Source organism: Flavobacterium xizangense (genome assembly GCF_054075145.1).
Genome location: NZ_JBSIPG010000002.1, coordinates 114960 through 172387, shown reverse-complemented (window position 1 = coordinate 172387; position 57428 = coordinate 114960). Strand labels below are relative to the sequence as shown.

Genomic DNA, 57428 nt, shown 5'->3' with positions numbered 1-57428 from the left:
TTTCGGCTTTTGTTTTCATAAGTATTACTTTACTATACTCAATGATAGCGCTATCCTCGAGGATAGTACTATAAAATGTATAGCAAATGTAAATAAGTTTGCATAGTAAACAAATAATACTAAAAAAAATTATGAGTCAGAAAATTCTAAAAATAATAACAAGTACAAATGGAGAAAAATCATTTAGTACAAAATTATCTAATGCGGTTATCGAAAAATTGGCATTGCTAAATCCTGAAAGTCAAATTCACACATTAGATCTTACGAAAACGCCTTTACCATATTTAACTGATTCACATATTAGTGCTATTTATGCTCCAACAGAAACGCATACAGCAGAACAAACTGCAGCAATTAAATATTCTGATGAAGCGATAAAAAATCTACTAGAATCGGATATTATTGTAATTGGTGTTCCTTTATACAACTTTGGAATTCCGGCTGTTTTAAAAGGATGGATTGACCAAATTGCACGTGCAGGGAAGACTTTTAGTTATGGTGCCGAAGGTCCGAAAGGATTAGTAACCAATAAAAAAGTGTATTTATCGATTGCTTCCGGAGCTATTTTCTCTGAAGGACCAATGAAAAGTTACGATTTCTCGGAGTCGTATTTACGAACTGTATTTGGTTTTTTAGGCATGACAGATGTTACGACTTTCAGAGTTGAAGGAACCGCAATCCCTGATTTTGCTGAAAATGCTTTGCCAAAGGCTTTATCTTCGGTTGAAGAATTCGCTTTTTAAGAAAATAAAAAAAAATCTGCCAAATCTGCGTGAAAAAATTACTCCCGCAGATTTAGCAGATTTTTATAGTGAAACTCAAGAATGTTTTAAATATTATTTTTCAATAATCATTGTAACACCTTGTCCTCCAGCAGCACAAATCGATACAAAACCTTTTCCTGATCCTTTTTCGTTCAATAATTTAGCCATTACACCAATAATTCGACCTCCCGTTGCCGCAAAAGGATGCGCGGCTGCGAGACTGCTTCCTTTTACATTCAGTTTTTCTCTGTCGATTGCACCAAGTGTTTTCTTTAAACCAATTTCGTTGCTTAATTCTGGGCTTTCCCAAATTTTTAAAGTTGCCAAAGTCTGAGCAGCAAAAGCTTCATGAATTTCATAATAATCAAAATCCTGAAGATTTAATCCTGCTTTTTCAAGCATTCTTGAAGCTGCAAATAAAGGCGCTAATAATAGATTTTGTTGCTTTTTGACATATTCGATTGCAGCAATTTCTGCAAAAGTGATATAAGCCAATATTGGAAGTCCTTGTTCTTTTGCCCATTCTTCGCTTGCTAAAAGAATACAAGATGCCCCATCTGTCAGCGGAGTTGAATTTCCGGCTGTTAATGTTCCGTTTATTTTGTCAAATGCAGGTTTTAGGCTTCTCAATTTTTCAATTGTACTGTCTTTTCTTAAATTGTTGTCTTTTTCAAGTCCGTTGAAAGGTGTAATCATATCATCGAAAAAACCTTCGTCATACGCTTTTGCCATTTTCAAATGGCTATTTAGGGCAAATTGATCTTGATCTTCTCTTGAAATTTTATAATATTTGGCAGTAATTTCGGTATGTCCGCCCATCGAAAGTCCGGTTTGAGATTCTTCGTTTCGAGGCACTAATGGTGATAAATCTTTAAGGCGAATTTTCAGAAAAGATTTAATTTTTCCGCCAAATGATTTTGCTTGTCGCGCTTCCAATAGAATTTTTCTAAGCTTTTCGCTAAACGCCATCGGGATATCACTGATTGAATCAACACCTCCGGCAATTCCACAATCAATTTGTCCAAGCGCAATTTTATTGGCAATATAAACAGCGCTTTCAATTCCGGTGTCGCAAGCTTGTTGTAAATCACACGCAGGAGTTGCGGGATCCAGAGATGTTTTCATAACACATTCTCTGATCAAATTCATATCATGAGAATGTTTGATTACCGCGCCGCCGGCTACTTCGCCTAGTAATTTTCCTTTTAAATTGTATTTATCGATAAGTCCGTTTAAGGTTGCGGTCATCATTTCCTGATTTCCAACATTCGAATAAGCTGTATTTGCTCTTGCAAAAGGAATTCGGTTATAGCCTACAATGGCGACTTTTCTAATTGTTGAGGTATTGTTCATCTTAAAACTAGATTTGTTTTGAAGATTAAAGATAAGTGGAAAATGTGATAATTAGATAATGTGCCAATTAGAAAATTATAAACATCAATAAATTACTTAATTATCAAATTGGCACATTATCAAATTCTACTTATTCATCGCAATTTAATCTGAAGGGGAGAAATGTTTCTGAAAATTTTTTCCAAAGCTTGTTTGCGATTTATAATCAACCATTCGGCTATTTTAATGAAAGCGCCGTTTCACCTAGAAAATCCGCAATAATTTCAATCGAATTTAGAGGAGCTATATTAGTTGCAAATCCAGAGATTTTTATTTTTTGCAACAAAAATTAAATTTAAAAAAGTTATTTAAAAAACATTTTCCTCTTATTTATAATTATGGAAATTTCAATAAAGCTGTTTCATTTTTAGAGTAGACTTTTTGATTGATTGTCATTGTGTTATAAGTGTTGTTTTTAAATCTTCTCATTATACTTATTTAGAATAATTAAAAATAATTTGGAAAAACAAGTTTTAGAAAGTACTTTTGCCAACGAAATTTAAAACCAGACAAAATGAATAGCTTAACCATTAAGAAAATCTGTTTTTTTGTACTTTTCGTAACATCATTAACCATGATGGCGCAAAACCAAAATACAGGTAGGGTAACAGGAAAAGTATCTTTGAGCGGAAATATTCCGGCTGAAGGTGTATTTGTTGCTCTTAAAGGAACAAAATATAGTGCTGTAACCAATGAAAATGGGCAATACGACATTAGAAATATCAAACCAGGCTCATACACGATCAGCATTCATTCAGTTGGAATTCATGGTCAGGAAGCGACCATTGCTGTAACAGCAAAGCAAGTCACGACAAAAAATTTTGCACTTTCTGAAAGTCAGGAAGATCTTGATGAAGTTGTTATTACAAAAAACAAATACAAGCAGGATAAACCTTCATTGTCATTGCGTCTTCAGACTCCAGTTTTGGAAATTCCGCAAAACGTTCAGATTGTAAGCGGTCAAACTTTAAAAGATCAGCAAATTACAAGTATGAGCGACGGAGTTATCCGTAACGTGAGTGGAGCGGTACGTTTAGAACACTGGGGCGATTTGTACACCAATATTACAATGCGTGGTTCTCAAATTCAGGCTTTTAGAAACGGATTTAATGTGGTTTCTTCTTTCTGGGGACCATTAACTGAAGATATGAGTTTTGTAGATCATATCGAATTTGTAAAAGGACCTGCCGGATTTATGCTTTCAAGTGGTGACCCAAGCGGACTTTATAATGTTGTTACTAAAAAACCAACCGGAGTTACAAAAGGAGAAGTTTCGGTACTTGGTGGAAGTTATGATTTTTACAGGGTTAGTGTTGACCTTGACGGAAAATTGGACAAAAAAGGAAAATTGCTTTACAGATTCAACGGAGCTGCCCAAAATAAAGGTTCGCATCGTTCATTTGAACACAATGACCGTTATGTAATTGCTCCCGTAATTTCATACCAGGTTGACGATAAAACAAAAATTACAGCTGAATATAATTTTCAGTATGCTAATATGACAGAAGTTGGTTCATACTACGTTTTCGGGCCTGCATCTGATGGATATGCAACATTGCCAGTTGGATTTACCATGACTCAACCAGGATTGCCAGATACTAATATTCAGGATCACAGCGGTTATTTTACGTTCGAACATAAATTTGATGACAACTGGAAACTTACTGCACAAACTTCTTATTTTAAATACATTCAACAAGGATATAGTTCATGGCCAAGCATGGTTGGTTCTGATGATAATGCTCTTGGAAAAGGAAATATTATTAGAAATGTTGGTATTTGGGATGCAGAGAGCAACATGTATTTGGGACAAATATTTGTGAACGGGAAGTTTAACACAGGCTCTATCAGCCACAAAATATTAAGTGGAGTAGACTTAGGAAGTAAAGATTATATGGCAGATTGGGGACAATCTCATGATCTTGATACAGCAGCTAATCCATTTAATGTTTATAATCCAAATTATGGCACACCATCTAACGGTTTCCCTGCTTTTGACCACGATACACCATTAAGCCAAAGAGCTGGCGGACTTTACGGTTCAGAATATGCGGCTGGTTATATTCAGGATGAACTTGGATTTTTCCAAAACAAATTAAGATTGACTCTTGCAGCAAGATATACATGGATTAAACAGACTAGTAGTTATGATAATCCACAAGAAGATAGTCATATCACACCTCGTGTAGGAGTTAGCTATTCTCTAAACGAAAGCACAGCATTTTACGGATTATATGATCAGGCTTTTTCGCCTCAATCAGGAGTTGTTAGAGATGGTCAAGTTAAGCCGCTTACAGGAAATAATGTTGAATTTGGAATTAAAAAAGACTGGTTTGACGGTTCTTGGAATACCAGTGTATCTGTTTATAATATATTAAAAAAGAATGAGCTTACAGGTGATCCTAGAAATACACCAAACGAACAATATAAAATTGTCCTTGGAGAAAAAAGAGCTCAGGGAGTTGAATTTGATGTTAGAGGAAAACTATTTGATGGTTTAAATCTTATTGCAAATTATGCTTTTACAGAATCGATCGTAAATAAAGTTGACCCATTAGTTTCTGCTGCAACAGGAATTGAAAAAGGAGATATTGTACCAGGTTACGCTAAACATACAGCAAATGCATGGTTAAACTATACAGTTCAGGGCGGAAAACTAAAAGGTTTTGGAGCTTCTATTGGAGGAACTTTCCTTGATGGAAGACAAACAGATACTTGGAGCGAAGGTCTTCAAAAATTACCTTCTTACTTTAAATTAGATGGAGGTTTGTCTTATGAAACAGATAAAGTCAAAGTAACAGCTAACGTATTTAATATCCTGAATAAATACCTTTACAGCGGTTCTTACTATCAGTGGCTTGATGCTTATTATTGGCAGACTGAAGCGCCGACAAACTTCCGAGTTGGTTTGACTTACAAATTTTAATGGTTTGCTCTTGTTGAAAAATTGCAAATCAAAAAGCATCTGTCTTAATTGGCAGATGCTTTTTTTTAAGGTTCAAAGTTACAGAGGAACAAAGGTTCAAAGGTTTTGAATCACTATAGCTATTGGCAGCGATTAAGAATTATCCTTTTTGAATCAACGGAATCAGTTTTGATCCAATAAGTTCAATTGCGTTCATTAATTGCGTGTGCGTTAATCCGGCATTATCCATTTGAAAAGTAAATCGGTCAACGCCTCCTAAAGCCTCGCTGTGTCTTAGAATTTTTTCGGCTGCACGTTCAGGACCACCAACAATTAAAACACCTAAATCATCAATAAGTCCGTCAAATTTCCCTTTGGTTACAGGAGGCCAGCCACGTTCGTAACCTAATTTTATCCAAAGTTCAGCATAACCGGGATAGTATTCTTCAATGGCTTTTTCTGTTGTATTTCCAACATAGCCCGGTGAATGTAATCCAACTTTAAGTTCTTCAGGTTTATAACCTGCAGCTTTTCCAGCTTCGCGATATAAATCAATCAATGGACGAAAACGATGCGTTTGTCCACCAATGACCGCAACCATTAAAGGTAATCCTAAACTTCCGGCTCTTATAAAAGATTCCGGAGTTCCGCCAACGCCTAGCCAAACAGGTAATTTTTTCTGTAAAGCTCTCGGATAAACCGGAAGATTATTTATAGCGGGACGAAATTTCCCTGACCAGGTCACAAATTCATTATCTCTGATTTGTAAAAAAAGATCTAATTTTTCCTTGAAAAGTGCATCATAATCGTTTAAATCAAATCCGAAAAGCGGATAAGCTTCGATAGAAGATCCTCGGCCAGCAACAATTTCAGCTCTTCCTTTCGAAATTAAATCCAATGTTGCAAAACTTTGGTAAACTCTCACAGGATCTGCAGCACTTAAAACTGAAACCGCACTAGATAAGCGTATATTTTTTGTTCTTGCCGCGGCTGCACTCAATATGACAACTGTAGCCGAATCTAAAAACTCTTTTTTATGATGTTCCCCAATTCCGAAAACATCCAAACCAGCCTGATCTGCAAGCTCAATTCGTTGAAGTAATTGTTCCATCGCATCAACACTGCTCAAAGTGTTGTTGTCTCCATACATTGCCGAAGCAAAACTGTCAATTCCTATTTCCATACTGTTTAAATTAGATGTATTTTCTAATGCGAAAAACCAAATGAAATACTGGTTATAATAATTAAAATAACAATCAGAGTAATAACAACATAAAGATAATCTCTTTCGATAAGAAAAGAGAATAATGAAAGTAAAACTCTGAAAACAGGCGTAAGAAACAATAATATAATTCCGAAGAAAATTAAAAATTCTCCATTTCCCTGAACTACACCTCGATAAACAGTGGCAATTACTTCAAATATATTTCGGTCATTTTCTTTGAAAACAGAATAATCTTCAATATCGTTTCCGTGATGCATCAAATAAACAATTCCACCTATGAAAGCTACTGAAAGCGAAATCCAGACACCATATCGCAATAAATTTCCAACAATAGCCTGAAAATCTTTTTCCCCAAATTTTTCGTGCTGCATACTTTTAGATTTTTCCATTAAGTCCGTTATAAATCATATTAATTGCTAAAACAAAAATTAAGCAGGCAAAAAATATTCTCAATTTTTTAGGGTTTGTTCTTACTAATACTTTGGCTCCGGCCATGGCGCCAAACAAAACGCCAATAACAACGGGCATACAAATTCCGGGTTCAATATATCCTTTTTGAATATAAATTACAGAACTAGCCATTGCTGTTACGCCCATCATAAAATTACTGGTGGTAGTCGAAACTTTAAACGGAATTTGCATAATATTATCCATCGCAATTACTTTAAAAGCGCCAGATCCAATTCCGAGTAAGCCTGACATCATTCCGGCAAGTCCCATCATTCCAAATCCGCCGATTACATTTTTAGTACCATAGCTAAGTACTTCGCCGTCATGCGTTGGGTAAGTTCCGTCTAATTTTAGTTTTTTTGCTATTGGACTAGATTCTAAAACAATATGTTCTTCTTTTTTTCGAAGCGAATTGATTGCCGAGAAAATCAAGGTAAGTCCGAATAAAACGGCAATGAAAGAAGTAGGAGCAATAACTGAAAGTAATGCACCGCAAACAGCGCCTATTGTTGTGGCGATTTCAAGAAAAATCCCTAATCGCATGTTTGTAATTCCTTCTTTTACATACGCTGCCGCAGAACCTGAAGAAGTTGCAATTACCGAAACTAAAGCGGCTCCAATTGCATAATGAATATCAACGCCTAAAATGACAGTTAAAAGAGGAATAATAATGATACCGCCTCCCAATCCTGATAATGAACCAATAAAACCTGCTAAAAAAGCACCAAGAATCATAATCAGCGTAAACGTAAGTACTGTCATTCGAATAAATTTTGTTTTGGCTAATTTACGAATTGATATTTGGCGAAGGAATTTTTAGGAGCTTAAAAAATCCTTAAAAAAGCGAAAACGTTTTTTTACAGAAGCACTAAAAATAACTTTTTAAGACAGCAAAAAAGCCACAAAGATTCATTTTTGTGGCTTTAAAGAAGTTTTATTTTTTGATATACATCGATCCATTTTTTGTGGATATTTTGTCTAGTTCCCCTTTTTCATATAATTTTCCGAGAATCATGCGGGCATCGAAATAAGATTTATTTAAAATGACAGCATATTCTTTTGGCGTTAATGTGGGATAAATTTCAAAAAGCGATAAAGGATTTTCATTTGGAATTGCTTTCTTCTTTGCTTCCGGAAATACAGCTAATAAAGCATTTTCATAAGCATCATAAGATTTTGAGCCGTAAACCATAAATCGATTGTCATTTTTATCGGCAAAGAAAAATGTTGGAAAACCTCTTACACCCAATTTTTTTCCATAATCTAAATCTTTCTGAAAAAGTTCCTCGGCATCGTCATAATCTGCTTTCAGCTTTTCAATGTCAAGATTTGTCAATTTTGCAGCTTCTTCAATATTCTTCCATTTAGCAATATTTTTCTTCTCTAAATATAATTTCTCACGAAGTATACGCATGAAATGAATTGCTTTTTCCTTGTTTTGCATTTGAGTTGCTTTCATTGCAATACAAGAAGGATAAGAAGAATCCAGCGGATCTTCAAGCCAGACGTCGCCATCGATTGGCATTTCATAATGCAAACTTGCTTCGTCCCAATGATGTGCCACATCTGAAGGTTTACTGATTCCTCCGCTATTATAACTCCAATCCGGAAGCAGACCGCCCATACGATAATCAATTTCAAAATAATCACCATATTCAAGTTTGAGTTTTCTTAGTTGAGGTTCAATTCCCCAGCAAGATGAACAAATAGGATCAGTATAATAAATTATTTTAACGGGTTTATTTTCTGTTTGAATAACGACTGTTTCATTTGATTTTTCGTTAGAAGGCATTTCACATGTTCCAGTTACAGGATTACATAATAACGGATTTGAATTATTTTCTGTCATTTTTAAATTTGTTTGCGACTTACAGTTTATACTGCAGATCAGGATTAACAAGAATGGTCCTATTTTCATAAAAACTGCTTGAAAAATTGGTGTTCAGCTTTTAAATTTTCATATTTTTATGACAAAGTTCGGGAGTGTTTAATCAAAAATCAATTAGTCAAAAAAATATGACTACAGAAAATAAAGAAGAAAAAGATAGTGGTTGTCCGGCAGAAGGGCTTCTAAAATTATTATCGGGAAAATGGAAACCTCAGATGTTTTTATTGGCGGTTGACGGACCAATACGCTTCAACGGACTTTTAAGAGATATGAAAGGCTCTAATAAACAATCAATTGCGGTGGCATTGCGTGAACTCGAAGAATTTGGACTTTTGGATAAAGAAGTTATCAAATTAAAACCGCTTCACATTGAATATAATTTATCAGAAAAAGGGAAATCTCTAATTCCGGTTTTTAGACAATTGGAGTCTTTTTTTGAAAAATAAAATTTTGATTTTCAGTTTTACAAAATTCCGCAGAAATAAGTATTTGTTTAGATAAAACTCGCCTTTGTACCTTTGCATCTTTGCATCTTTGAACCTAAAAAAAAAAATCATTAAATTTTCATTAACAAAAAGTAAGTTTTCATTAGTTTATATTTGTAAGAGACAAATTAAATCTAAAGAACTGTTTTTTATGAAAGCAAAGCCTTTTCTAAGCCTCTTTTTATTGGTCGTTTTATCGACAGTTTCTTATGGTCAAAACGTAAAACTTATTACGGTTGACCAACTTCATGAACGAATTAAAAACGGAAAAGACAGCACTTATGTAGTCAATTTCTGGGCAACTTGGTGTGCACCCTGCGTTAAGGAATTGCCTCATTTTGAAAAACTTCAGTCCGAATTTAAATCAGAGAAACTGGCTGTTTTGTTGGTAAGTGTTGATTTTAAATCCAAATTGAATTCGGCTGTAATTCCTTTCGTCAAGCGAAAAAACCTTCAAAATCAGGTATTTTTATTAAACGAAAGCAGTCCGCAGGAATATATTGACCGAATCGACCCTTCATGGTCAGGAAGTATTCCGGCAACGCTTTTCATTAAAGACGATAAACGAAAATTTGTAGAAACCGAATTGACATACGAACAACTATTAACCGAATATAAAAAACTATAAATTATGAAAAAGATTATCACTTTATTAGTATTAGTATTTACAGCTTGGCTATCTCAGGCGCAGACAGCAACGCTAAAGGCAGGCGATCCGGCACCAGATTTTAAACTTAAAAATGTTGACAATAAAGAAGTTTCTTTTGCAAGTTTTCCTAAAGCAAAAGGATTTATTGTCGTTTTTACATGTAATACATGTCCGTACGCAGTTGCTTATGAGCAGCGAATTATTGATTTAGACAAAAAATTCAGACCTCAGGGATATCCTGTAATTGCAATTAACCCAAATGATCCTGAAGCTTCAAAAGCAGATGCTTTTAATAAAATGCAGGATTTGGCAAAAGATAAAAGCTATCTTTTCCCATATTTATTCGATGCCGGACAAGTAGTTACAGATCAATATGGTGCAAAACACACACCGCATATTTTTATTGTATCTAAAACATCAAAAGGAAATATTATTGAATATGTTGGAGCAATCGATAATGATCCAGAAGGAACAAAAGCTGAAAAAACAAAATATGCTGAAGATGCCATTGCCGCTTTGCAAAGCAATAAAAAACCTGCAGTTACTCAGACTAAAGAAATTGGCTGTACTGTAAAAAGAAAAGCGAAAGCTTAATTTAGAATCTTAATTTGTTAAATTAAAAACGCCTTAAGAAATTGAGGCGTTTTTTCATTTTATAAACTTTTCAGTTTCTTCATAAAAATCGGAAATACTTCATTTAATTCATCAAATAAAGGATTTTTGCGGTATTTTAATTTGATTTCGCTGAATAATTTTAGTCCGATTGCAAATTGAGTTGCTTCAGACGGATCATCAAATAAGTTTTTGTCTTTCATTTTTTGAATGATGCCAAAAATCTCATCGTGATTAGAAAATTCGATTCCGAGTTCTTTTGCAGGTTTAGTTTCACCGTTTGCATACTCTTTTAAGCTTAATGTTAAATAGTATTTGTTTGATCTTTTTTCCATGATAATTTAAAAATCTATTTTATTTCAACCATTTGTCAACGATGGTTTTGAATGGTTCTTTGTATTGTTCTCCAACTGAAATTTCGGTTTTTCCGATGAAAACAGAATGTTTACTGATGGCGCTTATTTTGTCAAGTGAAACTATGAACGAACGATGAATTCGCATAAATTTTGACGACGGCAGTTTTTCTTCTAAAGCTTTTAATGAAATCAACGAAAGAACCGTTTTTTGCGAATCGTCTAGATGCACTTTTACGTAATCTTTTAAACTTTCGATGTATAGAATATCTTTTAAAGAAATTCGGACCCAATTATATTCTACTTTCAGGAATATAAATTCATCATCGGAGGTAATGGGCTGAAAGTTATTTGAAGATTCTTCGGTTATCTGTAAAATTTTATTGGCGGCACGGAGAAATTCTTCATAACTAAAGGGTTTTAAAAGATAATCAACAGCATTTACTTTGTAACCTTCAATAGCATAATGATTATAAGCTGTTGTAAAAACTATTTTAGGCATTAATCCCGGAGTATCCTGCAAAAGTCGGGCAAGTTCCATACCAGTTAAATTAGGCATATTGATATCTAAAAAGACAATATCAGGCTGTTTTTCTCTAATTAACCCCATTGCCTCAACGGCATTATCACAGCTCGCCGTCAATTCCAGAAAAGGAGTTTGCTCAATAAAAGTTTCCACAAGTTTTAATGCGAGTGGCTCATCGTCAACTGCTATACATTTTAATATCATCATTATTCTAAATTTAGCTGCAGTTTTACATTGTATTTTCCATTTTCAGCAGTGCCGGCCTTCAAACTATGTTTATTCGGATAAATCAAATGAAGTCGTCTTTTGGTATTGGTTAAACCAATTCCTCCTTCGACCGTTGTTCCTGATTTTTCGAAATAAGTATTTTCTACTTCAAAATCAAGATTACTTCCGTCTTGTCGAAGTTTGATATAGATTTCACTTTTATCGGTTGCATGAATTCCATGTTTAAATGCATTTTCAACCAAAGGAAGCAATAACATTGGAACAATCGGATAATCGTGCAATTTTTCGGGAATATCAGTAATAATCGTCAATTTGCTGTTTGCCCGAAGTTTCATAAGCGCTATGAAATCTTTCATAAATTCGGCTTCTTTTAATAAAGACGTTGTTTCTTCAGTGCTATAAAGGAGGTAGCGCATCATTCGGCTTAAAGTATGAAGCGCATTTCGAGAATCTTCAATATCAGTATAAGTAAGCGAATAAATACTATTTAGCGAATTGAAAAAAAAGTGCGGATTAATTTGCGCCTTCAACATTGCTAATTCGGCCATGGTTTTATCCTGTTCCAATTTTTGTTTATGCTGTGCCGCTTTTTGCCAATGTTGTAGCATCGCCCAGCTCGTACTTATTCCTAGAACCAATAGAGTAAGCATGAAAACGTAATTGTCGAAATAAGGATTTCTGTATTTTTTGAAGCCTAAAACTAAACTAACTTTTGTATGAACATCGGTTTGTGTGTTATAAAAATAAGCTATGAATTGCAAAGCACATATGGCAAGAAAAGTCCACAACAAAAACGGCGACGTATTGTCTTTAATAATGGTTTTTGGAACTATGATTTTGGCATTAGTATAAAAAATGACTATTAGCAGAAACAATACAATGATCTGCCAAAGCCAAAATACGCCAGGAAGAATTACATTCCATGTTAAAGGGATGTAAAACAGCATGATGAAGCCCAACAAAAGCCACCCGAGAATGTGCAGTCCGATAAATAAATAAGGTCTGTAGATGTTTGACGCCATTATAAGTTATGATTTTTTAAAGACAATATTACATTTTATTTGAATATGATTGAGAACCAATCGCCCAAAATACATTTACAGCCATTAAAAACCATTTTCCAGCCGACGAGCCTAAAAATTAAACGCTTGTTTAATTCTGGAAAAAATCCGTCGGGTGTCAGGCTATTTCTATCGATTGTCTTTTGCTCTTCGTCTATTTGAAAAATTTTGCGCATTCAATTTTAGTTCTTTTGCTTATAAATAAATAGATAATTACACATTTTCACAATGAATAAGCAATCGTTTTTAAGCATTTTCGCAGCCTCAGTTATTATTGCCTCTTGCGGTAAGAAAGATGACAAATCGGCTCAGGCCGGCGCTGCGCCACAGGTAAAAGAGTATAAAACGCTGACATTACAGCCAGAATCTGCAACATTATACAGCGATTATCCTGCGAGTATTCAAGGACAGCAGAATATTGAAATCCGTCCAAGAGTTGAAGGTTATATTGATAAGATTTTTGTCGATGAAGGAGCTGTTGTAAAAGTAGGACAGCCATTGTTTAAAATTAGTGCACCAGAATATGAGCAACAAGTTCGCACCGCAAGTGCCAGCATTAAAAGTGCTCAGGCAGAAGTAAGTGCAGCAAAACTGGCGGTGAATAAAGTGAGACCTTTAGTTGAAAAAGGAATTATCAGCAAATACGATTTAGAATCAGCGCAATATACTTATGAATCGGCTATGGCAACATTGGCTCAGGCGAATGCAGCTTTAGTCAATGCTAAAACTAATTTAGGTTATACCACTGTAACAAGTCCGGTGAATGGAGTTGTTGGTTCAATTCCGTTTCGGTTAGGAAGTTTGGTCAGTTCAAATACCGCAGATCCTTTGACTACGGTTTCTAGCATCGGAAATGTATATGCTTATTTTGCTATCAATGAAAAGAAACTTTTAGATTTTACAGAGAGCAAAACGCCGGGTACGACATTGGCACAAAAAATCCAAAATATGCCTGCCGTTTCCTTAGTGCTTTCTGACGGAACACCTTACTCAGAAAAAGGCCGAGTTGAGACAGTAAACGGTTTAATTAATACCGAAACAGGTTCAGTTACTTTCAGAGCACGTTTTGCAAATCCAAAAAGTATTATTAGAAGTGGAAGCAGTACAACTGTTCGTATTCCGAATGAAGTAAAAGAGGCGCTAATTATTCCTCAAAGCGCAACTTATGAACTTCAGGATAAAATATTTGCAGTAACTGTTGGAAAAGATGGGAAAACAAAAAGTACCAATATTACCATTTTAGACAACAGCGCAGGAAATTATTATGTGGTAACCAGCGGTTTACAAGCGGGAGATCAAATTGTTCTGGAAGGAGTGGCAACACTTAAAGATGGAACAGAAATTAAAAGCCAAAATCAATCTTCAGATAAAGTTTACGCCGATTTAAAATAAAAACAAATGTTTAAAAAATTCATACAACGACCTGTGCTCTCAACAGTAATATCTGTTATTATTGTTATTTTGGGTGTTTTAGGATTAATTGAGTTGCCTATATCTCAATATCCAGATATTGCACCGCCAACAGTAAATGTTTCGGCGAGTTATACAGGTGCCAATGCCGATGTGGTACTGAAAAGTATCGTAATTCCATTGGAAGAGCAAATTAATGGTGTAGAAAACATGACCTACATGACTTCTACAGCCACAAATGATGGAAATGCTTCTATCAAAATTTTCTTTAAAGTAGGTACAAACCCAGATTTAGCAGCGGTAAACGTGCAAAACAGGGTTTCGAGAGCGACAAGTTTGCTTCCTGTTGAAGTAACTCAGGCCGGGGTTACGGTGACCAAAAGTCAGAGCAGTAACTTGCTGATTTTCTCTTTATATAGCGATGACAAAGCTTACGATCAGACATTCCTTCAAAATTATGCGAAAATCAATTTGGTTCCTCAAATTCAGCGTGTAGTTGGAGTAGGTGATGTAACCGTTTTTGGTGCAAAAGATTATTCCATGAGAATCTGGTTGAAACCAGATGTAATGCAACAATATAAATTGATTCCGAGTGATATTTCGGCAGCTTTGGCAGAGCAGAATATCGAAGCGGCGCCCGGTAAATTTGGTGAAAACGGAAATCAGGCGTTTCAATATGTAATTAAATACAAAGGACGTTTAACCAGTGCTCAGGAATTTGAAAATATCATTATCAAATCGGTTGGGAACGGACAAATGCTGCGACTTAAAGATGTGGCTAAAGTTGAATTAGGATCTTTAAGTTATTCGTCAACGATTAAAACAAACGGTGTCGAATCGGCAGCTATGGCCATCAGCCAAACTCCAGGTTCAAACGCACGTGATGTAATTATCAATTCTAAAAAATTAATTGAAGAAGCGGCGAAGAGTTTTCCAAAAGGAATGAAATATACTATTATGGTTGACGTCAACGAAAATTTGGATGCTTCGATCGAGAAAGTAATTCACACTTTGATTGAAGCTTTTATATTGGTTTTCATTGTAGTATTTATTTTCCTTCAGGATTTTAGATCAACTTTAATTCCGGCAATTGCGGTTCCGGTTGCGATTGTGGGAACGTTCTTCTTCCTGAATTTATTCGGATTTACGATCAACTTATTGACGCTTTTTGCGATGGTTCTTGCCATAGGTATCGTCGTCGATGATGCAATTGTGGTTGTTGAGGCCGTCCACGCGAAACTCGATCACGGATACAAATCGGCCAAAAAAGCGACTATTCACGCGATGGATGAAATTTCCGGAGCAATTATTTCGATTACGCTGGTAATGGCAGCTGTATTTATTCCGGTAACTTTCATTAATGGATCAACAGGAGTTTTCTACAAACAATTTGGTATTACACTGGCTGTAGCGATTATCCTTTCGGCCGTAAACGCCTTGACGCTGAGTCCGGCATTGTGTGCGCTTTTGCTTAAACCGCATGCAGATGACCATAAACATAAAAGTTATTTACAGCGTTTTTATACTTCATTTAACGTTGCGTTTGATAATGTAACCGAAAGATACAAACGTTCTGTAAGTTTCCTTTCTATAAAAAAATGGATTGCGCTCGCTGCAATTATTATTGCCGGTTTGTCTTTATTTTATATGATGAAAACCACACCATCGGCTTTCGTTCCTTCGGAAGATCAGGGAACTGTTTTTGCTAATATTAGTTTGCCACCATCAGCTTCTATGGAGCGTTCTGATATTATCGCAAAAAGAGTAGACAGTATTGCAAAGACGATTCCGGGAGTGAAAAATACACTTCGAATTGTTGGACAAAACTTTACAGCTGGAGCGGGAAGCGCTTACAGTATGGTTATTGTGAAATTGAAACCTTGGGACGAACGTGATTTAAGCGTTGATGATGTAATCGGACAGCTATTTGCTAAAACGAGCGGTATTCGTGAAGCTAATATTTTCTTTATTTCTCCGCCAACCATTCAAGGTTTTGGACAAAGTGGTGGATTTGAATTCCAATTGCAGGACAAGGGCGGACATACGACTGCTGAATTCTATAAAGTCAATAATGAATTTTTAGCAAAATTAGCAGAACGTCCAGAAATTCAATACGCGACGACGCCTTTTAATCCGGGTTTCCCTCAATATATGATGGATATTAATTTGGCGAAAGCCAAAGATGCAGGAGTTTCTGTAAACACGATTTTGTCGACGATGCAAGGTTATTATGGCGGATTGTATGCTTCGAATTTCAATAAATTCGGAAAACAATATCGTGTTATGATTCAGGCTTCTCCAGAATTTAGAACAAATACGGAAGGTTTGAATAAAATCTTCGTCCGTAATAATGCCGGAACAATGGCACCAATTACAGAGTTTGTCAATATGACGAGAGTTTTTGGACCCGAATCGATTTCAAGATTTAACTTGTTTACGTCTATTTCGATTACTGGAGCGCCAAAACCGGGTTATAGTTCAGGAGATGCTATTAAAGCGATTCAGGAAGTTGCAGCAGAAAATCTTCCTGCAGGTTACGGATATGAATTTTCAGGTTTAACGCGTGAAGAATTAGCGTCGGGAAGTGAAACAATTTTCATTTTTATCCTTTGTTTGGTTTTTGTTTATTTCTTGTTAAGTGCTCAATATGAGAGTTATATTTTGCCATTTGCAGTGTTATTATCAATTCCGTTTGGATTGGCAGGAGCTTATTTATTCTCGATTATTTTCAAATTGAACAGTAATATTTACTTGCAGATTTCCTTAATTATGTTGATTGGACTTCTTGCCAAGAACGGTATTTTGATTGTCGAATTTGCGTTGGACAGAAGACGAAAAGGACTACCAATTGTTCAAGCTGCAATTGAAGGAGCCGTAGCACGTTTGCGACCAATTTTGATGACTTCGTTCGCCTTTATTCTAGGACTTGTTCCATTGATGTTTGCATCTGGGGCAGGAGCAGTAGGAAACAGATCAATTGGAACAGGAGCTGTCGGCGGAATGTTGATTGGAACCATTTTAGGAGTTTTTGTGATTCCGGTTTTGTTTATCATTTTCCAGACATTACAGGAAAAAGTAAGCGGTCCAGCAAAAGATGGTTATGATGATGACGATGATGACGAAGATCATTTATTAGAAGCCCATAAAGCGTAAAATTTAATTCAAAAGAAATGACAAATAGTTCAAATAAATATATTTTGATGGTAATGACAGCCGTACTTTTAAGTGCGTGCTCTGTTACCAAAAAGTACGAACGCCCCACAAGATTATCAACAGATAAATTATATAGAGATCAAACGTCTGCTGATTCGACTACAATTGCGAGTATGCCTTGGCAGACTGTTTTTAAAGATGAAAAACTAAATGCACTGATTCAAAAAGGACTTGATCAAAACCTGAATCTGAAAAATGCAATTGAAAATATTGTTCAGGCAAATGCTTCGTTGCGTCAGAGTAAATTAGCGTATTATCCAACTTTGCAATTGGACGCGAATACAACGCATACTAAGCAATCTGAAGCAGGACTTAATTTTCCGGCAGGAATTAATATCAATACGTTAACCACAACATATAAATTAGGTTTAAGTACTTCTTGGGAAGCTGATATTTGGGGAAAATTAAGCAGTAAAAAAAGAGCAGCATTGGCAACATATTTAGCTTCAGATGCAGCGAAACAGGCAGTTCAAACACAATTGATTGCTGATATTGCAAATAATTATTTCCGATTATTAGCTTATGATAAACAATTGGCGATAACTCAGGAAACCTTAGAAAGCCGTATCAAAAACGTTCAGACAATCAAAGATTTAAAAGAAGGTGCGATTGTTACAGGCGCGGCTGTTGTGCAGAGTGAAGCCAATCAGCATGCGGCTGAGGTTTTGATTCCAGATTTAAAACAAAGTATTCGTGAGACTGAAAATGCAATAAATATTTTACTAGGACAAGCCCCAGGACCAATCGATAGAGGAGAATTAGGATCACAGATTGTTCCTGAAAAACTGGCTTTAGGATTACCTTCGCAATTATTAGAGAATCGTCCAGATGTTCGTCAGGCTGAATTCAATTTCAGAACTGCCTTTGAAATGACGAATATGGCTAAAACCTATTTTTATCCAAGTTTAACGCTAACAGCGAGCGGTGGTTTTTCGAATTTAGAATTAAAAGATTTCTTCGCAAATTCAGTGTTTTACTCGTTATTAGGCGGATTGACACAGCCGATATTTAATCAAGGCCTTAATAAAATGAGATTGACAACAGCGCAGTCTCAACAAATACAGGCTTTTAATAATTTTCAGCAAAGTCTTTTAAATGCTGGTCAGGAAGTTTCAAATGCGTTGTATACATATGAAATGGCGGTAGAGAAAGAAGATTCGAGAACCAAACAAATTGAAGCTTTAATAAAAGCGGTAGATTACACTAAACAGTTATTAGAATACAGTTCGGCTACCAATTATACAGATGTTTTAACATCGGAACAAAATCTTTTGGCTGCGCAATTGAGCGGTGTAAATGATAATCTGCAAAAACTGCAGGCTGTCGTTGATTTGTACCGAGCATTAGGCGGTGGCTGGAAATAAAGTTTAAAAAAAATAGTTCAAATTCTGAGATATTTTTTTAGTATGTATGTCGGCTGAGAAGCATTTTTCGTCGATTAGTTTGGTGATTTTGTATAATGAATGCAGAAAAAAGTATATTTGGCATTACTTTAGATTACTATCTACTGTTATTAATATTAAAAATTTTAAAATATGAAAAAGTTAGTATTCGCCTTAATGCTTTTTACAAGTGTTTTTGCTCAGGCACAGGTTTCGGTTAATGTAAATATTGGGACACCTCCAAATTGGGGGCCAGTTGGTTATGATAACAGCAGATACTATTATTTGCCAGATATTGATGTTTATTATGATATAAATCAAAGTGTATTTATTTCTGATAATAACGGAAAATGGGTACGCGCAAAAAGACTTCCGGAAAGATACAGAAGTTACGATCTTTATTCAGGATACAAAGTGGTTTTGAACGATTACAGGGGAGATGCTCCTTATACGTATCATAAGAAACACAGAGCAGAATATCCAAAAGGATATCATGGAAAACCTCAGAAAAACAGAGGTGAAAAACCGGAAAAAAACAATCATTCAAATGGAAAACATAAAGGAAATGACAAACATTCAAATAAAAACCACGATCACCATTAATCAAATTTAGACATAACAAAGAAAAACGTCCCGAAACTCGGGACGTTTTTTGATTTTAATGTATTCTATCTTAAAATTTTAAGTAGAAAAAGTTAATCCTTTTGCTTTAAAATTACTGAACAAAGCCTGACGTGCACTGCTAATAGTCTCTTCGGTACGGTAAATACTGCACCAGAATTTAATCAGCAGCTTATATTTACCATCTGAAATTGCGATGTAGAATATTTGAGGTGCTTTTTCAAGATTAATTAGCGGCAGACTTTCAAGAGTCTGCATTACAATTTCGTTTATGGCGTCTGGAGTTGTCTCTCCACTAATTTCGATTGAAATTTCAACAAGTTTAAAGTTGTCCGTATAGGTCCAGTTTGTGATGTTTTGAGACAATAAATTTCCATTCGGGATAATGATTTCGGCACCATTTGGCGCATTGATTTTTGTAGTTCGCAATCCCATCGATTTTACGCGGCCAGATTCTGAACTAATTTCAATAACATCACCAATCTGAATTGGTTTATCGAAAATTAAAATCACTCCGGATACAAAATTATTTACAACATTTTGAAGTCCAAGTCCAACACCAACTCCTAGTGCACCAAGAAGAATACTCAATTTGTCTAATGGCATTCCTGAAGCAGCAACGGCTAAAAGATAACCACCAATTAAGACAATAAGCCTGGTAATTAATAGCTTAGAATGTTGTCTTTTGTTGACGTTTTCTTCGTTTTCATCATCGATTTCACCAAAAAAGTAGGCGACATATTTTTGTAAAAGATGCGCAATCCAAATTATAATGAAAAACAAAACGATATTTCCTAAAGTAAAAGTAATGCTTCCAATAGTATTCGGATGACTCAACAACGAACCTAAAGAAGTGCGTAGCGATTCCCAAATATTTAAATTGGATGCAATTACCACCAGCCACATATAACTGATTAAAATAATGAACGGTTTTTTTAATGTATCAGATAAGCTTTCGTGATCAAAAATCTTTTCGAAACCACGTTTGATTCTTGTTGTATAAATCTGTAAAATAACGATTTCCAAAATTATTTTCAGTAATACGCTCAAAGCAACAATCTGCGTAAGCGAAATAAAAGCGGTCAGGCTCAACATATTGGAAAGTGAAACTCTTCCAAACAAATTATAAAGTATCGACAAGCCATTTAACCCAATAAAAATAATGCTCGCCCACTTAAAGAAACCTTTAATATACAATTGATCTTTTATCGTTTTAATCTGAATTAAACCATAACGAATTCCCAAAATATTAATGATGATAAAAGCACAACGCTGTAATAATCCCACTTCTATAAATAAGTCGAGGAAGCAAAGAGCAAAAAACAATCCTAAAAGAAGGATCCAGTTTTTCATCGATTTTACCGACCATTTATTTTTAAACAACAAAGTCAGAATTCCGAGTAGAAATAATTGCATTAATTCTAAAAACATCGCCGGAGCATACAAATTGCTGACAACGGCAATATTAAGACCAATTACGATGGCTGGAAGCAGAACGCCTCTGTTTAAATATTTAAAATTAAAATCAGAGAGGTTTTCTTCGTACCCGTTGGTTTTTAGATATTTTAAATTTCGGGAAATGTACCAACACAAAAGCCCTATAAAGAAAATTAAAGTAATTAAACCGCCGGTGCGATAGCTGAGATAATAAGCGGCGACATTTTCTTCAATGGCTATTTTAGCGCCAATATTTTGCCTGACCGTTTTTTTAGGAATTGAATCGTTAATATTCCACAAGAAAGGATATTCTTTGTGCAGCATACTAATTCCTGACTTTTCAAGGTTGTTTTCTACCGTAATCAACGCGTTTGACACTGCAATTTTTCTTTGGACTGTCAATCTTTTCTTTGCGTTTAAAATCCCTTGATTTTTGGTCATTAAACTGTCCGTAGCGAGATATCTTTTTTTAAGATTTGCAAATTCTTTTTTGAACTGTTTGCGTCGAATTGTATCTTTTAAAAGTCCGGTTAAAGTTTTGTCTTTGCGCAGGTCAATAAATCGCCTTTTAATTTTTTCAAGATTTTCGTTGCGTAAATTAATAGCGGTATTCTGCTCGTCCAATTGCAATTGAAGCTCTTTTAGAACCGTATGATACATTTGCTGATTCCGCACATTAGGATTTGCGCCTTTTAAACTTGCTAATATAAGGTCAAGTTTGCTTTGTGTTCTTTTAATTTCTCCAAAAAGATGGTGAGAAGCGCTGTCAAAATCGGCGTCATTATAGGCAGATTCCATTACTTCGCCGGCTTTTTCAATTGCCATTAAGTAATCACTGTCTGTAGTAGTTTCTTCGAATAATTTAGAACGGCTTTCTTTCTTTTTCGTATCAGTTTGCGAGTAGGTGTGTGGCGCGAAAAATAAGATAGTTAATAAGGAGAATAAGTAGAGGTAACTTCTTTTTAGAATCATAATTTAAGAATGAAATTTGGGTTTTCAAATTTAATTTTTTTAAGCGACTTCTTATTATTAGTAAGGAAAAACTTAACTAAAATTTAGCTTTGAATTTTTTAATGCGGAAATTTTTTGATTGGATAACTTTTCCATTATCGGTGATCATAACACAGCTGTAATCAGGGAATTTTTGAAGCAAGAGCAAACCTTCCTTTTGCCCTAAAACCATCAGTGAAGTGCTTAATCCGTTTGCAGTTTCGGCATTTGGGCCAAAAACAGATACACTACACAAACCAGTTGCAGGATATCCAGTTGCAGGATTAATAATATGCGAATAACGTTTTCCGTTAAAAACAACAAACTTTTCATAACTGCCAGAAGTGGTGACGGCCTGTTGTTCAAGTGGAACAACTGCTAGAAGTTTTTCAGGATTAAATGGGTTTGTAAGACCAATTTTCCAGGGCGTTCCGTTTGGCTGTTTTCCCCAAGTGCTCATATCTCCGGAACCGTTTATAATTCCGGCTATAATTCCTTTTGCGATCATCATATCGCGGCATTTGTCTGTTGCATAACCTTCGCCTAGAGCACCAAAACCAATTTTCATTCCTTTTAGTTTCAGAAATATTGTGGATTGAACACTGTCCAGAATAATGTTTTTATAACCAACTTTCTCAACCGATTTTTTTATGGCTTCCGCCGAAGGCATTTCCGTCATGGAACCATCAAATTTCCAGATTCTGTCCATTGCTGCGAAACTTACATCAAATCCGCCGTTCGTTATTTCAGATAATTTAATGGCTCTTTGAACAAGTTCAAAAACTTCTCTGTCAACTTTTATGGGTTTTATTCCAGCGTTTTGATTAACCTCAGAAACTTGAGAAGTGGGTTTCCAGTCTGATATTAAATTTTCAATTCGTGAGATTTCGGCAATTACCAAGTCAATATTTTGCTCTGCTTTTAATGAATCATTTGCAACAATTGTAATGTCGAAACGCCCGCCCATCAAAAGAGTAGTTCTTTTTCGTAATACCTGAGCGTTACCCGAAAAGAAGCACAAAATTGCAAAAAACAATAATATTTGATATAATAATTTCGGCTTCATGATATAAATTTTTTAATAGCAATCGGTTAGTAATTGCCTATTATTTTTATATTCGGATATATTTTTCAGTCCATTTGCAAGACATAGTTCATCTAAAATAGTTTCAACGTCTTTTTGCATAGCTAGAGAACCGCAAATCATGATAATGCCATTTTCTCTAAGTAAACCAACAAAGAAATTGGCATCTTTTTTTATTAAATCCATGACATAAAAATGCTCAGCTTCGCGCGATAAAGCCAGATGAAAATTTTGCAGCTGTTTTTTCTGAATCATTTCAGAAGTAAATTTTTTATATCCAGCGACCATTTCTGTTTCCATTCGGAATCCTGCGTACAAATGCGTTTCGATTTTTTTCTTGTTTTGTTCAATCATTCCAAGAAAAGGCGCAATTCCGGTTCCGTTTGAAATTAAAGCTACTTTCGAAGCTTTTTTCGGAAAATGAAAAGCGTGATTATTTATAATTCTTGCTTTTATAATTTTTCCGATTTCTAAATTATTTAAGAAACCAGATCCCAATCCGTGCGGATGAAGTTTGACAACCAATTGTATGTTTCCAAAATGATTTCCAATCGAGTAAAGGCGCTCCCTTGTGTCGTTTGCGGGATAAATCGCCAGTAAATCGCCAGAAGTAAATTTGGCTCTCATATTGGCGCGCAAAGTCACTAAAAAAGTCTGTTCTGATTCTGAAACTAAAGTTTTGTCTAAAACCATTAATTTCTGTAATCCTTTTGGAACGTGGTTATAAACGGATGGCGTTGTCGATAATGAAATTCCAGTTTTGGCACTCCATAACTTAATCCATTCCACAAACTCGGTTGCTGATTTATCGTTTACGGTTTGCAATTCTAAAAAGCGTTCCGCCCAATTTTGCTGTTCTAAAAGCTTATCGATTTCAATAGCAAAGCCACAAAAATCAGGATACGATTTTGATCCAAAACCAACTACAGAAAAATTGATTTTCTGGTTTTGATTGTGTTTCTTCAGAATTGAAACAAATTTACCTCCATTAGATGGGGCATCTCCCAAACCATGAGTAGATGAAAAAATTATTATATGTTCTGCTTTTGGAAAAACAGTAAAATTATTCAATTCAGATATATGCGCTTTATGCCCGTGATCGATTAATTGTTTCAGAATAGCATTCGCAAAACGCAAAGTGCTTCCGTTTTCTGAACCAACTAAAAGAATAACAGAACTTTCTGCAGCTTTGAATTTATTTTTAATTCGGCTCGATCTTCTTTTTAAAGTTATTGCAAAACCAGAATAAATGAAAAACAGAATATTTAAGCAGGCAATTGCGAGAATTACAGCCCAAATTGCATTTATTCTTCCTGTATGAATATCAAGACATAAAGCTGCAAATTGAATTGTCATTGGCGAAAGTTTCTCTGATATTACAGCACCTGTAACCTGATTCACTTCAATTTCGCGGTCTTTTAATTCAATGATATAATATTCTTCTGGATCATCTGTAAAAGGAAATTCGATTTTTTTTACATCTGCTAAAAGCGTTTTTTCAAAAACTGATTTTTCTTTGGCTTCTGCTGAAAGTTCGGTTTTTGCAGGTTTTGCTTTTTCATCTCCCATAAAAAAATTAAACCTTTCAAGCGAGAGATAAGTTCCGGTGAGGGCAATAATTAAAATCGGAATTAAAGCTAATCTTCCAAAAATTACATGATAATAATGCGCAAAATATTCTTTGATTACTTTCGAAAAGAAATTCCGAATGCCTTTTTGACGGCTCAAAACAAGCATAAATCCTGATATTGAAATCAGGAATAATAAAAACGAAATTACGCCAACAAAAAAACGCCCCGTTTCATGAAGAAACAAGGAGCGGTGAAGACTTGTAATCCACTGAATAAATTCACTTTTTTTTGCAGGAGTTCCTAGCGTTTTTCCTGTTTTAGCATCAATGTAAGCATTGATGTCGTTTCCATTTTCATCAATTGCCTGAAGCGTTACAAATTGATTGTAATCGACACTTAATTCGGTGATTTCAGTATATTTCTTTTTTAAGACAGGAAGCGTTTGACCTAAAGTTAAGGTGTCAAAATTTTCTGTTTTGTACGGCAAAGTTTTTTCCTGTACAGCATCTACAGCCAAAATAATTCCTGTAACGGATGCCAGCAGTAAAAATAAAGAAGAAAACAAAGCCAAGGCTAAGTGTGTGTAACGCCAAAAAGAAAGAGTCATTGAATGTAAGCTAAAGGGTAATCAAATATAGATCTGCAATGTAAGGTATTAAATTTTGTTTAATCTTACATATCTGATATAACCTTTACCTTCCGTTTTGTCAGCAAGACCAGCTGTTGTCAATGGAATTTCTAAATCGCTGACATAATATTTTTGATCTTCAACAGCCGATTCAAATCGTAATTTATATCCTTTATTGATTTTTGAATCATCGATTTCGAAAGTGGTAACACTTCGGTCTCCTCCTGTAACTGACGCTCCTGAGATAGCGCTGATATCATTGCCTTTTGCAGTATGAAATTTGTTCCATTCTTTTAATGATTTGTACCATTTTTTATCATCTCCCATTACATAAAGCGTTTTCTCGTAATCACCTTTTGGATTGATTAAAGAGACAACGATATAAGCACCTTCTCCCATATAGTTTGCCATTTGAAGCATGCATTTATATTTGCTCGTTTGTGCATTTGACTGAAAAGAAATAAGGCAGATAAGAGCACTTGTAATTGCGATTTTTAGAATTGATTTCATTTTTTGTTAATTATGATGAATTATGAGTTTTGAGTTATGGATTATGAGTTGAACTCAAGCTCATAATTCATAACTTTTAAATTTATTTTAAAAATTCGATTGATATGTTTTGTTTTGTCAATGACTCGTTTTCTTTTGCTAGTGCGTAGGCACTTTCGTCAAATTCAGTTGTGATGTCTTTTTTAGCGCCAATTGAAAGCAAATATTTCAAGATTGAATCATCTTTTGCAACCATTGCCGCTTTATGAAGTGCAGTGATTCCGTCTTCGTTTTTTGCATTTACGTCGATGTTTAAAGCAGCTAATTTTTTAAGCAAAGAAAGGTCATTTTTTGCGGCTGCGAAATGATATAAAGTGCTTCCGTCTTTTTGCGGTGCAGTAAGATTCAATCCTTTTTCCTGTAAAAGTTTTACTTTAGCGTCAAAAGGATCTTGTTTTGCATCAGGTTTAAATGACTGAACTAAGTAAAAACCTAAATTATTTCCGTCTTTATCAAGAACTTTAGCATCAGCATTTTTTCCCAAAAGAAGCGCAACAGCCTCAGGAGTTCCTGATTTTACTGCCATTGTCAATGCCGATTCTCCTTTTGGATTTTGCAGATTGATGTTTTTTACTGTTGGCAATAATAATTCTAAAGCGCCATTTTCTCTTGCTCCTGCAGCAATCATAAAGGGCGTATTTCCGTCATTGTTTACTTTATTTGCATCAACGCCTTTTGAAAGAAAATAAGCGATAATTTCTTTTTGATTTGGTTTTCCAGCCAATAAATGAAGCACATTTTCGCCAGATTTTCCAGTTACAGTTGGTTTTAATTTTAAATCTTCAACTAAAAATTTATAAGTTTCAAGAGAAGTCGTTTCTCTGCGACTGCCTTGCGTCGCAAATAAAAGCGCATTGTCAGTATATTTTACTTTTCGCTCTATTAATTTTTTCAAAAGCACAATATTTCCAGTTCTGGCTGCATAATCAAATGCTGTGCTGCCATTTTTGTCAGTATCTTTTAGAGACAAGCCTTTTGTAGTTAGAAAATCGGCAAGTTTTAAATCCTTGTCAGAAGGAATACCTAAAAGCAATAAGTTTTCTCCGTCTTTATATTTTTTCTTCGGATCAATTCCAGCTTTAAAAAAGGCTTCATAAAGCGCCGGATCAGATTGTCCGTTGCCTGCAGCAAAAACAAGTGGTGTAGTTCCGTGGCTGTCTTCAAAATTAATATCAGAACCTTTAGAGATTAAATATTGGACTAATTGAGTATTGCCTCTGTAAGCCGCCCAATGTAAGTAAATACGATTATCGTGTGTCGATTTATTTACAGGGTTTCCCGGCTGATCTAATAAAAATGTTATAGTTGCGAAAGGTGCATCATTGTTAATGGCTAATGTAGTAACATCAAAAGCATTTGCATTCGCTTCTGCAGGATTGTTTCCTTTTGCAATTTCGGCCTTAACTGTTTCTATATTTGGAGCTGTTTTCCAAAATGAAGCTTCTAATAATGTGTTTTTTTGCTGAGCATTAACAAATAAAGCGGTAGTTAATGCTAAAGAAAGAAAGATATTCCTTTTCATATTTTGGTATTTGTTGTTTTTCAATTAGTTAAGCTTTTGTATTCTTTTGGCTTAAATCATTTGTGACAAACGATTCTATTTAGAATAAATAAAAATAACGCAAATGTAAAAATTAATATCAGTAAATCAATTTATTTGACTTAGAAACTTCTCTTTTAAGCAGAATTTAAGATATTTTTGTTCTATTCAGCTTGTATAAGACTTATAAGAAGAGTAAAAGTTTAATGCAGTTCAAAATTATTTTATAAAAGAAAAACGGGTATAATTCTCATTAAATAGTAATTTAGTAGCCGTTTTTAAGATGAAGCCAAAAACCAAAAAACAATTCGTGCATGGAGAATATAACTGTAATTATCATGTTACTGTTTGGAGTCGCTTTTTTAAGCTTAATAAGCAAAAAGTATAATTTTCCAATTCCAATTGTATTGGTTCTATGTGGTGTGGCGATTAGTGTCGTTCCGGGTTTGCCGGTTATAGCATTAAATCCAGAGGTAGTTTTTATTATATTTTTGCCTCCGCTTTTATATCACGCTGCCTGGTATACGAGCTGGTTTGAGTTTAAAAAAACAATTCGTCCTATTACACTCGCTGCTGTCGGATTGGTTTTATTTACCACAATTTCCGTTGCTGTAGCAGCACATATGCTTATAGATGATATTTCCTGGCCGGTAGCATTTTTACTTGGTGCAATTGTCTCACCTCCAGATGCAGTTTCAGCAACTTCGATTACAAAAGGACTTGGATTGCATCCTAGATTAATTGCTATTCTGGAAGGTGAAAGTCTGCTTAATGATGCGAGCGGACTTGTAGCTTATAAATATGCGCTTACAGCTATTGTAGCTGGTAATTTTGTGCTTTGGGAAGCAGGGTTGAACTTCTTTATCATGTCGACTTTAGGAATCGCAATCGGATTACTTGTTGGATATGTGATGAGCATTATCCATACAAAATTTGTTTGCGATGATATAATCGAGGCAACGCTGACACTTTTAACGCCTTTTGCATCTTATTTAATAGCAGAACATTTTGAATGTTCGGGAGTGCTTGCGGTTGTGACAACAGGTCTTTTTCTTTCAGCCAGATCTGGAAAAATTTTTACTCATGAAAGCCGTATGATGGCTGGAACGATCTGGAATATTTTGACGAATATTTTAAATGGACTGATTTTTATTTTAATTGGACTTCAGTTGCGTCATATTATTGGAGGAATCAGTAATTATTCAGGAACTGCTTTGTTTTTATGGGGAGCGAGTATAAGTGCGGTTGTTATTTTAGTGCGTTTTTTATGGATTGTCCCGGCCGCACTACTTCCAAGGTTTCTCAGCAAACGAATCCGTGAAAATGAAGAATTTGATTACCGCAATATGATTATTTTTGGTTGGTCCGGAATGCGCGGCGTGGTTTCGATGGCAGCAGCGTTGGCTTTACCATTAATGATAAGCGAAAAAGAAGCATTTCCATTCCGTAATCTAATTATTTATTTAGTTTTCTGTGTGATCCTTTCTACATTGGTCATTCAGGGACTTACACTTCCGTGGCTTATCCGAAAATTAAAATTACAACCTTATTCTATTTTGGCCGAAGAATATAAAATTCGGAATGTGATTGTATCTGAGACAATTGCTCATATTGAAGATAATTTTTCATTGCTTAATGATGATTTACTCCATAATATTAAAAGCAAATATGAAGTAAAATTTAATCGTTTACAGAAAACAGAACTTCCGGCAAATTTCTTCGGTAAAGGAAATGTAATGGGAGGGGAGATTTTTAATGATTTTACAAAACTGCAAATTGACCTGCTCAATGTTGAGCGTGCGAAATTAGAACTGATGCATAAAAATGGCGCTGTAAACGAAGAGATTTTCAGAAAAATAGAAAAAGAACTGGATCTTGAGGAAACACGTCTTTGGATGGAAATGTATGAAGAATAAGATAATTTGAAAATTAGATAATTAGACAATTAATCAGGTCAAATTTAGAGATCATATAGTGTTGTAAAATAACTTATATTTACATTTGATATTATTTATTTCATGGAAGAGAATAAACATGTAACGATTTATGATATTGCAGAGAAGCTGAATTTAGCAACTTCTACAATTTCAAGAGCTTTAAAAGATCATCATTCAATAAGTGATAAAACCATAAAAAAAGTCAAAAAGGCAGCTAAGGAAATGGGATTTGTTCCTAACACCCTGGCAGCAGGTTTGCGCGGTAATAAAACAAAAACTATTGGAGTTTTGATTCCAACGGTTACTCAGCCGTTTTTATCATCTTTAATTAGCGGTATTGAAATTACGGCACAAAAATCCGACTATTCTGTAATTATTATGCAGTCGCATGACTCGTATGCAGAAGAAGTAAATATGGCTAAATCATTGTATAGTAACCGTGTGAGCGGTGTCATTTGCTCGCTTGCCATGGAAACGCGTGATACTTCTCATTTTGAACAATTTTCAAATAATAATATTCCGCTTGTATTTGTCGACAGGGTTCCAAAAGATTACAATACTTTTAGAGTAGTAATTGATAATTATTCTGCTGGTTATAAAGCGACAAAACATCTTATTGAGCAAGGCTGTCTTAGAATTGCACATTTGACTGCTGGTGCCGAATTTGGAAACCTTTATAATGAAAGAAAGAGAGGCTATATGGAAGCCTTAAGAGATCATAATTTGCCTATAATTGAGGAGTTGATTGTTGATTTGAAATCGGTTACTTATGAAGATGGTGTAAAAGCCAGTAATAAATTATTTGATTTGAAACCAATTCCGGACGGAATTTTTGCTTCGGGAGATATTATAGCGGTGAGCGCCGTTCAGACTGCGAAAAAAAGAGGAATAAAAGTTCCAGAAGATTTGGCAGTTATTGGCTTTAATAATGATCCAATTTCTGAAATTATCGATCCCAATTTATCAACAATTACCCATCCGGCAGAAAAAATGGGAAAAGCAGCTGCTGAAATCATTATAAAAAACTTAAAATCACTCAAAGAGAGTGAAGTACAGGAAATCACATTCTTAAATACCGAAGTTCTTGTTAGGGAATCTTCACATCGAAAAGATACTAAGTAATTTAAGGCATAAATTTCAATACTATAAATAAAAATTCCGCTATTTCAATGGCGGGATTTTTTTTGCTTTATGATGAACCGATTGTCTCTTAAGTCTGTTTTTCCAAATAAAATAAGTTCGTTAGCAATTTTATGAGTGATTTTTAAGTATAAAGGTTCAGAGGGACAAAGGGACATAGGACTAGTTATAGTAAAAACTTTTGTCTTTGTCCCTTTGTTCCCTCAAAAAAATCCATTTTCCTTATCAATAAAAGCCCATTCTGCCATTGCTTGAATAACAGGCATCAAACCGTTTCCTGCGGGACTTAAACGATACGTCACAAAAGGAGGCACGACAGGTTTTGCTTCTCTAATGATAAGATTATCAGCTTCAAGCTGTTTAAGATGCTGAATCAGCATTTTTTCACTAACGGCCGGAATCGCTCGTTTTAATTCGCTGTAACGTTGACTTCCGCTAGAAAGATGATATAAAATAATGGGTTTCCAATAACCACCAATTTTCTCCATTACATACGTTACGGGACATTTTTCTAACGCATATTGCTTATTTTCCTGAATTGTAGAAGATTCTTTGATCGCTGTCATTTATGCATACTTTAGGGTAAGTACTTGTGTAAAAGTAAGTACAAATATACCTTTGTTTCAGATAATAAAAAAATATACTTATGAAAATTACAATATCAGGTTCTTTGGGGAACATAGGAAAACCATTATTGAAAAAGCTTGTTACTTCAGGACATGAAGTTACGGTTATTAGCAGTAGTTCAGATAGAAGCGAAGCCATTGAAGCGTTGGGAGGAAAACCTGCAATTGGTTCTGTGAGCGATGCAATTTTTTTGGAAAAAACATTTACAGGCGCAGCTGCAGTTTATGTTATGACGCCACCAAATATGGGAGGTTCAAATATTCTGGCTAATATGACCGAAGCAGGAAATGCTTTTTCAAAAGCAATTAAAAATTCAGGTATTAAACGAGTAGTAATGCTAAGTAGTATCGGCGGTGATTTGCCAAATGGAACTGGCCCAATTGCTGGAATTTATAACATTGAAAAAATATATGAAAAGCTGGAAAACACTTCGATAACATTTTTACGTGCCGGATTTTTCTTCACCAATTTCTATCATGATGTTCCAATGATAAAAGGAGCTGGAATTATGGGGGCAAATTATCCAGCATCAACTGTAATTCCGTACGTGCATCCAGAAGATATTGCAGTTGCGGTTGCGGAAGAATTAGAGAAAACAGGATCAGGAAAAAATGTTCGTTATATTGTTAGCGACGTTCGCACACCAGGTGATGCTGCAAAAATTTTAGGCGCAGCAATTAACAAACCAGAATTGCCTTGGATTGAATTTACCGATGAGCAATCCTTAAACGGCATGGCTCAGGCGGGATTGCCTGAAGAGATTGCAGGTTTGTATACAGAAATGGGGACAGGCTTGAGAAGTGGAGCAATCGCCGAAGATTTTCTGAAAAATAAAACCACTGTCGACGGAAAAATCAAATTGGAAGATTTTGCAAAAGAGTTTGCTTCGAATTTCTAAAAATTAAAAAAATTCAAAACGAAAAAATCACTATTAATAGTGATTTTTTCTGTTTTATGACTTGCTACTTTTTCAACAAGATTTTTTTTGTTTTTTAATTTTTTGAGCAATAAAAATGGGCAGAATAATCTCTGCCCATTTTTATTTTTTAATTTGATTCTTATTTCAAAGTTGTTTTGATTACGATTGCAGCTTGTTGAATAGCAGTCTGAATAGCAGGAACATTTGAAATTGGGTTTAAAAGTCCGTAGTCGTGAATCAATCCGTTGTATCTTGTCAAAGTTACCGGAACTCCAGCTTCGTTTAGTTTTCTTGCATAAGCTTCTCCTTCATCTCTTAAAACATCATTTTCGGCAGTTTGAACTAATGCAGGAGGAAGATCTTTAAGTTCTGCTAAGCTTGCCTGTAATGGAGAAGCATATTTTTCAGTTCTTTTTGAAGTTTCTGGCAAATAATTATCCCAAAACCATTTCATCATATTTTTAGTCAGGAAACGCCCATTTGCATATAAATTATAAGATTCCGTTTCAAAATTTGCATCAGTTACGGGCCATAATAAAACTTGCAGTTTAATGTGCGGACCTTTTTTATCTTTTGCCATCAGAGTAATTGCAGCTGTCATATTTCCTCCAACGCTGTTTCCAACAACGGCAAGGTTTTTACCATCAACACCAATTTCTTTTCCGTTTTCAGAAACCCATTGTGTTGCGGCATAAATTTCATTTATTGCAACAGGATATTTTGCTTCTGGAGAAGGAGTGTAATCTGGGAAAACTGCAACTGCACCGCTTTCAACAACCAAATCTCTCACTAATCGTCTATGAGTTGGATAATCTCCTAAAACCCAGCCACCACCATGAATAAAGATAAATACTGGAGCATTTGCTTTTGCGCCTTTAGGTTTTGTAATATGAATTTTTACTTTTAAACCGTTTTGCGAAATTACTTTTTCAGATTCTTCAATGCCTGAATAATCAACTTCAACTGATTTTTGAGCGCCAACTAATACATTTCTTGCGTCTGCCACGGGTAATTGTTCCAAAGGTTTTCCGTCACCTGAGTTTAATGCGTTTAAAAATCCTCTGACTTCTTTAAAAATTTCCGGGTCATTTTGTCCTTTATATGGTCTTTCTTGTGCTGAAGCAATTGTACTTACGATTAACAATGCTGCAATAAATAAACGCTGTTGTAATACTTTAATAGTTTTCATATCTTTTATCTTTTTAATTATTTATAATTTGATAGGACAAAGATATGGCGGTTATAAAGGCGTAAAAATAGATAAAAGTCTATTCTAATTGTACATTTTTCCCTTGAAGGTATTTTTTTTTGAAATTCGACGGAGTGTCCCCAACTTTATTGGTAAAAAGTCGGTTAAAATAGGCGGGATCTTCATATCCGAGTTGATACGCAATCTCTTTTACGCTTAAAGAAGAATAACCCAAAAGTCGTTTTGCTTCCAGAATAATTCGGTCTTTGATAATATCATTTGGCTGTTGAAGTTCCAGTCGATTGAATTTATTCGAAAGTGTTTTGGGAGCAACACCAAGAATATCAGCATAATCAGCCACAGTATGTTTGACTCTGAAATGAATTTCAACCAATCGGCTGAAATCCCTGAAGAAATCCATTTCTTTCGAAGGTTCATCATTCAAAACGCCCAACTGTTGTATTTTCCAAATTCGGGTTGCTTTGATAATCAGTTGTTTTAAATACGTTCTGATCATTTCTTCCTGCGAAGAATCAGGTGAATCAAATTCTTGTTGCAATTGCTTGTAAATACCATCAATAAAAACAACTTCTTTATCGGGAATTGCTGTCATTGGCATTTCAAAAATATTATTGAACAATAATCCGTCGCAGGCCACTTCGGCATCATGAATTTGTACACAATAAAAATCGCGGTTATAATACATAAAATAACCTGGTTTCTGTCCTTCTTTGTCAATTTGCAGATATTGATTGCTGTTGATGAAAAATAGGGAAGGACAGAAAGTTTGATAATGCTTAAAATCGATTGTAATCGAATATCCTTTAGGAAGATAAAGTACTTTAATATAAGGTTTGTATGCTTCTCCATTAATTTCATCAATAAAACCCTCATTCAAGGTAAAGAAGCCGAGTTTTTTATAATTAGATTCAAAAAAATTATGGTTGAGCATTGGCAAAGGTATTTTAATTTCTAATTCTTTTTTTGGACGAAAGTTCCAAAATGTTTTTACTGATAATATTTTTATCCGAAACTGTTTTGGCCAATTTAAGAGCCGTTTCAAAATGATTTTTTGCTTTTTGATTATCAATATCAATATATAAATTCCCGAGCAAAGAATAATAAAAATGATTATCGGTCAAATTTAGTTTTTCTGCTTCAATTACAGCTTCTTGTTTGCCCATAACTTTTGATAAGGCAAAAGTGCGATTCAAAGCTACAATTGGAGAATATTCTAAAATAATTAAATGATTGTAAAGTTCCAGAATATGTTTCCATTTTTCTGAAGTATCACTTTTTAAGGTATGCCAATATGCAATTCCGGCTTCAAGATGGTATTTTGAAAGTGTATTCCCAATGGAAGATTTGCCCAAAAAATAAGTTCCACGGTCAATTAATTCCTGATTCCAGAGTTTTTCATCCTGATCTTGATATAAAATAATCTCACCGCTTTCTGATGTTCGTGCTTCAAATCGGGACGAATGAAAACACATTAATGCCATTAAAGCATTGACAGCAGGCAAATTTGTTGCTTGATTCTGAATTAATAAATAGTTCAGACGCATGGCTTCGGCACAAAGATCTTTGCGTAATGTGGTATTTTGTGAAGTCGAGTAGTATCCCTCAGAAAAAAGCAGATAAATTGTTTTTAAAACGGTATCAATTCGTGCTATAATTTCAGTTGGATTCGGACTTTGGATTTTGATGTTTTCTTCTTTGAGTTTTTCTTTGGCACGATTTATACGTTTGTAAATCAATTCTTTATTAGATAAAAAAGCATCTGAGATTTCACTTATTCCAAATCCGCAGAGCAGATTAAGAGCCAATGCAATCTGCGCTTCGTCTGAATTGCAAGGATTGCAGACCGTAAAAATCATCGCCAACTGGCTATCAACAATATTTTGTTCCGATAAATCAATTTCAATTTCCTCAACACTCAATGGTGAATTGTGTTTTATTTCAGAAACAATTTTCTTTTCAAAAATGTCATTTCGCTTAAAATGATTTTTGGTTTTGTTTTTGGCAACGGTATAAAGCCAAGCCGTCGGATTTTCTGGAATTCCTTTTATAGCCCAAGTTTCAGAAGCAGCCAAAAAAGTATCGCTCACAATATCTTCGGCAATTTCAATATGATGAATGCCAAACAAACTGCAAAGTACCGAAACAATTTTTTGGTATTCTGTTCTGAATAAATTGGGTATAAGCTCTTTTTCCAAAATTTTGTGATTTGTAGGGTATGAAAAGAAGCAAGAAGCAAGAGGAAAGAAAAATTAAGAATTTAAAAAACTCAAATTTTATATCTTGCATCTTGCATCTTTCTTCTAAACTATTTAAACTGCCATTCTAATTTCGACATTGCCGCCGAAATCCAAAACTGGACATCCTTGTGCAATTGCTGCCGCTTCATCATAATCTTTGGCTTTTATAACAATTAATCCGCCAATAGATTCTTTGATTTCAACAAAAGGTCCGTCAGTAATTCCTTTGTTTGAAGTAACTAATTTGCCTTTTCCGTCCCAGCGCTGTAAAGGTCTGGCTAATTTATCTTGTGCTGCAAGTCCGCCAAACCAGTTTTGCCATTGCTGTAAATGTTGTTGATATTCTTCTGGTGAAGGCTGGAGTTCTTTTGTTGTAAAATCTCTTCTGAAAATTAATATGAATTCGTTCATTTTGGTATGTTTTAATGATTTTATAAAAAAAACTGTTTTTAAAATAATATAAAACCGTTTGATGAAATTAAAGAATGTATACCTTAACACATAGGAACATAGATTTTGCATCAAAAAGAAAGATGAAGAAACTATTTTCCACACATAGCAAAGCTATGTGAATTTAAATTAGTGAAACGCCTTTTTTAACATCTTCAAAAACTATGTTTCTATGTGTTGAATATATTTGCACTCCACAGGTTGGTATAAATTTAGTGTTTTTAACAAATATAAAAACAGCCTAGTTTATTTATCCAAATTGACCCACTCTGTAAGTTCCTGGAGTATTCGCAAAAGCGATGTTAAGACGATTCCACATGTTGATTGTACCAATGGCAAGCGTAAGATCGATTAATTCTTCTTCAGAAAATTCGGCTTTAGCAATATCATAGATTTCGTCTGGAACATCACATGCATTTACCGCTTCTGCATAAGCAAGTGCAACTCTTTCGCGCTGTGTAAAATAAGGAGTTTCTTTCCATGCACTCAAACCAAATAAACGCTGTGTTGTTTCGCCATGCGCCATCGCTTCTTTAGTATGCATATCAAGACAATAAGCGCAATTGTTGATTTGAGAAATTCTAATTTCGACTAATTCGAAAAGTGATTTTTCAAGTTCTGATTTTTTCAAATAACCGCTAATGTCAAATAATGTTGAGATTGCTTTTTGACCTTTTTCGAATACATTAATTCTAGTTTCCATGTTGTATAATTTTAATTGTTTATACCCTAATGACAACTGAAGTTTCAGAATTGGACAAAATTTTGAAAAAAAATATAAAAAAAATTAAAAAGCTTGTGTTTTCGGGCTAATTTGAAGGTGTTCAAGTTTTTTTCCGACCAAAGTTTTTTCTCCAACCGACTGAAATCCTAGTTTTAAATACAGATTTTTAGCCAGCGGATTATCTTCTTCAACTAATAATCCTAAGGTCTGATTGTTTTTGGTTACAAATTCTTCAATTAAAAACAGAAGTAGTTTCGAACCAATTCCTTTTCCCTGATATTTCGGATTCACGCCCAAAGAATCAATATAAAATTCACCGGCTTTTGTTTCTAATTCAGGATCGAATTCGGGATTAAAATGTTTTCTGACATATTCGATAATTGGAGTTCTTAAAACTTGTAAATCAGCGCCATTATAAATATTTACAGCGCCAATTATTTGATTATCTGCTTCGGCGATAAAACAATTCTGAAAAGAGTATTGATTATTTTCTTTGCCAATGAAATACTGCAGGAAATCTTTCGCGGAAGCGTAATCTTCTTTTTTGATGAATTTATAAATGATATCTTCCATTGCCAATAATAAAATAGGAGCGATTTGTTCTGAATCTGATATTTTGGCTTTTCTGATATTCATTTTGAAGTATTTTAGAATTAACAAATTTAAGGCTTTATTTTAAACCATATAAATATAGCTATTGCCTAAAATTTTGTCAAAGTTTGAAAAAATTAGAAGCGCTAATGAATTATAAGCCCAATTAAATTCTTGCAAGCAGTTTAGGGGTACAGGTCTATAATTTTCTGTACTTTGCCGATGAAAATTTCGGTGTTTTTGATTTCTTGTTTGATTAATGGTTCATAATACAATAATTTATATTGCTCTACCATGAAGTTTTTTTGATGTTTAATAATCGATTCAAAGCTTCGGATTTCATTTTCATCATGCCTTTTCAATTCCCTTTGTTTACTCTTTAAATAATGTAAAGATTTTTTTAACCTTTCAATGTCTAATTTGTCCAAACTGTAATTTTCTAAAAATTTATAAAACAAGAGATAGCCAGAAATGTGATAAATTTCAAAACGCCCAAAAAGTAAAGTCATTTGAGTTTACCTGAATCCCAGCTATTTTCTCCTTAACTACGATAAAAGTTGAAACTTGGATTTTGAATTATTAAAAAAAAAGTTTGAAATATTTTTATTTTTAAAACAACTCGAATTAAAGCATTTGATATTCACTTATTTATACTTGAAAAGAATTTGGATTTGTAATCTGCAAGAAACCAATTAACAATTGCTAAATTTCTACCGATATTGGATAAAAATATACAACTTCAATAATCTAAACCACTAGTATCTTTGTTAGAATATTTTAATTAAAAATTAAAAAAATGAAAGCAATAGGATTTAAAACATCACTACCCATAGAAGAAAAAGAAAGTTTTATAGAATTTGAAACTGTAAAACCTGTGCCAGGCGCACATGATTTATTAGTAAAAATTGATGCGATTTCTGTAAATCCCGTCGATTTTAAGATCCGCCAAAACAGTGCAAAAGATACTGTTCCTGAGACGCCAAAAATCATTGGTTGGGATGCCGTTGGAATTGTGCAGGCTGTTGGAGAAAAAGTGACTTTATTTGAAGTAGGCGATCTGGTTTATTATGCCGGTGATATTACAAAACAAGGAAGTAACGCCGAATTTCAGATTATTGATGAAAGAATTGTAGGCAGAAAACCAAAATCATTAAGTATTGAAGAAGCAGCTGTAATTCCGTTAACCGCTTTAACTGCGTGGGAAATTTTGTTTGACCGAATCAGAATTAATGCAGAAAAAGACAAAGGGAAATCAATTTTAATTATTGGCGGAGCAGGCGGCGTTGGCTCGATTGCCATTCAATTGGCCAAGAAAATTGCAGGATTAACGGTTATTGCAACAGCGTCGCGCCCTGAAACAATTGATTGGTGCAAAAAGCAAGGCGCTGATTATGTGGTAGATCATAAAAATTTGATTTCTGAAGTTAGAGAAGCTGGTTTTGAACATGTTGACTTTATTTTGGATTTTGTCGATACCAATGCTTATTGGGACATTATGACTGAGTTGATTAAACCTCAGGGGCATATTGCTTCAATTACAGGAAGTAGCAATCCTGTTGCATTAAATAGTTTAAAGAGCAAAAGTGTTTCTTTCTCTTGGGAATTGATGTACACACGCTCCATGTTTCAAACCGAAGACATGATCGAACAACATCACATTTTAAACAAAGTGGCCGATTTACTTGATAACGGAATTTTAAAAACTACTTTAAATGAGACTTTAATCGGACTAACAGTTGAGAATTTAAAGAAAGCGCATCAACTTTTGGAATCGGGAAAAACAATTGGGAAAATTGCGATTAAATTTTAAACCATTCTTCGAAAATAAATTGCAAGCTCCTATTTCTTTTTAGAAATAGGAGCTTTTTTATGAAAAGTTTATTTGATGGTCTATTTTTGCGCCAAAATTTACAATATCATTTTCCCTTATCTAATGAAATTTTTATCTACAATTCTTTTTTTCGTTTTATCTTATTCAATTCACGCACAATCTATAAATGGAGTTATTATTGATGCAAAAGGAAAACCACTTTCTGAAGTCTTACTTCGTGATTTATTTTCAAAAAACCATGCGCACAGTGATGTAAATGGAAAATTCACCATAGAAGGGGTGCGATTAAACGACAGCTTGCAAATTAGTAAACAAGGATTTATTACTCAAAAAATCAAGCTTGTATCTGTAAATTTTCTGACGATTTCATTAGAAGAAAAACCTTTTTTGCTTGAAGAGGTTACGATTACAAACAATCTGAAATACCTGAATACAATCTCAAAAATTGATTTAGAAATCCAACCTATATCCAATTCTCAGGATTTATTGCGAAAAGTTCCGGGATTATTCATCGGTCAGCATGCGGGTGGAGGAAAGGCAGAACAAATTTTCCTCAGAGGATTTGATTGTGATCACGGTACAGATATTAATATCTCGGTTGATGGAATGCCAGTAAATATGGTTTCACACGCGCACGGACAAGGATATTCGGATCTTCACTTTGTGATTCCGGAAACTGTTGATAATATTGATTTTGACAAAGGATCCTATTTTGCTGATAAAGGAGATTTTACAACTGCTGGTTATGTTGGTTTTAATACGAAAAATGCATTGGAACACAGTTCTGTTTCTTTTGAAGGCGGTCAGTTTGATACTTTTAGAACTGTTGCTTTGTTTAATTTGTTGAATAAAGAAAATCAGTCGGCGTATTTTGCGGGAGAATACATGATGACTGATGGTTATTTTGATGCGCCTCAAAACTTTGACCGAATCAATTTGTTTGCAAAATATAATGCTAAATTAAACAATGGTGATCGAATAGCATTATTTGTTTCTCATTTTAAAAGCCAATGGGATGCGAGCGGACAAATTCCGGATCGCGCAGTGAATGACGGCACAATTTCGCATTTCGGTGCTATTGATCCAAATGAAGGTGGAAATACAGATAGAACCAATTTCAATTTACAGTATGATGCCAAAATTGATGAAAATACACAGATAAAAAATACGGCTTATTTAAGTAAATATAATTTTGAATTGTATTCTAATTTTACTTTTTTTCTGAATAATCCGGTAAATGGCGATCAAATCAAACAGAAAGAAAACAGAACAATTGTAGGTTTTCAGTCGGAATATAATCAAAAGCTGGATGAAAATTGGCGTTTTAAACTTGGTGCAGGATTGAGAAATGACAATAATAAAGATGTCGAGTTATCGCACACTTTAAATCGAAAAACAGTTTTGGATTATTTGAGTTTAGGAAATGTGAATCAAACGAATCTTTTCTCTTTTACAAGTTTTGATTTTACTTCTGGAAAATGGCTTGTAAATGCTGGCTTACGCGTGGATTATTTTAAATTTGGATATGAAGATCAGTTAGCTTCGGTATATACAAATCAAACAGAAAACAAAGCCATTGTAAGTCCAAAACTGAACTTTTTATATACACAAAACAGTACATTGCAATATTTCCTGAAATTAGGAAAAGGCTTTCATAGCAACGATACCCGCGTTGTGGTGGCACAAAAAGGACAGGAAATTTTGCCTGAAACTTACGGAGCCGATTTAGGAATTAACTGGAAACCATTTTCAAGAATGATTGTGAATTCCGCGATTTGGTATTTGTATTTGGCACAGGAATTTGTGTATGTAGGAGACGAAGCAGTTGTAGAACCAAGCGGTAAAACACAGCGAAAAGGTTTTGATTTTGGTTTCAGATACCAATTAACAAATTGGTTATTCTGGAATACCGATTATACATATACCCACGCACGTTCGCTTGATGAGCCAAAAGGAAATGATTATTTGCCATTAGCGCCGGTTCATACTTTGATGAACGGGTTTTCGGTAAAAGATTTAAAAGGATTTTCGGGAAGTTTAAGAACCCGTTTCTTGGGTGATCGTCCCGCAAATGAAGACAATTCGATTGTAGCAAAAGGGTATTGCATAACAGATTTCTCTGTAAATTATCAGATTAAAAAAGTTTCAATAGGAGTGAACATCGACAATATTTTTGATACAAAATGGAAAGAAACCCAATTCCTGACCGAATCAAGATTAGCAAATGAAAGCGCTCCGGTTGAAGAAATTCATTTTACGGCGGGAACTCCATTTAATGCCCGATTGATTTTGAAGTACAGCTGGTAAAAACGTAAAAATTGAAGCATAAAAAAAGCGAGACTTTCTGTACAGAATTGATCTCGCTTTTTCAATTAAAATCAGAAATCAAATTAACCGTGAGCGGCAACAGAAACGTCTGCCCATTCTTCCCAGGTTTTTAGTTTTTGTTCATAGGTTTGTTTTGCAAATGGTAAAGCTACTTTTCCTAAAAATAGGCGTAAAGGAGGATTTTCGGCTTCGACTAATTTAATGATCGCCGGAACTGTAGCGCTTGTTTTTCCGAAAGTATCAGGATCATGTCCATCTGCAATCGCTTTTTTAATTCCGTCATAAGCAGGTATGCTTTCACTAATGATTCCGTTACCCCAGATATCCGTAACATAACCATTTGGTTCAACCAAAGTTACGTTAATTCCGAATTGTTTTACTTCTGAAGCTAATGTTTCAGTAAGACCTTCAACGGCAAATTTAGAAGCGTTATATAAACCGATTATTGGTAAAGTAGCGATTCCTAAAATAGAAGAAACCTGAATAATATGCCCACTTTGTTGTTTTCTCATAATTGGCAATACCGCTTGTGTTAACCAAAGTGTACCAAAGAAATTGGTTTCGAATTGTGCTCTTGCTTCTTGTTCTGTAGCTTCTTCTACAGCTCCGTTTAAAGCGTAACCTGCATTGTTGATCAGGATATCTATAGTCCCGAAATGCTGTTGTACTTTTTCTACCACTGCAAACGACTCCGAACGGTTGTTTACGTCTAGTTTAAGAGGCAAAATAGCGTCTCCATATTGTGCTTTTAAATCGGCTAGGGTATCAATATTTCTGGCTGTTGCAGCTACCTTGTATCCTTTTGCTAAAAATGCTTCTGTCCAGGCTCTTCCGAATCCTTTTGATGCTCCTGAAATTAAAATTGTTTTCATAATTGTAAATTGTAAATGGTGAATTGTTAATTGTTTAAATGTGTATTTGTTTAATTATTTGTTTGCGCCTGTAACTGCTTATCATTTATTGACTTTATTTTTGACTATTATGCTTTGTACCTTTGTATCTCTGAGCCTTTGAATCTTTTAAGATAAATGACCAATCGGTCATTTTTTTGATAAAAAAAATTAGAGGCTGTTTTCCTCTATTATATTTTTGAGGGTTTTAGCGATAATTTTCATTTTATCGTTGTTGCCTGACATTCTTGAAATAAGATGGCCGCCTTCCATCATGGCGAACATGATAACTGCAAATTCTTCGGCATTCCAGTTTGGTTTGAATTCTCCGTTGGCAATTCCTTTGTTTACGCTGCTGGCTAATAATTGTTGATTGGCGTTACAACCTTTATTGATTTTCTCTTTTACAATAGGATTGGTGTCGTCAGCTTCGGTTCCAAAATTTAATAATGGGCATCCTCCTGTTAAAGGTGGATTTACAGCATTACTAAAAAAATCGATATAAGTAAATAATTCTTCTTTTGCTGTTTTGCTTTTACTGATTTCAGAAACCAGCTTATCGCCTAATATTTTCATATTATGATCAACAGCGGCCCAGGCAAGAACTTCCTTATTTTCAAAATGAACGTACATGCTTCCTTTTGACAATTTGGTTGCCTCCATAATATCGCTCATAGCCGTTGCTGCGATCCCTTTTGTATTGAAAATAGGTGCTGCCTTTTCTATGATAAATTGTCTGGTTTCTTCTCCCTTTGCCATGATAGCTTTTATTTAACGGTACAAATATATGACCGATTGGTCATAAAAACAAATTTTTTGATGTTTTTTTTAATGATCAGATAAAATTATATTCGTTTTTGGCTTTTTAGACTTGTTCATTACCAGTAATAACAGGGGCAGGGTGATGACAAAAAATAAACCTACAAGTAGAAAAGCATCCCGATAACTCAATAGAGAAGATTGTCTGGTCACGATATTTTCCATTAATTTTAAAGCTTTTGACTTTGCTTCGTTATGTGCAAAACCTCTGTGTTGGAAATAATTGATGTAACCGTTAATTCGGTTCATTGCTTTTGTGTTATCCAAAGTTACGTTCGAAATCAAAACATTCCTGTGTTCCGCAAAACGATGCGCGATATACGTATTGATGATAGAAACTCCAAAAGAACCTCCTAATTGACGCATCATATTATTCAGCGCAGCGCCTTGTCCAACATCTTTATCATCAAGTGAAGAAACTGCCAGCATCGTTAACGGAACGGTCAATAAAGCCATTCCTAAAGCACGGAAAATCAAAGCTGTTGAGACTTCAAAGGCACTGGTGTCTAAAGTGATTTCAGACATTCTCCAATTAAAATAAATAAATAATAGAAATCCCGCTGCAATAATAAGAACCGGAGAAACACCTTTTTGCAATAATGTTCCGCAAAGTTTTAAGGCGACCAATGCAAATAAAGCGCCCGGTAACAAAAGCAAACCAGTTTGATACGGTGAAAAACTCAAAAGTCGCTGTGCCACAACGGGACTGATATAAATCGAGATAAACATCCCGAATCCAGTGACAAAAGTCAGAATTGCGGCAATACTTAGCGATTTGCTTTTAAGAACCCGAAGATTAACTACAGGTTTATCAATCGTTAATTCCCAATAAATGAAAGTCAATAAGGAAATTGAAGCAATAACAGCAAGAACAACAATATAACGCGTTTCAAACCAATCTTCGACTTCGCCTCGCTCCAAAACAGTTTGAAGAGCACCGACTCCAATTGCCAATAACGCTATTCCAATCCAGTCAACTTTGGCGATTTCTGGTTTTACGAGCGGTTCTTTCAGCAGAAAAAGACAGGAAATAGTAACTAAAATCCCTATAGGAATATTGATTAAGAAAATCCAGGGCCAATCGTAGTTTTCAGTAATATAACCGCCAAGTGTTGGTCCAATAGTTGGTCCGATGAAGATTCCAGCTCCAAATAAAGCGCCTGCTGTTGATTGTTTGTCTTTCGGAAAAAGCTCAAATACCACGACTTGAGATATTGATAATAAAGCACCTCCACCAATTCCCTGAAAGAATCTAAAAAAGACAAGCATCCAGATGTTCGATGAATGCCCGCACATAAAGGAACAGAAAGTAAACAAAATAACTGAGCCGATGTAATAATTTCGACGCCCAAGATTGGCACTTAAAAAACTCGTAATCGGAATGATAATGACATTGGCGATGGCATAAGCAGTTATGACCCAGGAAGTATCTTCTAAGGTTGCGCCTAAATTGCCACTCATGTGCGAAAGCGCAACATTGACAATTGAAATATCAATAAGTTCCATAATCGCGGCAAGGATTACGGTTAAAATCAGAAGTTTTCGTTGTAATGGTGTCATAGTTATATTTTGTACCAATCGGTATATTTTATGATAAAAAAAAAGGCTTTGAAAAATTAAAGCACTTTTTTAATTACATTGGTTTTGAATAGATTCGAATAAGCTCTGGCAATCAGACGAGTTTCAGCTTCGTTCCAAATTTCGCATTGCGCATTTACAAATTGTTTTCCTTTTTTAATGATAGCTGTTTTTGCCAAAATCGTATCGCCAACATGCGCCGGAGCAAAATAATCGATGTTGAGGTTGATGGTAGTGTAAAAATGTTCTTCATCTAAAGAAAATAAAGTAGCACCAATACAATCGTCTGCAATTGCTGCTGTAACGCCTCCATGCAAAGATTTAATCGGATTTGACATTTCTTCTCTTACTACATATTTAAAAGTAACCGTGCCGGGTTCAGCAACTAAAACGATTGGTTTCATCCAAAGCATAAAAGGTGAGGGCGAAGCTGTGAATTCTTTGTCTAAATGATCTTGAAGTACTTGTAGTCTTGTTTTTTGCATTTTATTTTAATTTTAAAGTTTTAAGTTTTCATTCCGATAGCTATCGGGACAGGTTTATTAGAGGCTTAGAGTTCGCTCAGCCTGACAATAAAATTTATAATTCATAATTAACAATTCACAACTAATTAAATACCGATTGGTATATTTTTTTTGCTAAAAAAAGCAACTTTCTGAAATTGCTTTATTCTAAATCGTCTATTATTTTGTAAACCGAAGTCATAATAGTTGACAAATTATCTAGATTGTTAGTCAATTTGCTGATCATGATTGCGCCTTCAATTAAAGCGATTATGGTTAGTGCAGTCTTCTCTGTATCAATTGAATCGGCTTTAAATTCTCCTGCCAAAATTCCCTGATCGATAAAATACATTATTTTTTCTTTCCAATATTTGAGCGTTCTCTCGGCATATTTCTTCAAAATAGGATGTGTATCATCAGATTCGGTTGCGGTATTTAAAATTGGACAACCGCCTTTTGTTACTTTCAAATTTGCATATTCGGAGTAAAGTTTTGGGTAAACTAATAATTTGCCTTTAAAAGTAGCCTGTTGATCCATTTCTCGCGAAAAAGCATCCTGAAGTTTTTTTACATTGAATTTAAAAGCAGCAATAGCAACTTCATCTTTATTTTCGAAATTCCCGTAAATACTGCCTTTCGTAAGTCCGGTTGCTTCCGTAATATCACTCATCGAAGTTCCGCTGTAGCCTTTCATATTGAAGATTGGCGCAGTTTGTTCTATGATAAATTGTTTGGTTCTTTCTGCTTTACTCATGATAAAAATCATTTTGACATTGCAAATATATACCAATCGGTATAATTATTTAATGATTTTTTGATTTATTTTGTTAAAAGGCTGAAACAGAGTTTTTTTTAAATGAAAAAACTCCCATTCAGGTTACAAATGGGAGCTTTTGGGGGCATTATAAATTATTGGGCAGTTAAAAGTCAGATAATCAAAATTCATGTTGCCATTTGAAACAATATGAAGCCGAAGCGTTTGTTTGCCTTTCTTCAATTTAATTGTTCCAATGGAATCAGAACTGTTCCAATGATGCCATTGTCTCCAATCGATTGGATCTTTGTCATCATGTGTTGAGGTAATTTTCATTTTTCTGGTAGCATCTTTTCCGTCAACCTCGATACTGATTTCACCATCGTCATTTGCGGTATATAGCGCACCTATTTTATAAGTTCCGGATTTGGTTACTTCAATCGTATAATTAATCCATTCTCCAGGCATTGTCCAGCCTACGTAAAGGTCTCCAATGCTTCTGGGAACTTTATTATACGGGTTATTATCAATGTCACCATCTTTAGAATACGAAATATCAACGCCTTCGTTTATTCTGAATTCATTCAGTGGATTTCCGTTTACTGGATTCAATTTTCCGCTTCCATTGTTTATTTCATCAGTATCATGATAAGCAATGCCTTCGCCACCTTGATCGTACAATTCACATTCTATTTTTCCCGGAATCTGTTGGGGTTTAAATGCTTTTGATGTTTGCGACGTGCAAACAAAACAATTCAGTAAAACGATATTCAGTATTAAAAATGCTTTCATAGAATTGTATTTAAATTATTGAACTTCCAAAGTAGCAATTGAATGTGCAGCACTCGTTACTTTCGCCGCTTTTCCTTTTATCCAAAGAAAATAATCAACATCTGTTTCGCCTGAATTCATTACCACAACTTCCAATTTATTGTTTTCATTCACAAAAGCAGTTGATAAAAGTTTATTACTACTTGAATTACAAGCAATACGTTTTGCACCCGGACGAATGAATTTAGAAAAATGACCTAAATAATAATAGCCGTTGGTATAAATTAAATTTCCGGTTTTCAAATCAGCGTGAATAGGAGACATGCAGAAATTCTGAACATGGTTTGGCCCGCCTTTTTCATCTAATAAAACATTCCAGTCTGTCCAGGCAACGGTTCCGATGTTGAAATCGTTGATCATTGACATTCCATATTTCTCGCCGTAATTCCAGTCGGTTAATAATTTTTGATCAAAATCGGCGGCACAGCCTTCGGTTAAAATTAAAGGTTTGTCTGGGAAAGCTTCAGCAACTCGGCGTTCAGCCTCGAAATTCATTCCGTTTTTCATCCAGTCTTCGTACCAGTGATACCCAACGCCCCAAACATATTTAGCCGCGTCTTTATCTTCCAAAACTGTACTCACACGCTGATACATTAAATCGCGATTGTGATCCCACATAATCAATTTCTTTTTAGCAAATCCTGCTTTCTGCATCGTTGGCCCAAGAAAGTTTTTGATAAAATCACGCTCTTCTTCAGCAGTGAAAATACAAGATTCCCAACGCTGAACCGCCATTGGCTCATTTTGAACCGTGTAACCCCAAATCGGAATCCCTTCTTTTTCATATTCTTTTATAAATTTCACAAAAAAGTTAGCCCAGCTTTGGTGGTATTCTGGTTTTAAAGTGCCGCCTTGCAAAACGTCATTATTGGTTTTCATCCACGCCGGCGGACTCCAAGGCGAGGCGTACAAAGTAATTTTTCCGCCCGCTTTTGCAATAACTTCTTTTATAAACGGAATTCGATATTTTCTGTCGTGGCTTATGTCAAAGGTTTTTAAGTCTTTATCGCCTTCCTGGATATAACTGTAAATATCACTCGAAAAATCACAGCTTTGCATGTTGGTGCGTGCTAAGGTATAGCCAATTCCTTTATCCGTATCATAATAAGCCGTTAGGATTTCCTGCTGTTTGTCTTTCGGAAGCTGATAAAAAACTTCTGCAGAAGCATCCGTCAAAGCGCCTCCAATACCTAACATGGTTTGATAAGTTTTGGCTGGATCAACAAAAACAGCAATTTCTTTTTCTGTTGTTTGTGGTTTCGCAGAAAAAGAAAGCGTTTCGGTTTTGCTTAGTTTTTTGTCCGTATTTTTAGCCGTTACATAAACGGTGACACTTTTGTAATCTGTTGTTTTGCTAGCTTTTTGTTGCGCCAGCAAACCAACAGTTAAAAACCCGGATAACATGATGGTCAGGCATGTTTTGTTTGTATTAATAGTCATAATTGAGGTTTTTGGTGTAGATATTAGCTTAAAATCTCATCGATAGCCTGTAATTCATATTCTGAAAATGAAGTATTTTGAAGACATCCTAAAGAATCAATTACTTGTTCTGGTTTGCTTGCGCCAATAATTACAGATGAAATTCGTTTGTCTTTCAAAACCCACGCCAATGCCATTTGCGCTAAACTCTGGCCGCGTTCTTCGGCCATTTTATTTAATCGGCGAATTTTGGCAATATTTTCTTCGGTAATGGCCTCTTTTTCCATTGCGCCATTCCCGCGATTTGCGTTAGCTCTTGAATTCTCCGGAATTCCGTTTAAATATTTGTTGGTCAAAAGGCCTTGTGCAAGAGGCGAGAAGGCAATTCCGCCAATTCCGTTTACTTCTAAAACATCCAAAAGTCCATCTTCAACAGAACGCTCAAACATAGAATATTTCGGTTGATGAATTACACAAGGCGTTCCTAAATTCTTCAATATAGCATAAGCTTTTTCCGTTTCTGCCGGGCTATAGCTGGAAACTCCAACGTATAAAGCTTTTCCCTGACGAACAATCAAATCCAGAGCAGCCATTGTTTCTTCCATTGGCGTATTAGGATCCGGCCTATGATGATAAAAAATATCAACATAGTCAAGTCCCATTCGTTTTAAACTTTGGTCTAAACTTGCTACTAAATGTTTTTTAGAACCAAAATCGCCATAAGGTCCGTCCCACATTGGCCATCCGGCTTTTGTTGAGATCAAAAGTTCGTCTCTGTATTCTTTCAAATTCTGTTTGAATATTTCGCCAAAAGTAATTTCTGCTGAACCCGGAGGCGGACCGTAATTATTGGCAAGATCAAAGTGTGTAATGCCATTATTAAAGGCAGTATGCAGAATTTTGCGTGCATTATCAACGTTGTCAATTCCGCCAAAGTTGTGCCACAATCCTAACGAAAGAGCTGGCAAAAGTAATCCGCTGTTTCCGCAACGACGGTATTGCATTTTTTGATAGCGTTTTGAATCTGGTATGTAAGTCATTTTTTTAATTATGAATTATGAATTGTGAATTGTGAATTGTGAATTGTGAATTGTGAATTGCGAATTGTGAATTATTTTTTAAGCTTATTGCCTAAAGCTTATAGCTGTTCAAAAGCTTTTTCTGCAATTTCTAAATCGGTTGTGCCTCTGAAGCCGCTGAAACCAATAGATAATTTTGTTCCATTACTTAACTTTATTGGTTGTCCGCCTTGCCAGCCAATTAAATCCAGAGCTTCGATTCCGTTTGCGTTTTCATCTACAAGACCGTTGAAAACCATTTTCTCATATTCTCCTGTTTTTACTCCGGTCAACCAGACTTGACTCGCTTTTGTCCAGGCAATTTTATAAGATTGCCTTTGACGCGGTTTGTCGTTTCCGTACATTTTGCCGTGCACACTTCCATTTTCATCAATTATGCAAACCGCTACATTTCCATTTGAAATTTGTCGATCTTCTTCTGTTTGAAGATATTGCGGAATCAGTTTTTCAATTTCGGCGAAAGCCAGAGCAATTGGAGCATCCATATTAATTGTAAATTGTTAATTATAAATTGTTAATTGTTTTTGCCTATTGCTTAAAGCGTAAGGCTTAAAGAGAAACAAAGTTTCGAAATTAAATTATTTCATTTCTTAAACTAGATCAAGAAATAATAATAAATAAAACCTCTTATATTTACTTTTTGTTTGTAAATGAAGTTATTGCCAATTTCTAAAAAGAGATAAAATGTTTCAGAAAATTCACGATTACCTTTCCAGATCTGTGCGTCTTTCTAAAGAAGAAGTAAAAATCTTTGAAAAAAGTCTTGAATTCAGAATGGTTCCGAAGAAAACGATTCTGCTCAAAGCTGGAGAAATCTGTAATTTTGAAGCTTACATCAATAAAGGATGCATTCGCGAATATTTTATAGATCGCAACGGACAAGAGTTAACGCTTCAGTTTGCCATCGAAGATTGGTGGGTGAGCGATATTACGAGTTTTGAAGACCAGGTGCCGAGCGATATGTATATTGAAACGCTGGAAGATTGTGAGCTTTTGGTCCTGACCAGACAATCTAAAGAAAATCTAATCAACGAAGTACCACATTTAGAAAGAATGTTTCGTTTGATGATTCAGAGACATTTGTCAAAACTTCAAAAACGACTTTTTAAAACGGTTTCTTCTACAGCAATGGAACAATATGTTGAGTTTATTACGCGATATCCAACTATTTCGCAGCGTGTTTCTCAACAATATATCGCTTCATATCTCGGAATTACTCCTGAATTTTTAAGCCGATTACGCACCAAACACTTAAAAAGCGGAAAAGCGCAGGAATAGCAATTTAGTTTTTTGAAGCTTCTCTATTCTTAATATGATTTCGATGTGAGATTCCCCATTTGATCATTTCAGAAATTATGGGGCCAAAAGATTTGCAATATGATGTTGATTCGTAAAGAATCGGGATTAGAGCATCTGGATCTTCAGTTCTTTTGACTAAATTATTCAGTTCCATGTCTTTTAATTCTTTAGACAACATTCGGGCCGTGATTCCGGGAATACTTTCTTTTATGTCTTTAAAACGACTGTTTCCATTGCATATTGAATTGATGATAGGAAGTTTCCATTTTCCACCCAAAACATATAAAGTGTCCTGAAGTGCCTGAAATTCTTCTTTTTGATTTCTTGCCATAATTTTATTATGTGAAATTAAATTTTGTTTTGAAGATTTGTTTCACGCAGATTTTACAGATTTATATTGATTTTTTTTATTGAGATAAACAGATAAAATCTGTCTCATCAGCTTAAATCAGCAAAATCTGCTTGAAATAAAAAACTTTGCGTCTTTATAGCAAATTTTCAGACAGACAAAAATATAAATAAATTATAAATAATTGCATTTATGTATTTAACTACGTAGTTTTGTACTATAAAATTTTAAAATAAATGAAACCTGTAATAATTCCGATAGAAAACAAGTTTGAAAATGTCATTGCCGACTTAATATTAAACATTCAGATTAATGAATTCAATGTTCCGATTACGAGAGAAGATCAGCCGGATTTATTCAATATTCAGAATTTTTATTATGCTGGAGGCGGCGGTTTTTGGGGTGCTTTTATAAATGACGAATTAGTTGGAACAATAGCTTTAGTTAAATTTGATGCGCGTTCGGCGGCAATTCGAAAGATGTTTGTAAAAAAGGAATTCCGCGGAAAAGAGTTTTCGATTGCACAAAAACTTCTTGAGACTTTAATAGAATATTGTAAAGAAAACGGAATCGATGATTTATATTTGGGAACCGTTGCGATTTTAGAAGCCGCATTACGATTTTATGAAAAAAATGATTTTGTGCGAATTGAAAAAGAATCGCTTCCAGAAAAATTTCCATTAATGAAACCCGATAATGTATTCTGCCATTTAACTTTAAAGAGATAAAGATGAATATTATAGACGAATCAGGAATTTTAGCCATTTCGACGCGATTACAGCGCTTAAGCGAGCAATTGCGAAAAGATGGCGCATTGGTTTATAAATCATACGGCATTGATTTTGAACCGAAATGGTTTCCAGTAATTTACACCTTATATCATAAAGATACTTTAAGCGTTGTCGAGATTGCCAATGAAATTGGATACACACATCCGTCAACGATAAGTTTGTTGAAAGAACTGGAAAAACAAAAACTGATTCGCTCCAAAAAAGACAAAATCGACGAACGAAAAAGATTGATTCAACTGACTGCAAAAGGGCAGGAGCTAATTGAACAAATGAAACCTGTTTGGGAAGTCATGAAAAGCGCTTTAACTGAAATTACAACCAACCAAAATAATCTGCTAAAAGCAATTGAAGAAGCCGAAAATAAAATTTTACATCAGAGTTTTTTGCAGCGGGCTTTGCAGTTGAAGAGTGAAGGAGAGGAGTAAAAATAAAAAGCGATCTTAATTAAGATCGCTTTCCTTTTTTATAATTGGCGTAGAATAAATTGATATTCAGGATATGTGATAAAATTCGATATGCTCCAAAAACTACTCCATTCTCATTTACCACATACCTAAAAATCGTTTCTATTATGTACGATAAAGTGTATGTTTTGGTTTTGTAATTTTGATGTTTTTGCAAAACTTTAACATCTGCAAAATTTTGGTTTATAAATGAAATTGATATTTATGTATCTTTATAAAATAAAATTATAAAGATGACCATTCAGCAGTTAAAATATATTGTCGCTTTAGACGAAGAACGTCATTTTGCGAGAGCCGCCGAAGTTTGTATGGTAACACAGCCCGGACTTACGATTCAGCTAAAAAATCTCGAAGAAGAAATCGGAATCAAGATTTTTGACCGAAACAAAGTGCCGCTTACGCCAACCGTTTTGGGAATTGAGATTATCAATAAAGCCAAAAAGATTCTTCGTGAAGTAGATGAAATTCGGGATTTTGTGATAAACGAAAAAAATCTATTAGAAGGAGAAATAAAACTCGGCATAATTTCGACTTTATCACCTTATCTGATTCCGCTTTTTATTCAGGCGATGAAAGAAGCAGCGCCGAAAGTGCATTTCATTATCAAAGAAGCTTATACCGGAGTTTTAATGAAAGAGTTAGAAACCGGTGCGATTGATGTTGCCATTATGGCGACGCCAACGGGAAATCCGAATTTGATAGAACATGTTATTTTTGAAGAACCTTTTGTTGCTTATTTGAATCAGACCCATCCCATGGCGAATGAAGAATTTTATGAAATGCAACCCAGCGATAAAACCGAATTATTGCTGCTGCATCATGAATATTGCTACAACGCACAACTTCTGGACATTTGCGGATTAAAAACGTCGGATAAAATAAAAGAACAATTCACGTACGATATCAATTCGATTGAAACCTTAAAAAATCTGGTTCGGGCGCATTTAGGATTTGCGATTATTCCAAAACTTTCGACGTTAAATGAACCGGCCGGACTTTTCAAACCTTTTAAAGAACCAGTTCCGATAAGGGAAATAAGTTTAGTAGTTTCAGACTCGTTTTCAAAAAAGCTAATACTCGAAAAAATGAACGAAGCTATCTGGAATTGTCTTCCTGAATCACTCAAAAAAGATTTCAGTTATAAAAAAATACGCTGGAACGATTCGCCTTATTTTATAAAGGCAGTTAGTAAGTTTATGTAATACCGATTTTCTAAACACATAGAAACATAGCTATACTTTGTGCAGAAAGGCGTTTCACTTGTCTAAATGCACATAGCTATGCATAAAGATTAAACACAATATTGTCATTTCGAGGAACGAGAAATCACACTAAAAACTCCGCACAGAATGTCGCCAATCTTTGTAGAGTTTCTAGTGTGATTTCTCCCTTCGGTCGAAATGACAAGCTTATATTGAATTGATAATTAACAATTAATAATTAACAATTATTTTTTAGATGCTTCAATAATCACATTCGCAACTTTTTCAGGTTGAGAAATGAAAACCACGTGGCTTCCTTTTATTTCAGTGATTTTAGTGTTAGAACGTTTGTACATTGCACGTTCGATATCAGGGTTGATGCTTTTATCTTCAGTTGCTACAATTCCGTAAGAAGGTTTAGTTCTCCATGCTGCTTTAGTAATTGGAGTTCCAAAACCTTGAGCGTGAAATGCACCTTGCGAAGCAAACATAAATTCAGCATCTTCTTTGCTTAAATCTCCTGCAAAACCAGCGTGAAATTTAGCTTTATCATAATAAGCAATTCCTTTATCATCTGGAGCCAAAACACCATTTTCAGGAGCTGGAGGCGCAGTTTGTAACCATTGAATAGAGTTTTCTCCGTTATCAGGTTGTAAAGCAGCAACATAAACTAAAGCAGCAACTTTTGGGTGATTTCCAGCTTCAGTAATTACAGTTCCGCCCCAAGAATGTCCAACCAAAACTGTTGGTCCGTCTTGTTTGTCAAGAGCTAAATTTGTTGCTCTTACATCATCTTCTAAAGAGCTTAACGGATTCTGAACAATGGTTACATTATACCCTTTTTTAGTCAAAACCTGATACAAACCTTTCCATCCAGAACCGTCTGCAAAAGCACCGTGAACTAATACTACATTTTTAATTTTAGGAGCAGTTTGAGCGTTTACGTTTGCTGTTGTAAATACTAAACTAAAGATTATTACTGCGAATGCTAAAAAGCTTTTAAATATTGTTTTCATTTTTATAAAATTTTAGATTGTTGATTTTAGATTTTAGATTGTTTTTTGAAATTCCGCTCAATCTTGTCATTTCGACGTAAGGAGAAATCTTCGCAAGTTGCTCCGTCAAGTATGTCGCCAATCTTTGTAGAGTTTCTCGTGGAGATTCCTCGTTCCTCGGAATGACAAGATTGTGTTGAAATTTTATTATTTAGAAATTAGTTTAAGGTTACAGCCAAAGTAATTTCAGTATTTAGCAGTTTAGAAATTGGACAAATTTCTTTTGCTTTTTGAGCTGTTTTCTGAAAATCTTCTTCAGAGATTCCAGGAACTTTTCCAGTAAGTTCTAAAGCAATTAAAGTAATAGTTCCGTCTTCAAAAGTTACTTTAGCTACTGTGTCTAAATCTTCTGGAACAAAACCAGCTTCAGATAATAAAAAGCTTAATTGCATGGTAAAACAACCAGAATGTGCCGCAGCGATTAATTCTTCAGGATTAGTTCCAACACCTTGTTCGAAACGAGTTTTAAAAGATAATTGTGCATTATCTAAAGTTGTGCTTTGTGTACTAATGGTTCCTTTTCCTTCCATTCCTGTACCTTTCCAGTTTGCGTTTGCTCTTCTTGTAAATTTCATGATTGCTAATTTTTTAAAGTTATTTTTAAGATGATCAAATCATTTCTTTGATTTTGATGAAGCAAAGGTATAGTGAAGGTCTTTATTAATCAAATTAATAATTTTTGATTGTTATAAAAATAATTTATAATTATTGAATTTTAAGAGATTGAGGATTTGATTTGTAATTAAAATAAAAAAGCGCAAACTCGGAGGAGATGCGCAATTGTTATTTTTTCTTTCGTTAAGAATTATTTGTTTTTATTTAATCTTCCCATATTATGCTTAGTGCTTGGTTTTTATAAGGTACACAATGTTCAAAAAATTTTCTATTTGTATCTTTGCTTGACACATTCTGAAACCAGTCTATAGCCCAAACCTCTTGAGATTTTTCATATTTCCTTTGTTTATTAAAATACTCACCCATTACAGTTTGTTCAGGAATTTTGTATTTATCATATATAATTGTTTTAAATGGAAAATCAACACTAGTCCAGTACCATTTTATCTTATTGTCTTGACCAAAAACAATCAAAATTGGATGACTACCAATGTCGGCAAATTTAATTGCAGTAGACGTTAAACTTGTTTGATATTTTTTTGATAGCTGATCTAATAATGAGAAATTAAATTTTTTCTTAAAACAATCTTTTATGAATCGTTGCTTAGGCATAAGTAGAGATGAAGCGAAATAATCAGCCTCCCATTCTACATACTTATCAGAAGAAAAATTTGTAAATGAACTATGTGCAGGAACTAATCCTGATGAAAGTGCATTTCTGTGTTCATCTATAAAATAATGGCCTAATTCATGCGCAAAAGTAAATCTGCATCGAACTGTATGTGAGTGTTTTAATCTGTCAATGTTTAAATAAATATGAAATTTATTGTTTAAATGTTCAATCATTCCATCGAAATATTGTTCATAGTTTCCATAACAGAAAGAAATAGAGTTTTTATTAGCTATATATTCTGGATTTATTACATTGTCTGGGCAGTAGGCATTTGCAATGAATTCTGCTAAATCAGACAATTCGGTTTTTCGATGTATTGATAAATATTTATTCATTATTTTTTCTATCCTCTCGCATTTTTTTTAATATTTCTGACGATAATTGTTTACCATCTCTAGCAGCTTGGGCTAAATTATCAGAATGTGGATTTTTCTCTTGTAAAATATCTACTTTGTTTACGAAACCCTTTTTTAGAATATTAAGAGGATCATCCCATTCTTTGGGTTTAATTGCGTCGATATCCTTTTTGTAATTTTTTTCAAATTCAATTACACTTTCTTCATCAGTTGGAAATATGTATCCTTGAGATCGAATTACTTTTATTAATTTGTTTTGTTTGCTCATTTAGAGATTGTGTTTGTGTTTCCCAGTTTACTATTAAAATGCTCAACTATTTTTTTATTACATCTACTCTTAATAGCTTTTATATTATCTCTAGTAGTATTATGAACTTCGCAAAGCCAATCCAAAGTTTCGGAAGGAGTATTTTTTCCTTCTTCATAAAATTCATAGAGAGTAAGTAAGATAGCCTTGTCTCTTTCTTTGAATGAATTTAAAACTTCATCCAATATTATTCTTGATTGTGAAAGAGAAATGTTTTCTTCAATTTCAATTTCTGGTGGATCAAAAATTTGTTCGTCATCATCAATAATTTTTAAATGATTTTCTTTTATTTCTGCTTTTAATAAATCTTTCAGATTATTTTTTGCAATGGTGGCTAAGTAAGCCTTAAAACGAGCATCAGTAATAATGTCATTATGAGTTTCATCTATTTGAAATAATAATGGATTCTCATAAATCTTTAAAAAAGTGTTGTTTACAATATCATGAATAATGTCCTCTCTCAAAAAAGTATATTTTTTCTTTGCTTCAATTACAACTTTATAAAGATACTTTGAATATTCTTTGTAAAATGCTATGAATGAATTTTGCGCATCTGCTGTAAACTCCTCTTTATAAGAGAATTTCATAAGCATATCTTCTATTTCACTTTTCTTCAACTTATCGAATGTTTATATTAATATATACTTAAAACAGTGACATTCTCCAGAGATTTTAGTTTAGGTAAAGCTTTGTCACTGAATCTTGTATATGTAAATATAAGAAGTTTAATAATACAAAATATTAGAAAGGAGGTGTAAAATCATGGCTAAAGATTCAGACGGAAAAAAATTCAACAGAATTCCAGCATATACAAAAGTTGTTGATGGAAAAAAAATCGAAGTTAAAGAACATATTAGAAGTAACAGAAGTGATAGTAAAGGTAAGAAATAATACTGTCAAACATAACCAATAATTAGTAAGATGAAAAAAAACAAGAAAAATTTTAATGGACATTTTAATGTCACAAAATCAGCAGAACATGTCAACATTTTATTAGGAAGTGATTTGGAGCTTTTTATTGATCCATACAACATCGCTAATAATTTACAGAATAAAGTGGCTAAGAGAGTATATCTAAGAAGTAAATCATTTTTAGAAAACTTGAATCGAACTTACATTGTTCCTAGTGATAGAATAAATGGACTAGCTTTTTTGTCCCATTTGCAGGAAGCAAATGAGTATGGATTTGGATATTCCAAAACTAATAAAGGAAAGGGAATTGGGCTAACTAAGGCTGAGGTAATTTTCGATTCATTAAGTAATAATCTTTTTGCAAGAGAGGGAGTATCTATAACAAATGAAGCACATAATGTTTTGTTATTGGTGAAAGGAATTGGGGCTGATAACATGTCTGATACTTTGGCAAATGTTTGTAGAGACATTTTTGCAGATTTTACTTATGAGCAATGTTTATTGCATAATATTCCAACTTCAAAAGTTCAAATAGAATATTTTGACTCTACTAGAAATTGTTGGATGTTTAAAGA

General features: G+C 34.5%; 57 protein-coding genes (2 of these 57 cut by a window edge). 20 read left to right on the top strand and 37 right to left on the bottom strand.

Features of this window, described 5'->3' with window-relative positions; all coding sequences use genetic code 11:
* Nucleotides 1-19: the 5' end (the start) of a winged helix-turn-helix transcriptional regulator gene (locus ACWA1B_RS06325; protein WP_456905162.1), read on the bottom strand. 353 nt of this gene lie to the left of the window's left edge; the window shows 19 of its 372 coding nt (coding positions 1-19); its start codon is at nucleotides 17-19; the stop codon falls past the left edge of the window.
* A gap of 112 nt (nucleotides 20-131) precedes the next feature.
* On the opposite strand from ACWA1B_RS06325, the gene ACWA1B_RS06320 reads away from it, so the two are divergent.
* Nucleotides 132-743 (top strand): FMN-dependent NADH-azoreductase, encoded by a 612-nt coding sequence (locus ACWA1B_RS06320; protein ID WP_456905160.1) that lies wholly within the window; start codon nucleotides 132-134, stop codon nucleotides 741-743.
* Between the two features lie 93 nt (nucleotides 744-836).
* Here the strand turns inward: ACWA1B_RS06320 and ACWA1B_RS06315 are convergent, their stop codons facing one another.
* On the bottom strand, nucleotides 837-2117 hold the full coding sequence (locus ACWA1B_RS06315; protein WP_456905158.1) for an acetyl-CoA C-acetyltransferase: 1281 nt from the start codon (nucleotides 2115-2117) through the stop codon (nucleotides 837-839).
* 553 nt (nucleotides 2118-2670) lie between these two features.
* Between ACWA1B_RS06315 and ACWA1B_RS06310 the strand changes: the two genes are divergently transcribed.
* The gene (locus ACWA1B_RS06310; RefSeq protein WP_456905156.1) at nucleotides 2671-5082 is read left to right on the top strand and encodes a TonB-dependent siderophore receptor; all 2412 of its coding nucleotides are present in this window, start codon (nucleotides 2671-2673) and stop codon (nucleotides 5080-5082) included.
* 139 nt (nucleotides 5083-5221) lie between these two features.
* On the opposite strand, the gene ACWA1B_RS06305 is transcribed toward ACWA1B_RS06310, so the two are convergent.
* The 4 genes from ACWA1B_RS06305 to ACWA1B_RS06290 all read right to left on the bottom strand — a co-directional run bounded on the left by ACWA1B_RS06305 (nucleotide 5222) and on the right by ACWA1B_RS06290 (nucleotide 8585).
* Complete coding sequence (locus ACWA1B_RS06305; protein ID WP_456905154.1) at nucleotides 5222-6244, bottom strand: LLM class flavin-dependent oxidoreductase; 1023 nt, start codon at nucleotides 6242-6244, stop codon at nucleotides 5222-5224.
* Nucleotides 6245-6267: 23 nt separating this feature from the next.
* On the bottom strand, nucleotides 6268-6657 hold the full coding sequence (locus ACWA1B_RS06300; protein WP_456905153.1) for a DUF1634 domain-containing protein: 390 nt from the start codon (nucleotides 6655-6657) through the stop codon (nucleotides 6268-6270).
* 4 nt (nucleotides 6658-6661) lie between these two features.
* Nucleotides 6662-7498 carry a sulfite exporter TauE/SafE family protein gene (locus ACWA1B_RS06295; RefSeq protein WP_456905151.1) on the bottom strand — a complete coding sequence of 279 codons (837 nt, stop codon included), beginning with the start codon at nucleotides 7496-7498 and terminating at the stop codon, nucleotides 6662-6664.
* Between the two features lie 172 nt (nucleotides 7499-7670).
* Complete coding sequence (locus ACWA1B_RS06290; protein ID WP_456905149.1) at nucleotides 7671-8585, bottom strand: DsbA family protein; 915 nt, start codon at nucleotides 8583-8585, stop codon at nucleotides 7671-7673.
* A 167-nt stretch (nucleotides 8586-8752) separates the two neighbouring features.
* Between ACWA1B_RS06290 and ACWA1B_RS06285 the strand changes: the two genes are divergently transcribed.
* From ACWA1B_RS06285 to ACWA1B_RS06275, 3 genes are all read left to right on the top strand, one after another.
* Nucleotides 8753-9070, top strand: coding sequence for a winged helix-turn-helix transcriptional regulator (locus ACWA1B_RS06285; protein ID WP_456905147.1), 318 nt, complete (start codon nucleotides 8753-8755; stop codon nucleotides 9068-9070).
* A gap of 190 nt (nucleotides 9071-9260) precedes the next feature.
* Nucleotides 9261-9737: a TlpA family protein disulfide reductase gene (locus ACWA1B_RS06280; RefSeq protein ID WP_035644566.1), complete on the top strand. Its 477-nt coding sequence runs from the start codon at nucleotides 9261-9263 to the stop codon at nucleotides 9735-9737.
* Nucleotides 9738-9740: 3 nt separating this feature from the next.
* Nucleotides 9741-10352, top strand: a complete 612-nt coding sequence (locus ACWA1B_RS06275) for a thioredoxin family protein (RefSeq protein WP_456905144.1) — start codon at nucleotides 9741-9743, stop codon at nucleotides 10350-10352.
* A 59-nt stretch (nucleotides 10353-10411) separates the two neighbouring features.
* Here the strand turns inward: ACWA1B_RS06275 and ACWA1B_RS06270 are convergent, their stop codons facing one another.
* The 3 genes from ACWA1B_RS06270 to ACWA1B_RS06260 are packed head-to-tail and all read right to left on the bottom strand — an operon-like array spanning nucleotide 10412 to nucleotide 12499.
* Entirely contained in the window at nucleotides 10412-10705 is a 294-nt protein-coding gene (locus ACWA1B_RS06270; RefSeq protein ID WP_456905142.1) for a DUF3861 family protein, read from the bottom strand.
* A 19-nt stretch (nucleotides 10706-10724) separates the two neighbouring features.
* Complete coding sequence (locus ACWA1B_RS06265) at nucleotides 10725-11456, bottom strand: LytR/AlgR family response regulator transcription factor (RefSeq protein WP_456905140.1); 732 nt, start codon at nucleotides 11454-11456, stop codon at nucleotides 10725-10727.
* Nucleotides 11456-12499 carry a sensor histidine kinase gene (locus ACWA1B_RS06260; RefSeq protein ID WP_456905138.1) on the bottom strand — a complete coding sequence of 348 codons (1044 nt, stop codon included), beginning with the start codon at nucleotides 12497-12499 and terminating at the stop codon, nucleotides 11456-11458. The genes ACWA1B_RS06265 and ACWA1B_RS06260 overlap by 1 nt, the downstream gene beginning before the upstream one ends.
* Nucleotides 12500-12766: 267 nt before the next feature.
* On the opposite strand from ACWA1B_RS06260, the gene ACWA1B_RS06255 reads away from it, so the two are divergent.
* The 4 genes from ACWA1B_RS06255 (at nucleotide 12767) to ACWA1B_RS06240 (ending at nucleotide 19146) form a co-directional block, all read left to right on the top strand.
* Nucleotides 12767-13930, top strand: a complete 1164-nt coding sequence (locus tag ACWA1B_RS06255) for an efflux RND transporter periplasmic adaptor subunit (protein ID WP_035644554.1) — start codon at nucleotides 12767-12769, stop codon at nucleotides 13928-13930.
* Nucleotides 13931-13936: 6 nt separating this feature from the next.
* Entirely contained in the window at nucleotides 13937-17101 is a 3165-nt protein-coding gene (locus ACWA1B_RS06250; RefSeq protein ID WP_456905136.1) for an efflux RND transporter permease subunit, read from the top strand.
* A 17-nt stretch (nucleotides 17102-17118) separates the two neighbouring features.
* Nucleotides 17119-18525, top strand: coding sequence for an efflux transporter outer membrane subunit (locus ACWA1B_RS06245; protein ID WP_456905134.1), 1407 nt, complete (start codon nucleotides 17119-17121; stop codon nucleotides 18523-18525).
* A 171-nt stretch (nucleotides 18526-18696) separates the two neighbouring features.
* Nucleotides 18697-19146, top strand: coding sequence for a hypothetical protein (locus tag ACWA1B_RS06240; protein WP_456905132.1), 450 nt, complete (start codon nucleotides 18697-18699; stop codon nucleotides 19144-19146).
* A 78-nt stretch (nucleotides 19147-19224) separates the two neighbouring features.
* Here ACWA1B_RS06240 and ACWA1B_RS06235 read toward each other — a convergent pair whose 3' ends face one another.
* From ACWA1B_RS06235 to ACWA1B_RS06215, 5 genes are all read right to left on the bottom strand, one after another.
* Nucleotides 19225-21573, bottom strand: a complete 2349-nt coding sequence (locus tag ACWA1B_RS06235) for a mechanosensitive ion channel family protein (RefSeq protein WP_456905130.1) — start codon at nucleotides 21571-21573, stop codon at nucleotides 19225-19227.
* A 76-nt stretch (nucleotides 21574-21649) separates the two neighbouring features.
* A complete protein-coding gene (locus ACWA1B_RS06230; protein WP_456905128.1) occupies nucleotides 21650-22657 on the bottom strand; it encodes an FAD:protein FMN transferase in 1008 nt (335 codons plus the stop codon).
* A 12-nt stretch (nucleotides 22658-22669) separates the two neighbouring features.
* Entirely contained in the window at nucleotides 22670-24853 is a 2184-nt protein-coding gene (locus ACWA1B_RS06225; protein WP_456905126.1) for a PepSY domain-containing protein, read from the bottom strand.
* Nucleotides 24854-24901: 48 nt separating this feature from the next.
* On the bottom strand, nucleotides 24902-25384 hold the full coding sequence (locus tag ACWA1B_RS06220; RefSeq protein ID WP_456905124.1) for a DUF2271 domain-containing protein: 483 nt from the start codon (nucleotides 25382-25384) through the stop codon (nucleotides 24902-24904).
* Nucleotides 25385-25466: 82 nt separating this feature from the next.
* Complete coding sequence (locus ACWA1B_RS06215; protein WP_456905122.1) at nucleotides 25467-26945, bottom strand: ankyrin repeat domain-containing protein; 1479 nt, start codon at nucleotides 26943-26945, stop codon at nucleotides 25467-25469.
* A gap of 332 nt (nucleotides 26946-27277) precedes the next feature.
* Here ACWA1B_RS06215 and ACWA1B_RS06210 point away from each other — a divergent pair, with 332 nt between their 5' ends.
* Nucleotides 27278-28879 carry a Na+/H+ antiporter gene (locus ACWA1B_RS06210; RefSeq protein WP_456905120.1) on the top strand — a complete coding sequence of 534 codons (1602 nt, stop codon included), beginning with the start codon at nucleotides 27278-27280 and terminating at the stop codon, nucleotides 28877-28879.
* 102 nt (nucleotides 28880-28981) lie between these two features.
* Complete coding sequence (locus ACWA1B_RS06205; RefSeq protein ID WP_456905118.1) at nucleotides 28982-30022, top strand: LacI family DNA-binding transcriptional regulator; 1041 nt, start codon at nucleotides 28982-28984, stop codon at nucleotides 30020-30022.
* Between the two features lie 221 nt (nucleotides 30023-30243).
* Here ACWA1B_RS06205 and ACWA1B_RS06200 read toward each other — a convergent pair whose 3' ends face one another.
* A complete protein-coding gene (locus tag ACWA1B_RS06200; protein WP_035644513.1) occupies nucleotides 30244-30606 on the bottom strand; it encodes a winged helix-turn-helix transcriptional regulator in 363 nt (120 codons plus the stop codon).
* An 80-nt stretch (nucleotides 30607-30686) separates the two neighbouring features.
* On the opposite strand from ACWA1B_RS06200, the gene ACWA1B_RS06195 reads away from it, so the two are divergent.
* Complete coding sequence (locus ACWA1B_RS06195) at nucleotides 30687-31565, top strand: NAD(P)H-binding protein (protein ID WP_456905116.1); 879 nt, start codon at nucleotides 30687-30689, stop codon at nucleotides 31563-31565.
* Between the two features lie 160 nt (nucleotides 31566-31725).
* Here ACWA1B_RS06195 and ACWA1B_RS06190 read toward each other — a convergent pair whose 3' ends face one another.
* From ACWA1B_RS06190 to ACWA1B_RS06160, 7 genes are all read right to left on the bottom strand, one after another.
* The gene (locus tag ACWA1B_RS06190; RefSeq protein ID WP_456905114.1) at nucleotides 31726-32775 is read right to left on the bottom strand and encodes an alpha/beta hydrolase; all 1050 of its coding nucleotides are present in this window, start codon (nucleotides 32773-32775) and stop codon (nucleotides 31726-31728) included.
* A gap of 79 nt (nucleotides 32776-32854) precedes the next feature.
* Nucleotides 32855-33727, bottom strand: coding sequence for a helix-turn-helix domain-containing protein (locus tag ACWA1B_RS06185; protein WP_456905112.1), 873 nt, complete (start codon nucleotides 33725-33727; stop codon nucleotides 32855-32857).
* Nucleotides 33728-33740: 13 nt separating this feature from the next.
* A complete protein-coding gene (locus ACWA1B_RS06180; protein ID WP_456906492.1) occupies nucleotides 33741-34994 on the bottom strand; it encodes an RNA polymerase sigma factor in 1254 nt (417 codons plus the stop codon).
* A gap of 111 nt (nucleotides 34995-35105) precedes the next feature.
* Nucleotides 35106-35444, bottom strand: a complete 339-nt coding sequence (locus ACWA1B_RS06175; RefSeq protein WP_035644505.1) for a YciI family protein — start codon at nucleotides 35442-35444, stop codon at nucleotides 35106-35108.
* Between the two features lie 289 nt (nucleotides 35445-35733).
* Complete coding sequence (locus ACWA1B_RS06170; protein WP_456905110.1) at nucleotides 35734-36186, bottom strand: carboxymuconolactone decarboxylase family protein; 453 nt, start codon at nucleotides 36184-36186, stop codon at nucleotides 35734-35736.
* Nucleotides 36187-36270: 84 nt separating this feature from the next.
* Nucleotides 36271-36843 carry a GNAT family N-acetyltransferase gene (locus ACWA1B_RS06165; RefSeq protein ID WP_456905108.1) on the bottom strand — a complete coding sequence of 191 codons (573 nt, stop codon included), beginning with the start codon at nucleotides 36841-36843 and terminating at the stop codon, nucleotides 36271-36273.
* A 140-nt stretch (nucleotides 36844-36983) separates the two neighbouring features.
* Entirely contained in the window at nucleotides 36984-37307 is a 324-nt protein-coding gene (locus ACWA1B_RS06160) for a hypothetical protein (protein WP_456905106.1), read from the bottom strand.
* 287 nt (nucleotides 37308-37594) lie between these two features.
* Between ACWA1B_RS06160 and ACWA1B_RS06155 the strand changes: the two genes are divergently transcribed.
* Both ACWA1B_RS06155 and ACWA1B_RS06150 read left to right on the top strand, forming a co-directional pair.
* Entirely contained in the window at nucleotides 37595-38608 is a 1014-nt protein-coding gene (locus tag ACWA1B_RS06155; RefSeq protein ID WP_456905104.1) for a zinc-binding alcohol dehydrogenase family protein, read from the top strand.
* A 123-nt stretch (nucleotides 38609-38731) separates the two neighbouring features.
* Entirely contained in the window at nucleotides 38732-40936 is a 2205-nt protein-coding gene (locus ACWA1B_RS06150) for a TonB-dependent receptor (RefSeq protein WP_456905102.1), read from the top strand.
* Between the two features lie 83 nt (nucleotides 40937-41019).
* On the opposite strand, the gene ACWA1B_RS06145 is transcribed toward ACWA1B_RS06150, so the two are convergent.
* The 9 genes from ACWA1B_RS06145 to ACWA1B_RS06105 all read right to left on the bottom strand — a co-directional run bounded on the left by ACWA1B_RS06145 (nucleotide 41020) and on the right by ACWA1B_RS06105 (nucleotide 49315).
* Nucleotides 41020-41829, bottom strand: coding sequence for an SDR family NAD(P)-dependent oxidoreductase (locus ACWA1B_RS06145; RefSeq protein ID WP_456905100.1), 810 nt, complete (start codon nucleotides 41827-41829; stop codon nucleotides 41020-41022).
* A 189-nt stretch (nucleotides 41830-42018) separates the two neighbouring features.
* Complete coding sequence (locus tag ACWA1B_RS06140) at nucleotides 42019-42606, bottom strand: TetR/AcrR family transcriptional regulator (RefSeq protein WP_035644488.1); 588 nt, start codon at nucleotides 42604-42606, stop codon at nucleotides 42019-42021.
* Between the two features lie 69 nt (nucleotides 42607-42675).
* Nucleotides 42676-44226 (bottom strand): DHA2 family efflux MFS transporter permease subunit, encoded by a 1551-nt coding sequence (locus ACWA1B_RS06135; RefSeq protein WP_456905098.1) that lies wholly within the window; start codon nucleotides 44224-44226, stop codon nucleotides 42676-42678.
* A gap of 56 nt (nucleotides 44227-44282) precedes the next feature.
* A complete protein-coding gene (locus ACWA1B_RS06130; protein ID WP_456905096.1) occupies nucleotides 44283-44729 on the bottom strand; it encodes a PaaI family thioesterase in 447 nt (148 codons plus the stop codon).
* A 181-nt stretch (nucleotides 44730-44910) separates the two neighbouring features.
* Nucleotides 44911-45501 carry a TetR/AcrR family transcriptional regulator gene (locus tag ACWA1B_RS06125; RefSeq protein WP_456905094.1) on the bottom strand — a complete coding sequence of 197 codons (591 nt, stop codon included), beginning with the start codon at nucleotides 45499-45501 and terminating at the stop codon, nucleotides 44911-44913.
* 123 nt (nucleotides 45502-45624) lie between these two features.
* Nucleotides 45625-46293 (bottom strand): carbohydrate-binding protein, encoded by a 669-nt coding sequence (locus ACWA1B_RS06120; RefSeq protein ID WP_456905092.1) that lies wholly within the window; start codon nucleotides 46291-46293, stop codon nucleotides 45625-45627.
* A 15-nt stretch (nucleotides 46294-46308) separates the two neighbouring features.
* A complete protein-coding gene (locus ACWA1B_RS06115) occupies nucleotides 46309-47772 on the bottom strand; it encodes a glycoside hydrolase family 30 protein (protein ID WP_456905090.1) in 1464 nt (487 codons plus the stop codon).
* Between the two features lie 23 nt (nucleotides 47773-47795).
* Nucleotides 47796-48791, bottom strand: coding sequence for an L-glyceraldehyde 3-phosphate reductase (gene mgrA / locus ACWA1B_RS06110; RefSeq protein ID WP_456905088.1), 996 nt, complete (start codon nucleotides 48789-48791; stop codon nucleotides 47796-47798).
* A 98-nt stretch (nucleotides 48792-48889) separates the two neighbouring features.
* A complete protein-coding gene (locus ACWA1B_RS06105; protein ID WP_456905086.1) occupies nucleotides 48890-49315 on the bottom strand; it encodes a GlcG/HbpS family heme-binding protein in 426 nt (141 codons plus the stop codon).
* Nucleotides 49316-49514: 199 nt separating this feature from the next.
* Here ACWA1B_RS06105 and ACWA1B_RS06100 point away from each other — a divergent pair, with 199 nt between their 5' ends.
* Nucleotides 49515-50108 carry a Crp/Fnr family transcriptional regulator gene (locus ACWA1B_RS06100; RefSeq protein ID WP_456905084.1) on the top strand — a complete coding sequence of 198 codons (594 nt, stop codon included), beginning with the start codon at nucleotides 49515-49517 and terminating at the stop codon, nucleotides 50106-50108.
* 4 nt (nucleotides 50109-50112) lie between these two features.
* On the opposite strand, the gene ACWA1B_RS06095 is transcribed toward ACWA1B_RS06100, so the two are convergent.
* Nucleotides 50113-50460 (bottom strand): winged helix-turn-helix transcriptional regulator, encoded by a 348-nt coding sequence (locus tag ACWA1B_RS06095; protein ID WP_456905082.1) that lies wholly within the window; start codon nucleotides 50458-50460, stop codon nucleotides 50113-50115.
* A 254-nt stretch (nucleotides 50461-50714) separates the two neighbouring features.
* Here ACWA1B_RS06095 and ACWA1B_RS06090 point away from each other — a divergent pair, with 254 nt between their 5' ends.
* From ACWA1B_RS06090 to ACWA1B_RS06080, 3 genes are all read left to right on the top strand, one after another.
* Nucleotides 50715-51206, top strand: a complete 492-nt coding sequence (locus ACWA1B_RS06090) for a GNAT family N-acetyltransferase (RefSeq protein ID WP_456905080.1) — start codon at nucleotides 50715-50717, stop codon at nucleotides 51204-51206.
* Between the two features lie 2 nt (nucleotides 51207-51208).
* A complete protein-coding gene (locus ACWA1B_RS06085) occupies nucleotides 51209-51694 on the top strand; it encodes a MarR family winged helix-turn-helix transcriptional regulator (RefSeq protein ID WP_456905078.1) in 486 nt (161 codons plus the stop codon).
* A 272-nt stretch (nucleotides 51695-51966) separates the two neighbouring features.
* A complete protein-coding gene (locus ACWA1B_RS06080) occupies nucleotides 51967-52935 on the top strand; it encodes a hydrogen peroxide-inducible genes activator (protein ID WP_456905076.1) in 969 nt (322 codons plus the stop codon).
* 245 nt (nucleotides 52936-53180) lie between these two features.
* Here ACWA1B_RS06080 and ACWA1B_RS06075 read toward each other — a convergent pair whose 3' ends face one another.
* The 5 genes from ACWA1B_RS06075 to ACWA1B_RS06055 all read right to left on the bottom strand — a co-directional run bounded on the left by ACWA1B_RS06075 (nucleotide 53181) and on the right by ACWA1B_RS06055 (nucleotide 56558).
* Nucleotides 53181-53951, bottom strand: coding sequence for an alpha/beta hydrolase (locus ACWA1B_RS06075; protein WP_456905074.1), 771 nt, complete (start codon nucleotides 53949-53951; stop codon nucleotides 53181-53183).
* Nucleotides 53952-54148: 197 nt separating this feature from the next.
* Complete coding sequence (locus tag ACWA1B_RS06070; protein WP_026729627.1) at nucleotides 54149-54565, bottom strand: OsmC family protein; 417 nt, start codon at nucleotides 54563-54565, stop codon at nucleotides 54149-54151.
* Between the two features lie 244 nt (nucleotides 54566-54809).
* On the bottom strand, nucleotides 54810-55613 hold the full coding sequence (locus tag ACWA1B_RS06065) for an ImmA/IrrE family metallo-endopeptidase (RefSeq protein ID WP_456905072.1): 804 nt from the start codon (nucleotides 55611-55613) through the stop codon (nucleotides 54810-54812).
* Complete coding sequence (locus tag ACWA1B_RS06060) at nucleotides 55606-55902, bottom strand: hypothetical protein (protein ID WP_456905070.1); 297 nt, start codon at nucleotides 55900-55902, stop codon at nucleotides 55606-55608. Before ACWA1B_RS06060 ends, ACWA1B_RS06065 begins: the two co-directional genes overlap by 8 nt.
* Entirely contained in the window at nucleotides 55899-56558 is a 660-nt protein-coding gene (locus tag ACWA1B_RS06055; protein ID WP_456905068.1) for an RNA polymerase sigma factor, read from the bottom strand. The genes ACWA1B_RS06060 and ACWA1B_RS06055 overlap by 4 nt, the downstream gene beginning before the upstream one ends.
* 145 nt (nucleotides 56559-56703) lie before the next feature.
* Between ACWA1B_RS06055 and ACWA1B_RS06050 the strand changes: the two genes are divergently transcribed.
* The gene (locus ACWA1B_RS06050) at nucleotides 56704-56832 is read left to right on the top strand and encodes a hypothetical protein (RefSeq protein WP_262510123.1); all 129 of its coding nucleotides are present in this window, start codon (nucleotides 56704-56706) and stop codon (nucleotides 56830-56832) included.
* A 30-nt stretch (nucleotides 56833-56862) separates the two neighbouring features.
* Nucleotides 56863-57428: the 5' portion of a hypothetical protein gene (locus ACWA1B_RS06045; RefSeq protein ID WP_456905066.1), read on the top strand. It continues 238 nt past the right edge of the window; only the first 566 of its 804 coding nucleotides appear in the window; the start codon lies at nucleotides 56863-56865; the stop codon falls past the right edge of the window.

Excerpts from the sequence above, each read along its gene's own strand:
- ACWA1B_RS06320 (WP_456905160.1), top strand. The coding sequence starts at position 132 with ATGAGTCAGAAAATTCTAAAAATAATAACAAGTACAAATGGAGAAAAA.
- ACWA1B_RS06315 (WP_456905158.1), bottom strand. The coding sequence starts at position 2,117 with ATGAACAATACCTCAACAATTAGAAAAGTCGCCATTGTAGGCTATAAC.
- ACWA1B_RS06310 (WP_456905156.1), top strand. The coding sequence starts at position 2,671 with ATGAATAGCTTAACCATTAAGAAAATCTGTTTTTTTGTACTTTTCGTA.
- ACWA1B_RS06305 (WP_456905154.1), bottom strand. The coding sequence starts at position 6,244 with ATGGAAATAGGAATTGACAGTTTTGCTTCGGCAATGTATGGAGACAAC.
- ACWA1B_RS06300 (WP_456905153.1), bottom strand. The coding sequence starts at position 6,657 with ATGCAGCACGAAAAATTTGGGGAAAAAGATTTTCAGGCTATTGTTGGA.
- ACWA1B_RS06295 (WP_456905151.1), bottom strand. The coding sequence starts at position 7,498 with ATGACAGTACTTACGTTTACGCTGATTATGATTCTTGGTGCTTTTTTA.
- ACWA1B_RS06290 (WP_456905149.1), bottom strand. The coding sequence starts at position 8,585 with ATGACAGAAAATAATTCAAATCCGTTATTATGTAATCCTGTAACTGGA.
- ACWA1B_RS06285 (WP_456905147.1), top strand. The coding sequence starts at position 8,753 with ATGACTACAGAAAATAAAGAAGAAAAAGATAGTGGTTGTCCGGCAGAA.
- ACWA1B_RS06280 (WP_035644566.1), top strand. The coding sequence starts at position 9,261 with ATGAAAGCAAAGCCTTTTCTAAGCCTCTTTTTATTGGTCGTTTTATCG.
- ACWA1B_RS06275 (WP_456905144.1), top strand. The coding sequence starts at position 9,741 with ATGAAAAAGATTATCACTTTATTAGTATTAGTATTTACAGCTTGGCTA.
- ACWA1B_RS06270 (WP_456905142.1), bottom strand. The coding sequence starts at position 10,705 with ATGGAAAAAAGATCAAACAAATACTATTTAACATTAAGCTTAAAAGAG.
- ACWA1B_RS06265 (WP_456905140.1), bottom strand. The coding sequence starts at position 11,456 with ATGATGATATTAAAATGTATAGCAGTTGACGATGAGCCACTCGCATTA.
- ACWA1B_RS06260 (WP_456905138.1), bottom strand. The coding sequence starts at position 12,499 with ATGGCGTCAAACATCTACAGACCTTATTTATTTATCGGACTGCACATT.
- ACWA1B_RS06255 (WP_035644554.1), top strand. The coding sequence starts at position 12,767 with ATGAATAAGCAATCGTTTTTAAGCATTTTCGCAGCCTCAGTTATTATT.
- ACWA1B_RS06250 (WP_456905136.1), top strand. The coding sequence starts at position 13,937 with ATGTTTAAAAAATTCATACAACGACCTGTGCTCTCAACAGTAATATCT.
- ACWA1B_RS06245 (WP_456905134.1), top strand. The coding sequence starts at position 17,119 with ATGACAAATAGTTCAAATAAATATATTTTGATGGTAATGACAGCCGTA.
- ACWA1B_RS06240 (WP_456905132.1), top strand. The coding sequence starts at position 18,697 with ATGAAAAAGTTAGTATTCGCCTTAATGCTTTTTACAAGTGTTTTTGCT.
- ACWA1B_RS06235 (WP_456905130.1), bottom strand. The coding sequence starts at position 21,573 with ATGATTCTAAAAAGAAGTTACCTCTACTTATTCTCCTTATTAACTATC.
- ACWA1B_RS06230 (WP_456905128.1), bottom strand. The coding sequence starts at position 22,657 with ATGAAGCCGAAATTATTATATCAAATATTATTGTTTTTTGCAATTTTG.
- ACWA1B_RS06225 (WP_456905126.1), bottom strand. The coding sequence starts at position 24,853 with ATGACTCTTTCTTTTTGGCGTTACACACACTTAGCCTTGGCTTTGTTT.
- ACWA1B_RS06220 (WP_456905124.1), bottom strand. The coding sequence starts at position 25,384 with ATGAAATCAATTCTAAAAATCGCAATTACAAGTGCTCTTATCTGCCTT.
- ACWA1B_RS06215 (WP_456905122.1), bottom strand. The coding sequence starts at position 26,945 with ATGAAAAGGAATATCTTTCTTTCTTTAGCATTAACTACCGCTTTATTT.
- ACWA1B_RS06210 (WP_456905120.1), top strand. The coding sequence starts at position 27,278 with ATGGAGAATATAACTGTAATTATCATGTTACTGTTTGGAGTCGCTTTT.
- ACWA1B_RS06205 (WP_456905118.1), top strand. The coding sequence starts at position 28,982 with ATGGAAGAGAATAAACATGTAACGATTTATGATATTGCAGAGAAGCTG.
- ACWA1B_RS06200 (WP_035644513.1), bottom strand. The coding sequence starts at position 30,606 with ATGACAGCGATCAAAGAATCTTCTACAATTCAGGAAAATAAGCAATAT.
- ACWA1B_RS06195 (WP_456905116.1), top strand. The coding sequence starts at position 30,687 with ATGAAAATTACAATATCAGGTTCTTTGGGGAACATAGGAAAACCATTA.
- ACWA1B_RS06190 (WP_456905114.1), bottom strand. The coding sequence starts at position 32,775 with ATGAAAACTATTAAAGTATTACAACAGCGTTTATTTATTGCAGCATTG.
- ACWA1B_RS06185 (WP_456905112.1), bottom strand. The coding sequence starts at position 33,727 with ATGCTCAACCATAATTTTTTTGAATCTAATTATAAAAAACTCGGCTTC.
- ACWA1B_RS06175 (WP_035644505.1), bottom strand. The coding sequence starts at position 35,444 with ATGAACGAATTCATATTAATTTTCAGAAGAGATTTTACAACAAAAGAA.
- ACWA1B_RS06170 (WP_456905110.1), bottom strand. The coding sequence starts at position 36,186 with ATGGAAACTAGAATTAATGTATTCGAAAAAGGTCAAAAAGCAATCTCA.
- ACWA1B_RS06165 (WP_456905108.1), bottom strand. The coding sequence starts at position 36,843 with ATGAATATCAGAAAAGCCAAAATATCAGATTCAGAACAAATCGCTCCT.
- ACWA1B_RS06160 (WP_456905106.1), bottom strand. The coding sequence starts at position 37,307 with ATGACTTTACTTTTTGGGCGTTTTGAAATTTATCACATTTCTGGCTAT.
- ACWA1B_RS06155 (WP_456905104.1), top strand. The coding sequence starts at position 37,595 with ATGAAAGCAATAGGATTTAAAACATCACTACCCATAGAAGAAAAAGAA.
- ACWA1B_RS06150 (WP_456905102.1), top strand. The coding sequence starts at position 38,732 with ATGAAATTTTTATCTACAATTCTTTTTTTCGTTTTATCTTATTCAATT.
- ACWA1B_RS06145 (WP_456905100.1), bottom strand. The coding sequence starts at position 41,829 with ATGAAAACAATTTTAATTTCAGGAGCATCAAAAGGATTCGGAAGAGCC.
- ACWA1B_RS06140 (WP_035644488.1), bottom strand. The coding sequence starts at position 42,606 with ATGGCAAAGGGAGAAGAAACCAGACAATTTATCATAGAAAAGGCAGCA.
- ACWA1B_RS06135 (WP_456905098.1), bottom strand. The coding sequence starts at position 44,226 with ATGACACCATTACAACGAAAACTTCTGATTTTAACCGTAATCCTTGCC.
- ACWA1B_RS06130 (WP_456905096.1), bottom strand. The coding sequence starts at position 44,729 with ATGCAAAAAACAAGACTACAAGTACTTCAAGATCATTTAGACAAAGAA.
- ACWA1B_RS06125 (WP_456905094.1), bottom strand. The coding sequence starts at position 45,501 with ATGAGTAAAGCAGAAAGAACCAAACAATTTATCATAGAACAAACTGCG.
- ACWA1B_RS06120 (WP_456905092.1), bottom strand. The coding sequence starts at position 46,293 with ATGAAAGCATTTTTAATACTGAATATCGTTTTACTGAATTGTTTTGTT.
- ACWA1B_RS06115 (WP_456905090.1), bottom strand. The coding sequence starts at position 47,772 with ATGACTATTAATACAAACAAAACATGCCTGACCATCATGTTATCCGGG.
- mgrA (WP_456905088.1), bottom strand. The coding sequence starts at position 48,791 with ATGACTTACATACCAGATTCAAAACGCTATCAAAAAATGCAATACCGT.
- ACWA1B_RS06105 (WP_456905086.1), bottom strand. The coding sequence starts at position 49,315 with ATGGATGCTCCAATTGCTCTGGCTTTCGCCGAAATTGAAAAACTGATT.
- ACWA1B_RS06100 (WP_456905084.1), top strand. The coding sequence starts at position 49,515 with ATGTTTCAGAAAATTCACGATTACCTTTCCAGATCTGTGCGTCTTTCT.
- ACWA1B_RS06095 (WP_456905082.1), bottom strand. The coding sequence starts at position 50,460 with ATGGCAAGAAATCAAAAAGAAGAATTTCAGGCACTTCAGGACACTTTA.
- ACWA1B_RS06090 (WP_456905080.1), top strand. The coding sequence starts at position 50,715 with ATGAAACCTGTAATAATTCCGATAGAAAACAAGTTTGAAAATGTCATT.
- ACWA1B_RS06085 (WP_456905078.1), top strand. The coding sequence starts at position 51,209 with ATGAATATTATAGACGAATCAGGAATTTTAGCCATTTCGACGCGATTA.
- ACWA1B_RS06080 (WP_456905076.1), top strand. The coding sequence starts at position 51,967 with ATGACCATTCAGCAGTTAAAATATATTGTCGCTTTAGACGAAGAACGT.
- ACWA1B_RS06075 (WP_456905074.1), bottom strand. The coding sequence starts at position 53,951 with ATGAAAACAATATTTAAAAGCTTTTTAGCATTCGCAGTAATAATCTTT.
- ACWA1B_RS06070 (WP_026729627.1), bottom strand. The coding sequence starts at position 54,565 with ATGAAATTTACAAGAAGAGCAAACGCAAACTGGAAAGGTACAGGAATG.
- ACWA1B_RS06065 (WP_456905072.1), bottom strand. The coding sequence starts at position 55,613 with ATGAATAAATATTTATCAATACATCGAAAAACCGAATTGTCTGATTTA.
- ACWA1B_RS06060 (WP_456905070.1), bottom strand. The coding sequence starts at position 55,902 with ATGAGCAAACAAAACAAATTAATAAAAGTAATTCGATCTCAAGGATAC.
- ACWA1B_RS06050 (WP_262510123.1), top strand. The coding sequence starts at position 56,704 with ATGGCTAAAGATTCAGACGGAAAAAAATTCAACAGAATTCCAGCATAT.